Raw genomic sequence first — 57,671 nt, forward strand, 5'->3', positions numbered from 1 at the left:
TTATGATTTTTATAAGGAACAGAAAGTGTTGCAAACGAATGCTTTGTTGGAGGATTTTTTGAGTAAGGAGGGTGCTCTTCGAAAGGCTAAAGAGGTTGAGCGGGAGTCTGTTGAGAGACAGCAAAAGTTGGATGCTCGTGCTAAGAAGAAGAGCGCTAAGGGTGGTATGCCGAAGATTGTTGCTAATTCTTGGAAGAATAGTGCTGAAAATAGTACTTCTAAAATGAAGGGTATTCATGCTGATAAAACGAGTGCTCTTTCTGAGGAGTTAAGGGTTCTTCGTTCTTCGTTATCTTCTATTGATAGGGTTAAGTTGCGTTTTGATAATTCTGAGTTACATAGGGGAAAGGTGCTTGTTGAGGCAGATGGTATCAATTTTTCGTATAGCGATGTGCTTCTTTGGAGTTCTCCTTTGAGTTTTAAGTTTTTGAGTGGTGAACGTATTGCTCTTAAGGGGGCTAATGGTTCGGGTAAGACTACTTTGATTAAATTATTGCTAGGGGAGTTGGAGGTTCATAGTGGGGTTTTGAATAGGGCTGTTATTGATTCTGTTTATATTGATCAGGATTATTCTTTGATTGATAATTCGCTTAGTGTGTTTGAACAGGCTTTGTCTTTTAATAGGTTGTTTCTTATGGAACATGAGGTAAAAATGAGGCTTAATCGGTTTTTGTTTTCTGCTGCTGACTGGAATAAGTGTTGTGGTTCGCTTAGTGGGGGTGAGCGTATGCGTTTACTTCTTTGTTGTTTAGAAATTGCTAGTCAGTCTCCTGATTTGATTATTTTGGATGAGCCTACTAATAATTTAGATATTCATAATATTGAAATTTTAACTTCTGCGATTAGTGGCTATGAGGGTACTTTGATTGTTGTTTCTCATGATGATTATTTTTTGGAGCAGATTGGGGTTGATAGGGTGGTTTTATTGTGATTTTTTGTAAATGCGTTTCTTCCATCTTTTGCCTTGATGCAAAAGTGGACAAAAGATCAAGGCTACATCCATTAGACGGTCAATTTAACTTTTAAGGTCTGCTCGAAAAGAACTCGTTTCACTCAAACACCTTTTCTCACTGCGACCTTTTCAAGCAATTGACACTCGCCAAATGCATGATATGCCGTTTGTAGGAGTGTGAATGCTTTGTGTGAATGTTGTTGTATTGCAGTATGAAATTGATTAGACGATATGCTGCTTGTAGGAATGTGAATACCTCATGTGGATGTATTTTGTGAATTAAAATTCGGTGATTTGTTAATTCGGTGATGTTTTGGTGTTAATCATTTTCGTATTTTAGTGTAATAATGTTTCTGTGTATTTCTATTATACTGAGTTTTGTTGTTCTGTATTCTGGGTATTTCAGGGGTGTTGTTGTGTTATTGGAGTTCTAACTAATATCATTTTATCCAGATGAATGTAAGAAATAAGTTTTGGGATTATGTGAATCTTCACAGTGGTGAGGAGGACAAGCGTAAGGTTTTAGAGATGGTTACGGCGAATATTTCTTTTAAGGGTTCGAACTTATGGATTTTGGCTTGTGCTATTCTTATTGCTTCTGTTGGTTTGAATGTGAATTCGGCTGCTGTTATTATCGGTGCTATGTTGATTTCTCCTTTGATGGGACCTATTGTTGGTGCGGGTTTTGCCTTGGGGACTTATAATTCACAGTTATTGAAAAAGTCGCTGAAGAATCTTCTTATTGCTACCGTGGTTAGCTTGTTTGTTTCTGCTTTTTATTTTTATTTGAGTCCTTTTAAAGAGGTGCAATCGGAATTGTTGGCTAGAACGTCTCCTACTATTTATGATGTTTTAATTGCGTTTTTTGGTGGTCTTGTTGGGGTTATTGCTATCACAAGGGTTGAGAAGGGTAATCCTATTCCTGGTGTTGCTATTGCTACTGCTTTAATGCCTCCTCTTTGTACTGCTGGTTATGGTTTGGCTACTTTTAATTTGAGTTTCTTCTTAGGGGCTTTTTATTTGTATACTATTAATTGTTTTTTTATTTGTATTGCTACTTTTTTGGTGATTAAGTATCTGGATTATCCTGCTTCTGAGGCGGTTAATCCGCAGAATGAAAAGCGTATTCGCTTTAGTATTACTGTTTTGATTTTTGTTATGATTATTCCAAGTTTTTATCTTGCTTATAATCTTTTTCAGGAGAAGAAGTTTACGAGTACTGTGGAGGATTTTATTAATACTGAGTTTAGTAGTAGGGGATATACTGTTGTTTATAAGAAGTTGAATTATAGTTCTAAGACTGTTGATATCGCTTTTCTTAACAAGAAGTTGAGCAAGGAGGATATGGAGATGTACAATAGACTTTTGAGGGAACGTGGACTAAGTGATGCTACTTTGGTTTTTAGACAGGATAATGCGGATTTGAAGTCTGAGATTTTGAGTGAATTGGGTAAACAGAATGTTTCCATTTCTGAAAAGGATCTTACTATTAATAAGCTTCAGCATGAGTTGGATAGGTATAGGGTTAATGAACCTGGTTTGGTTAATGAAATGGGTATTCTTTTTCCTTCTCTAAAGGGTATTGCTATTGGTAAGGTGGAGAAATATGTGGCTAGTGATAGTACTAAGGTTGAGGTGGTTGTTTTGTATGATTCTAGCCATGATTTGGATTCTAAGGATAAGTTGAGATTAAAGGAATGGTTGCAAGAGCGTTTGCATGTTGAAGGGGTGGTTTTGGTTGATGATTCTGTTATTCGGTGATTTTGTTATTCGTTAATTTGAAAATTCGCTAATTCGCTAATTCGCTAATTTGGTGATTTGTGAAAAGCATTTATGTTTTTGGTCAACTCATTTCCTTTATTTATTCACCTCTTTATTCTAAATCACTACGCCTGCTGGATTATGTTCTCTGAACATTTATTATTCACTCGGTTCTCAAGAAATTAAGATTTGGCAAATGCATGATATGCCGTTGGTATGGTAAATTATATTTACATTGCTATCTTGTAAATTATTAAAGAATATATATGCTTAAGTTTTCAAATAGTCAATTGGGGTATTTAGTGGTTCGCATCGCTATGGGGTTGAGTTTGTTGATGCATGGCGGGGTTCGCATACCAAAATGGGGTGCTTTTTCTTCGGCTACTGCAGACTCGTTTGCAGATACGATATTACCTTATGAACTGGTTTATGTTTTTGCTTCTGTTATTATTATAGGAGAAGTCTTGTCTGGTGTGCTTTTGTTATTAGGGGGGCGTTTTGTTCGTTGGGGGTGTGCGTTAGGGATCCTTCTAATGGGTTTTTTGATGTTTGGTAGCGGTATGCTTGAGCAATGGCAAGGGGTAATGAATCAGATTGTTCATGTGCTTATATTGTATCTGCTACTGATTAATCCGAATACTCAAGATCCTACAATGTCTCGGGAATAGTGTTTGAATTGATGATTCGGTTATTCGTTGATTTGAAAATGCGTGAAGTAGTTTAGTGGTGTTTTGTTCTTTATGAATTATACGAAGGATATTAGAAAAGCGAAAAGGCCATCCATTTTGGGTAGCCTTTTGCTTTTTAGTTATTTCTAATAATTACTGCACCAATATTTCATCATAGAGTTCTTGAAAGAAGTTTAGGATTTTGGTTGCGGTTTCTATATCTACATAGACTTCTTCATCGGTTGTGCAGATTTTGTATAAATCTATGGTTTCGTGGATGCGATGCCATTTGTTGGTAAAGTTGTCATCGCAGTAAAAGGCTAGACCTAAGAAAACTCCTAAATCATTTGCATCATCGTTGTAATAACATGTTTTATCGTAAACTAAAACTTTAGTAATATTAAGAGTTAGATTAGTAATTTCTGTGTTTGATAATAGTATGTTTTTGGGAATTTCTTTTTGCTCTATGAGGATATTTAATGATGTATTCTCAATTGAGATTATTTTTTCATCAACAAACAACTCTTCTTTACTAACTGTTAAATCGTTGTAATATGTCCAATGAATGAATGGAGAGAGGCTATCTCGTTTATAGAAACACTTTGCATGAATTAGTTTATCCTTAATGAAATTATAAATGTAGTAGAGTGAATTTTGAAGTCTAATTAAAGTTTCTATTACAAAGTAAAATTCAACATTGTCATTTGTGTAACTTGACAACATTTTATTTAATTCTGAGGAGGTTGTGATATTTGGATTTGCTACTATAAGTAGAATGAAATACTGTTTTTGAATTTGTTCTTGTTTAATGAACGTTTTAGTGTGAAAGTGATACAATTCCATCACATTTTCATTGGTTGAAAGTATTGTTGATAGTTGGATTAATTCTAGTACTTCGGAATGTGATTGTGGTTGTTGCAATTCTATCAATTCTTTTCTGCTTTTGATTAAGTAATGATTATTGACTATTGTTTGAACTAACTCATTACATTTATTTAATATCGAAATTGATTCATTAATCCAATCTTCAAAGTAGTAGTTATTTTCTTTGAAATCTTGTATCATCTGATTGATTAAGAACTTATCATTTCGTTCATCTATTAGAAAAAAAGTTTTAAGATAAGGGAGTATCATTTCTAGATTATCCAATCTTTCTGTTAGGTGTAAATCATCGTTACTGTATTTAAAACCTAGAAGCAGAAGTTCCATATAGTCTACATAAAACTCTAAAGACCTATATACATAGTAGCCGCCTCCCAAAAAACAACTGTTAGATGGATTTTCTAGGTAATCTCTAACATGGAAATCTAAGGCTTTGTATTTTTCAACAAAAAGCTTGTGGTTTTCTTGGCTTCTGTATTGAGAGAATTCAAAGAGAGTTGTTGAATAATAGAGTTTAGATTTTTGGCAATGAATGTCTAAAAAGAGAGTTCCTGAATTTTCGTGTTCTGAGAGTTTTTCAGTGTTGAAGAAACTAATGTGGGTGTTGTCTTTTTTAAGGCAATCTACTGCCCATTGTTGGTTTCTGTAGTGTTTGAGGTCTGCTTTGTCTGAAAGCTGAATGACGAGCAAGGGAATAGGGTTTAAAGGGGTGGAGCTAAGCCAACAGTTAAGCATTAACTTCTCATTGCAAATTTCTTCTAAGTTCTCTCTAAAACCCACTGATATTGGCAGTTGGTCTATTTTATTGATTGGATTTTTCATGGTTTTCTAGAATTGGTTGAACATGGTTGGTGTTTTCGGATTCGATGAAAGTGGGAGTGATTATTGCGGGAGTAACTTGGAAGACAGGTATGTTCTCATAGCAAGAGTTAGCGTAATCCAATAGTGTTTCACAGATTGCTTGTAAGTCTTTCCATTCTTCTTCTACATTATTGAATTTATATGGAATCATAGTTGGATGATTTCGAATGATGTTATATGAACCTAGTAGAATTGAACTAGTTCTTTCATTAAGATATATTTTATCGAGTATTTCTGGAACATACCATTCTATTAGTCTCCATATGTATTTTACGCTAAACACTTGGGGAATAAAGTTTGCTTTTGAAAATAGTATAGCGATTAAAAGTTGTTGAAATAACCCTTTATAAAGTCCATAATCTAATACACTTCCGTTGTTAACACCTAATAGTTTATTTCTTTGAATGATTGGGTTAACTACTGATTTACATTCAATCCAAAACTTAGATTTTAGCTGGTCTAACGGAATAGTTTCTGAAAGGCTAAGCTCTGGAACAAGTGGATCGCCTATCCAATGTTGTTCTTTTTTTAGGTGTTTGTGTAAGAAGACTCCGTAAACGGGAAGGTGTTTTTGCCAATTGCTTTTCTTAAGAAGTATAAAAGTTACTTCTACTTTGTTGTCTGTTTCTAACAGTACTTTTTGTCGGAGATTTCCTTCCATTTCCAAGGTGTTTCTGTCTACCGTTACTAAGAGTAACAATTCTACTTTAAACTCAGGAGTTTTTTTTGAGGAATAAATTTGGGTAATCTTTCTTTTTAGAAAATAAATAGAATGTAGTCCGACATAGTTTTTTAAAATTTCTTTGGTTTTAGCTTCAAGATTTTTTTGAAGTGTCGCTTGTTGTTGCTTTAAAATTGCTGTTTCGCAAGTGAGGGAAATCTCTTTGTATTTAGTTAAAATATCATTTGCTAGATCTATGTAGAGTGCATCTACGAGTTTAAGTGTGAGAGCAATTAAGTTTTTGATATTTGGAGGGTTATTGTCTTCTTTTGGTATTAAATTCTGCTCTATTTTAAAATCTAAAATGCTTTCTAAATTTTTGGAGGTTTCTGCATTATCGAAATTTTCTTTAACAGATTTGCAATGCTGGAGTATAAGTTTTAGAAAATATTTTGTATTGTCTTTACTATTAGGTTTAATGATGGGCTGAATTCGATTTTGTATTTCGAGTAGTATTGTTTTTAAACACTGTAATGCAGCCTCATTACTTATTAATTTATCATCGTCATATTCCTTTTCAAGTATGTTTAGAAACATTGAGTGTCTTTGATGTTCTGATTGAAACCAAATGTCTATTGAATTTAAAACTTTATTTTGATGTCTCTTTGAGAAATCAGATATAAAAAGAGGTTTACAATCTTTTTCTGAGCCATAAACAAGGTGTATGCTTTGGCAGTTTAAGGAAGCATAGATGTTGTTTTGAAACGAATCTGATTGATAGAAACTTTGCATATTAATAAAATGGACATGAAGCTTAAATCTTTCAACGCTTTTGCTAATCCATTTCTTTTTTAAAAGCTTTTTGGAGTTAGCATGCTCTTGTAATACAATGGTTAAGGTAGGGAGGTCTAGCAGATTATCATTGGAATAAAAAATAAAATGAATTTTGTCATTTTCTATGAGCTTGTTTAGCTTCTCATTTAATTCTTTTGGTAATTCGTGCTGTTTACTAGTTGTTTCAATTGCTTTCATAATATTTTTTTTATGGTTTATGATTGCAAGTTCAAAAGTATTTTATCGGTAAAATATTCCTGAGAGGGATAATTTATCCACCATTGAAAAGTGTCTTTAAAAAGGCTTTAAAGCCTTTTGGTATAAGGATTTTTTGTTTTCATGAAGTGATTTTATGGAAAATTAGTGGGGATAATTTATCCTTTTTTTGGAATATTTTATCCCATTTCTGCATTGTAGTTTTATGTAGAATTTTAAAATTAATTTTTATGAAAGCAACACAAACGTTTTTGGAATCCCATGTTTGGGAACGAAAGCACATAGAATGTCCTTATGAACTGCTTGAAAGACTTTTTTGTTTTATAAGTTTAGAAGAACTTAAAAGTGATTTAAGAGGAAAGGCGATTTATTGTTATAGGCGTAAAATTTTTAATAAAAGAAACTTACCTGACATTTTTTGGAATTATGTTATTATAAAGTCCGCTATTAGAGCCGCTTATCTTTTAAATTTAATGGATAAAAAATATAGAAAAGACTTATTAATTGAAAATGATAACAATCAAAAGAATGCTTTCACTAGCGCTCTAACATTAAAAGAATCTCAAAATCCTTATCTAGTTCTAAAGAGAGTTTTTAAACAAACAAATTTGGATGATTTAGAAATCGTTCTTCTTGAATTAATAGATTTTTCATTGAGGACAGATGGCGATGAGCCAAGTTGGGATTTATTAACTCCTTACATTCAAATTAATCAAATTTTAGATACATGTTGGTTGATTAATGAAAGAAGTATTGAAAGTGTCTCTAACTAATAGAATTTTAGATTATGAAAAAGAAAACCCTATCATTACAAACACATTTGTGGACAAGGAGCTGTTACTCTTCTTCCTATGAACTAATTAGCCAAATGTTTGATATAGCTCACTTAGATTATTATAAAAAAGAAGTACTTAATTATTTTCATTTTGCATTTCAAAATGAAGCATATAAAGAGGAACGTGTTTCAGAAGTGATTTTTAATAGTTATGTGCTGTTTTCAGTTTTTAGAGCATGTTATAATATATATGTAAGACCTAATGGTTTTGAAAAAAGAAATCTATTACACGAAGAAGTGGAAGAGCGGGATTACTATTTAAGTTCTCTTAGTAGAGAAGAGTTTATTAATCCTTATCTAGCTATAAAAAGCATATATGATATTGTAGAAATAGAAGAATTAGAAGGTACTTTTTCAGAAATTGTTCGAGCAACATTACTAGATTCTTTAGAAGATGTTTATACTGATGAAAGGTCTGTTCAAATAATGACATATTTTAAACTTCTAGATGCTTGTTGGTTAATCAATGAACGCATGAAATAAGTATAAATAATTAAACTTCAAATTATGAAAACAAAAACTGTTTCCATGAATACATACTATTGGTCAACAGATACTTTTGATTGTCCATATGATTTTATCAAAGAACTTTTTGATTTTGAAGATATCAAAAGCTTTAAAAACGAGATTACCTACTACTTTTTATATTCTAAGAAAGAAGAAGTTTATAGTAAACGAAATGCTTCAAGTGTGATGTTTAATTGTGCTATTTTATTGTCTACTTTAAAAGCGTGTTATAATATCTATTTAGAGCCTGAGGAGTTTAAGAAGAGAAAGTTGATAAAGAGCGCCGTGTTTTATGAAGATTATTGTTTAAGCACACTTAGTAGAGAGGAATATATTAATCCTTTTTTAGTTTTTAAAAAAGTATTTGACGAAATTGGGTTAAACAATTTAGAAGCTTCACTATTCGATACAATATCCTATGCAATGGGTGATTCTTATATTGACTGTATTTCAGAAAAAGATATTCAAATAATTACTTACAACAAATTACTTGAAGCCTGCTGGCTCATCAACGAACGCTTGAAAGAGAAGGAGTAGAGAAGTTATTTTTCTTGAAACAAACGCTCTAATCTTACGATCATTTCTTCTTTTTCTTTGAGCATACGCTCATATAAAGCAATCTTTTCTTCGTGTAGTTTTAGAACTTGGTCTATTGGATTAATATTTTGGATATTAGTACCATTATTATTGATTGCATTTCCTGAAAAGTTACAAGAAATATTATAAATAGCTTGTTCTTCATTAAAGTTTTCAAACGCTTCTACAGGGATTTTCAAGATGTTAGATATTTCTTTTAGGAGGTCTTTTTCAATGACTTCTTTTTGTTCTAACATAGAAATCTTTTTTTGGTTCCAATCTGAACCCAAATCAAATGCCAACATTTCTTGCTTAATGCCTAGCATTTCGCGAAAACGTTTCACGTTTCTTCCTTGATGTATTTTGTGTTCCATTGAATTTTATTTTAAATCTCTATTAGTTACAAAGTTATCAAATTATGGGGTATGTTGGGTTGGTGTAGGGAAATATTATTTACTTGTTGGAGGTTTTGTTATTAGGTTATGAAGTGCTGTTTTATGAATTTATTCTTAATCATCTCATTATGTTTTTAATATAAATATGTATATTGTAATGTAAAATTACTGACAATTAGTTACTTAAATACTTTTTTCATGAAGTTAACTTACAAAATAGGCTCAGAAATGCAAGAGATTAACGACTTGTATTTTGAAGTTAAGGATAAAGATCAAGATTATTTTGAACGAAATGAGCAAGAAATAGCGAGTAAACAACTCTTGTTATGGATTCAGCTTATTAAATGGCGCATGCATGCTAATAAAAAGCAGAAAGAAAAAATAACCATCATTTATAATGTTTTTTGGGAATATTATAAACGGAGAAAGAATCTTTCAAAGTACAACATTACATCCAAAGATTTTATTGAGAAGATTAACAAGCATAACTCTTTTATGGAATATTTGGAGGTTGAGTCTGATATTCAAAAATTAACAGAGGCTTTTTATTTAGACTTATCTCAGGCTTCTGGAAAAGCTTTAGATGTTTGGGCTTATTTATATTGGGATTCTAGTAAGGCACTTAGGAAGTTAGGGGTTGAGGCTCTTTATGAATTTATGGTTGATTTTAGAGCTTTAATTAGCACTTTTGATGAATTAGAGGTTGTTTCTTAGTGATGGAATTTTTTAATCATCTGATTGTGTTTTTATTAAAATTACCTATATTGTATTATGAATTATTTAATACTTGAAAACTTTATATATGACACTAATTGACGAGATAGGGTTCGAAATGCAAGAGATTAATAGCTTACATTATGATATTAAAACTGAGAGTAAAGAATATTTTAGAAAAAATGAAAAGGAAATGGCTCAGAAACAGTTTATATTATGGTTTTTCCTTACTAAGGGACGCTTGAGCTTTAATAAGAAGCAGAGAAAAAAACTAAGCATTATCTTTAGTATTTTTTGGGAATACTATAAACGAAGAAAAAATCTTTCTAAGTACACCATTACAATGGAGGATTTTTGTGAGATGCAGGAGAAGCATATTTCTTTTATGGAATATAATGAGGGGGAGTCTGATCCTGAAAAAAGGGAGGAGGCTTTTTATTTAGACTTATCTCTGGTTACTGGAAGAGCTTTGGATGTTTGGATTTATTTATATTGGGATTCTAGTAAAGCATTAAAAAAATTAGGAAAAGAAGTTCATAATGAATTCATAGTTGATTTTAGAGCTTTAATCAACACCTTTGATAAATTAGAGGCTATTTCTTAGTCATTGGGTGTTTAAAACATTGAAAAGATATAAAAAAGGCTATCCAAAATGGACAGCCTTTTTTGTTTAAGTGACGGTTATTGTACCGAGATAAACGGAGTTTGAGACGTTGCTTTTTTCATCGTTTCGGAATGCTAGCCAAACGTGTACTTCTTTTCCTGAAACTGTTGCTGGTAGGTTTGCTGTGTAGGTTTCTTGTGACCTTGTTGCTGTGTTCTCGAGGAACATGGTGTTTCCTTCGTCTTTTACTGCGAATAGTATTTGCGCGAGATCTGTTGCTCTTTCAGGTGTTCCTCCACTATTGTCTTGCCAATTGACTTCTATTGCACTTGGTGCTGTTGATGTTAGGGCTAAGGGTATTGGTGGTAATAGGCTTCCTTTTGAAAAGCTGAGACTTGGATATTTTGGCGTGATGGTCTTTGCTGTGTAGTCTATTTCAAAGTTTGCCATTAGATTTGTCATGGCTAGGTTATAGCATGATTTCATTCCTATTCTCACTCCATAGTGTTTGCATGCGTATGCTTTGTAGGATTCCATAAAGGTTGCGGATTCTTTCATTCGCGATTGAATCAACTCTTGTTTTACGGTTGGTTTTTTTGACATTTTTTTTGGTCTTATGCGCGTTATTTCATTGCCATAGACGTTTGCTACTACGATACGCCCCGTGCGTCCGCTTGTGCCTCCTAATAGTGAATCACCGACTTTTCCCATAATTTAATTGTTTAATTTGTTAGTTAATTTTGGTGTTTTTCACACCTTTTGGTTTTTACTTATTGCTAAGTTGGGATTTTTTTTAATCGGTTTTAAATTGTTGCCGAGTTCTGCCGAGTTCTGCTGCGATTTGCCACAGATTGCCATTATTTGCCACCATTTGCCACGGATTGCCACTGATTGCCATGATTTGCCGAATTTGTATATCGAAATGTTGTTTTTTTACCACTTTGTATATCCTTTCTATATCGGTTGTATATCCATTGTATATCCGTTCTATATCCTAGGTTCGCTCTAGCTATATCCAAGCTATATCCATTTTGTGTTTTTTTGATACAAAAAAAGCCGATCTTAATGACCGGCTTATTGTTCGTTTGTTATTTCTATGAAATCGAGAAGTAGTAGAGTTTTTAAATAATAGTTTCTACTTCTTAGTTTGAAGTATCTTATTAGCCCGCATTTCCGCCACGTATATAGGGTTCTCTGGGATATGCCTAGTAGTTTTTGTACTTGTTGATCTGTCATTATTTCATCTTCATTTAATGTGATTTCCATTGCACTTTTGTAATGAGTTTTCTGGTCTTTTGTTAGCTTGTTGTAAAGCGTGATTCCTAAGATTTCTTTATTCATCGTGTAATCAGTTGAAAATGACTATCTAAGATAATAAATGTTTTTGTATTTTCAAAGTTTATCTTAATTAAGGGAATAGTGGGGGTAATGAGCAAAGGGCTAATTTGTGAATTTGGTTATTCGTTGATTTGTAAGGGAGCGAAGGAGCGAAGAGGCAAAGAAGCGAAGAAGTAAAGAAGCGAAGAAGTAAAGAAGCGAAGAGGCAAAGAAGTGAAGAAGTAAAGAAGCGAAGAAGTAAAGATGCGAAGAAGTAAAGATGCGAAGGAGCAAAGAAGTGAAGGAGCAAAGAAGTGAAGGAGCGAAGAAGTAAAGAGGCAAAGAAGCGAAGGAGCGAAGAAGTGAAGAGGCAAAGAAGCGAAGAGGCAAGGAGCTGAGGAGTAAAGGAGGAGACAGGGGATAGTAATGAGAAATTCGAGAATCGAACACCGAATATAGAAAGGCGTGATGAAATCAGTATATTTGGCTGTCAGAGAAACTACTAAAAAATGGTCTATGCCCGTAAAGAATTGGGAGTAATCATCGACCAATTTTTAATCCTATATTAAAAAGGTTAGACTCTAATTAAAAAACCTTATCCAAGCTTTATTTTTTGAACTTACACACTTAATGAGACAGTCCCTAAAATTTTAGGTTGTTGTATTGTGTTTTGGTTATGGTATACCAATTATGGGGTGTTCCATCTAATTCAAATGTTTCAATATATTGTAGTCCTACTTTTTGGAGTACATTGTTTGATCCTTTGTTTTCACAATCGACAATTGCGTGAACTTCGTTTATGTTTAAGTTGTTGAAGGCGTAGTCTAGTGAAGCTATTGCGGTTTCAGTGGCGTATCCTTTTCCCCAGTGTTCTTGTTGAAATCTGTAGCCTAAGTCGTAATAGTTTATATGGTTATTGGTTTTTTCTTTTATGAGTTTTAATCCTGACCAGCCTATAAATTCATTGGTGCTTTTGTTTATTACTGCCCATCGACCTATTCCATTGTCTTGGTATTGTTGTCTTATGTACTGTATTGCTGCGAGTGCTTCTTCTTTTGTTTTTATCGGGCTATTTCCAAGATATCTGTGTACTTCTGGATCTGTGTCGAGTTTGAGTATTCCTTCTACGTCTGTTGGGTGGATTTCTCTTAATTGTAGTCGTTCTGTTTCTTTGTATATTTTCATAGTGATCTGTGTTTTACTTGTTGGGTTATTTCAAATTTAGTTGTTTTATTATAAATTCTGCTCTGTTTTGTGTGTTGAGTTTTGGTACTTCTATTACTGTATAACCGTGTTTTTGATAGGTTTCTTTCATTTTATTGTACGTGTATAGTGCTTCTTCCCATGTTTGTTTTCTTTCGGTGTCTGTTTCGTAGATCTCCTGCCATGGTGGAAGGATGTATACTTTGTTGTTATACGTTATTTGATCGGTGATTTGTTTCATTTCTTTTGTGATGGGGATGTTCTCCATTTCAAAATAGCAATGTGTATCTAAAATGCCTCTGTCAAAGAATACGGTTTGTTCTGGGTGTTTTTCAAGGGTCTCAAAATAGGTTTTTAGGGTGGCTTTGAACATTAGTTCTCCGTATAGTTCTTTGTTTTTCCATGGTAGCCCGTTTCCGTTTATTTCTATTTGCTCTTTTATTATTCTACGTGCTTCTTCGGGTATGGTTTTGTAGCCGTGTTTTTCTAATTCTTTTAATAGGGTTGTTTTTCCAACTCCTGGTCCGCCTGTTATTACATATAGGTTTTTATTTTTCACTTTTTGTTGTATTTGGACTGGTTTGTTAAGTGATTTAAAGGGTTTTCTATTTCTGTTTTCAAGTATAGATACTCTTACACTTAATTGATTTAAGTATAAGTGTATTTAGCGATACAGAGTGTTTTAGTTTCTATATCGCTAAATAGTAGAGTTTCACAATTGTCTATAATTTTGCTTCACTTATGTAGGACGCGGATGCTGTTATTCCTAGTTTCTTATTTATATATTCATAAACGTTTAGGGCTTTGTCTAGTTGTTCTTTGGTGTGTGTGGCCATTAAACTCATTCTAATTCTTGAATCTTTTAGTGATACTGCTGGATACATGATAGGATTGGTGTAAATTCCATTTTCTAATAGTAGCTTTCCTGCTTCACTGTTTTTTGTTACATCTCCTATTTTTACTGGTATAATTGCTGATGAACTTGTGCCGACATCTAGTCCTATTTGTTGTAGTCCGCTTTTGTAATAGTTTATGTTATCCCATAGCATTTTTTGCCATTTTGGTTCTTCATCTATTAGTTCTATTGCTCTTGTTACTCCTGCTATGGCTGGGGATGAGGAGGCTGAGAACGCGTATTGTCTAGATTGAAATTGTAAATAGCTAATGATATGTGGGTTGTTTGCGATTACATATCCTCCTATGTTTCCAAAGGTTTTACTGAATGTTCCTGTTATGATGTCTACTTTATCCATCACATCGAAATATTCCATGGCTCCTCGTCCTGTTTCACCGAGTACTCCTATTCCATGTGCATCGTCTACTAGGACTACTCCTCCGTATTTATGGGTTAGTTCTACTATTTCTTTTAGTGGTGCGATGTCTCCGTCTTGTGAATAGACTCCGTCTACGATTACCATTTTGGTTCTGTAAGCATCTTTTGAGTGTGCTAATATTCGCTCAAGTGCTACGACATCATTATGAGGAAAACGTTTGGTTGTCGTGCCTAAAACTCCTTCGTAAACGCTTGCATGTACTGACATGTCAACGATTGCTATGTCTTCTTTTTTTAATAGGCATAGAAGGGAAGCACTGTTTGATGTATATCCTGTTGTATAGGCGATTGCTGATCCTCTTGGTTTTTTGAAAAAGTCGGATAGTTTGTTTTCTAAGTCTCTGTGGTAGTCAAAATAGCCTCCTATTAATGGTGAAGCGCCTGCTCCTGTTCCATATTTTTCAATGCTTGCTATGACTGCTTTTTTGATTTCTGGGTGTTGTGTGAATCCTAAATAGTCGTTGCAAACGAAACTTATGTAACTCCCTTGTTTGATATAGCCGTTTTCTTCCATATCGATTTCTGGTCCGCACCCTGAGGTTGCCAGGAGTCGATAATTCATGAACTCGTTTTCTCTTAGATAGTCAAGATATCCTTCATGTGCTTTTGCTCTTTCAAATATATCCATGTTTGGAATGTTTTCAAAGTCTTTAAAGCTTGCTTTTGTGTAATCGAATTTCATAGTTGTTTGTGTTTTTTTTGTTTAGAATTCTAAATCTAAATATATTTTTCAACAATATCATGTTGCTCTGATTAAGATTTTGGTGAGTTTTGGATTAAGTAGAGTTGGTTTGTTCGGGAATATGATTGTTGTATGTTTTTAATAAAATAGGGGGAGTGTGTTGTTTTTAATTTATGATAAAAGTGATATAAATTTAATTTGTTTAATAAAATGCTGATATTTACTAGGCTCGCAATATGAAAGAATGTTGTTGTTTTTATTTAGTTTTGTGATATATTAGCAATTAAATGTTCTTTTATTTGATTATTTTGCTTGTATGTCTTGGTTTTTTCTATAGTTTTATGGACTTAATGTCAATTTTGTCATAGCCAAATATTAAATCATATTATTTCATGTCTTACTGTTACCGGTACTTTGTACTTTTCCCTTTGCTACTTCATAATTAATAGTAGTTCTTATTTATACAATTTCTTTTTTATCAATTTTTAATTAATCTATAGAGAGATAGAATTTTTCTTACTCGGGAAGATTATAGAGTGTTTGTTATTCTATCGTGCTTTCTATCTTAAGTGAGTTAATGACTTTTCTTCTTTTTAATCTACAATAAATGAATAAAATTAAATATTGGAGCTTATGTATAAGCTTGTTTTGCATTATGGCTGTGTTTGCCTATCAAAAGCAGAGTATACAGGATGGTTTTAGGAATGTAATGTTGTTTTCGACTGAAGATATCAGTCCAAAATCAAATTGTTCTCCATTTTCTTTACCTTTTAAAGAGTCTTTTAATAGTAGTTCGATGACATTGGATTGCTGGACTATTGTTGATGGGAATGGGGATAGTTCTTCTCCTACGGGTAGTAATATTTGGAAGACTATTTCTTATTCTACTCATGAGGGGAATGGGACTATGTATTTTTATGGTTCGGGTAAACCGAATGATGATTGGTTGATTTCTCCTACTTTTTCATTGAATGGTGGTTTGTATGAGTTGTCTTATTTCTATAGAACTAATACTTATGACAAAAATGAGTTTGAGGTTTATTATTCTACTAATGGGGTTGATGTTTCTGATTTTACTGAGGTTATCTATCCTAAGAAGATGGTGCAGTTAGGGAATTATGTGAAAGCCACTTATTATTTTGAAAACATTACGGGGTCTGTAAATATTGGTTGGCATGTTGTTACTAACGGTGACACTAGTTTGTATGTTGATGAGATTAGTTTAGAGGAGGTTAGTTGTAAGGCTCCTGATTTGGATGTGAAAATTTCTAATATAGGGAGTGATAAGGCTACTGCTAGTTGGCAAGATGGTTACAACTCTAAGTGGGAATATCATTTGTTGGAAGAGGATGAGGTGTTGCCTACTAAATCGGGTGCGGTTGCTTCTGGAAAATCTATCACATTGTTAAAAACGACTGGAGCTAGTTCTCTTAATTTATTACCTAATACTCCTTATGATTTTTATGTTCGTTCTTCTTGTGGGGTGAATAAGTTTAGTAAGTGGATTGGTCCTATTAAGTTTAGGACTTCTTGTGTCGATTTTAATCTTCCTTTTGCAGAGGGGTTTAATAAGGATTCTTCTTCTATTGATTGTTGGTCTACTCCGAATGTGAATAGTGATGGCACTTTGATTAGTGATATTTGGAAGGTGAATAGCGATCGTTTTGAAGGTGATCAGTCTATGCGTTATTATGGTTCTGGTTCTAACGATGCATGGTTGATTTCTCCTGGATTTGTGTTTGATTTGAATAAAATATACCGTGTTTCTTATAAGTATAAGACTTCTGTTAGTTTTAAGAATGATTATCGTGTTTTATTGTCCAAGAGTGGTGCTGCTATCAGTGCTTTTACGGAGGTGTTGTTGGAGAGGAAGCAATTGAATAATGAGAGTTGGATTGAGGAGAAAATTATCATTAACGGTATTAGCGGTTCTGTGAATTTAGCTTGGCATGCTAATACTATGAATAGCAGTACTTATATTTTTATTGACGATTTAAAGATAGAGGAAGTGGCTTGTGCGGATGCTACTGATTTAGTGGTAACAAATGCTACTAAAAACGCTGTAAATATTGATTGGAAGGATGGTTTTGGTTCTGAATGGGAGTATGCTGTGAATGTTAAGGGAACTGGGGTTCCAACTGGATCTGGTATAAAAACAACATCTAAATCTGTTGTTGCTGATAAAGATACTAAGGGAAATGTTTTACAGAGTAATACGGCTTATGAGGTTTATGTGAGGTCTGTTTGTAGCAACGGTGAGTTTAGTGATTGGACTGGTCCTGTTTCTTTTAGGACTTTGTGTGAGGATTTTAGTTTGCCTTTTTGGGAGGGGTTTAATGGGGATTCTGAGTCTTTTTATTGCTGGTCTACTTTAGATGAAAATAAGGATGGTACAACTGGTGGTAATCAATGGTTACGAGTTACTTCGGATTATTATGAGGGAAGCGGTGCGATGCGTCTTTCTGTTTATGATTATTCGAATGTGGTAAATACGGATGATTATTTAGTGTCTCCTACACTTGTATTTTCTAAGAATAAGATTTATCGTTTAAGGTATTTTTATAAAGGTAGTAGTTATTCGGGATTAAATAATGTAGAGGTTTTGGCTTCTTCTAAAGGGGTTAAGGCTGAAAATTTTGATAAGGAGATTGTTAAGATTAAATCTTATACAAATGACGATTATTTGGAAGAGATTGTTTTTATAAAAAACCTGGAGGGTGCTGCTAATTTAGCTTGGCATGTTAAGGGTCTGGGGAATCAATCTGTTTATATTGATAATATTTCTATTGAAGAGGTGGAGGGGTGTCCTGAGCCACTAAACCCTGAAGTTAAGGATATTGAAAAGGATAAAGCCACTTTAGTGTGGTCTGATGATATGGGGGGGTCTAGTTGGGAGTTTTTTATTCAGGAGGCAGGATTGGGTATGCCAACTTCTAATGGTGTTGTTTCGAAGTCAAAAACGGTTACTGTAACTAGTGAAAATTCTGGTAAATCTCTTATTCCAAACACGAAATATGATTTTTATGTTCGTACTGTTTGTGGAAAGGGCGCGTTTAGTGTTTGGACTAAAGCTGTTTCTTTTTATACCGCTTGTACGACTTATTCTCTTCCGTTCGAAGAGACTTTTAATAGTTTGTCTAAATCTGCTCGTTGTTGGACTGTTTTTGATGAGAACGGGGATACTTCTTCTTGGGGAACGAATTTTTGGAAGATTGATAACAGTCATGTTTATGAGGGGGATTTGGCTCTTAATTTTGCTGGAAATGGTGAACCTAATAATGATTGGGCAATTTCTCCGGGCTTGGAATTAGAGAGTTCTCAGTATGTTTTAAAATATCAATACCGATCGGATTCTAAATATGAGAATAGTTTTGAGGTGTTATTGTCTTATGATGGAGTTGATGTTTCAAAGTTTACGACGGAGCTTGTTAAGGGTAAAGTTTATAAGAATGATAATTATATTGAAGAGGTGGTTTTCTTTACGGCTACTAAAGGGATTGCAAATATTGCATGGCATTTAACAACTAATGGGGTTACTACTGTTTCTATTGATAATATTTCGCTTAAGGAGGTTTCTGGTTGTTTAGAGCCTTATTTGATTGAGGTGAGTAATCCAACTGATACGTCGTTGGACTTGAAGTGGCAACAGTTAGGTGGTTTGACTGATTGGGAGATATTGGTTGTTCCGTACGGAGAGGATGAGAATGCTAGTCCAATTTTGAAGACTACTGTTTCTGGAACTCCTAATACGACTTTGTCTGGGTTACCTTCTGGGACTGCTTTTACAATTTATGTTAGAGCGGCTTGTGGAACTGTTAATTCTTTTAGTGATTGGGCTACTGCTGTTCATACTGGAACTTTGGTTGGGGGTAATGATGAGTGTAGTAATGCTACAGTTATTCCTGTTAATAAGGATGAGGTTTGTAATTTAGTATTGGCATCATCATTTAATGGAGCGACTATTTCAACAGGAATTGTCCCTGCTACTTGTGCATTTTCTATGAAAGAGGATGTATGGTATTCTTTTACTGCGACTTCAGCTTTGCATTTGCTTAGTCTTACTGATGTTATGAGTTTTTCTGGTCAGGATAATATTGGCTATGAGATTAATGGGGCTTTGTATAGTGAAACTTGTGGAAATATTACGGGTGCTGCTAAGGATTGTTTCGTTTTTAGAAGTGATAAGCAAAATTGGATTCTCCGTGATTTAATTCCTGGAAATAGCTATACGGTTCGTTTAGGTTCTAATAGTATTAAGGCTGATTTTTATTTTAATCTTTGTATTACGGGTTCTGAATATTCTCCATTAGAGGTTAGTTCTGTGGATGATGATTATTCTCTTGAAAATCTTGTTAAGAAGGTTTTGATTGATTCTGAATGTGACATAGTGGATAATATTTATTATCAGGTTGGTGATGGGTCTGCTGAGACTAAATTGGTGAATGCGATTGGTTCTTTTAAACAGGCTAATTCGTTGTTTCCTTTTGAGTCTGGTATTGTATTAGCGACTAATGATATTGATTTTGTTTCTGGCCCTTATAGAGGGGATATAGGAGTGAATAGGGGAGCTATTACATTTAGATGGAATGGGGATAAAGAAATTAATGATTTAATTAAGAATGCCGGTGGTGGTCCTTCTGAGGACAAGAGAGTTACTCAGCTAGGGTTTGATTTTATTCCTTTGCATGATGAGTTGAGTTTTGAGTATCTTTTTGCTTCTAATAGTTATTCTAAGGATTGTGGTCATAGTTGTGAAGCTGGAGCGATGTTTGGAGCATGGTTGATTGATAGTGAAACGGGAGAAGCTCAAAATCTTGCAAAAGTGAAAGGTACTGATAAAACAATCGCTCTAAATACGGTTCGTGATAGCGAAAAATTAGGGTTGTCTTGTGAGAGTAGTAATGCTGAGTATTTTTGGAAGTCGTATGGGAATATGTTTGATAATCCTATTCAAGCTCCTATTGATTTTGCTGGAATGACAAAGGCTATGCAGTCTGAAAAGGTGAAGGTAGTGCCTGGTCGTAGATACCATATTAAGTTGACTGTTATGGATTTTTGTGCTGTTCCTCAGCATAGTTCTGCTGTTTTCTTTAATGCGGGTAGTTTTGATATTGGTAATATTGACTTAGGGGCTGATTTATTGGTTGATACTGAGAATGCTATCTGCTATGGTGAATCTCAGGTTATTCATTCTGGCTTGGTGGAGGATGTTGATAATTTGGTTATTGAATGGTTTAAGAACGGGGTTTTAATTCCTGGTGAAACTAATGTGTCATTAGAGGTTACTGAGGCTGGAACGTATATGGTTAAGGCTTTTTACAAGGACTTAAATTGTGGTCCTGAGGGAAGTATTGTTGTTGAGTTTTATGCTCCTCTTACGGATGTTGTTAATGGACCTAAGGATATTGAGGTTTGTCGTTTTGCGTTTTCTGATGTTGCTATTGATTTGTTCGAGGCTACTTTGAATATGTTTCCTAACGGTGACAGTATTGCTTATGATTTGAGTTTTTTCTTGGATGATGCTCTTACTGTTGATGTGAAGAATCCTTCTCAGTTTGTGTTGAGTGAGATTCGCGAGTCTCAAAAGATTTATCTGGTGGTTACTGATAAGGTTTCTGGTTGTTCTATTTTATATGATTTTATCTTGAAACCTATTAAGGGTGCTGTGCCCGATAAGATTAAGAATGTGGTTGCTTGTGAGAGTTATGAACTACCTGCTTTGGCTGAGGGTCTGAGTTATTTTTCTGAGTCTGGTGGAAAGGGTAAGCGTTATAATGCTGGCGATATTTTAGATGCTGGGGTTTATATTATGTTTGTTGTTCAGGATAATGGTAATGGTTGTTTTGAGGAAACGTCTTTTACTATCGAGGTTAGTGAGGGTATTACAGCGGATTATTTTGAGGATCAGGTATTGAATTGCAAGTTGTATGAATTGCTTCCATTGTCTGCTAATAACAAGTATTTTACGGTTGTTAATGGTAATAGGGTTGAGTTACCGGTTGGTTCAATTATTTATCAGAATAATACTGAGATTATCGTTGTTGCTACTTCGTCTAATGGTGCTTGTTCGGATGAGCATAGTTTTACTATTAACTATGAGGAATGTCCTATTCAAAAAGGGATTTCTCCGAATGGTGATGGCTTGAATGATAGTTTTGATTTGAGTGCTCATGGCGTAACAAGTGTAAAGGTTTACAATCGTTTTGGTTCTGAGGTTTATTCTTTTTCTGGTGCTTATACGGACCAATGGAAGGGTACTTCTAAATCTGGTGGTGATTTACCTAGTGGGACTTATTATTATGTTGTTGAAACTTTTGGTCAGACTAAAACTGGATGGGTTCAAATAAACCGCTAATGTTCTATTAGAATAGTTTGTGATATTGATTTAAAAAAGGCTGTTTCAGAAATGAAACAGCCTTTTTTATTTGTTAGTTTTTAGAAGCTTCTAAAGATGCCTTACGGAATTCTTTTAAAAGTTTGTCCAAAGCTAATGATGCTTTTCTTGCTCTTGCACCTGCTGCTTTGTTATTTGATTCTACTTGCATGTCTGAATCAGTTTTAAATGCTTCAAATTCTGTGTTGATTTTTTCTATTAGCTCTTTCATGAGTGTAAAATTTTAATTAGAACCGCAAAAGTATAAAATTAAATGTACTTAGCTAGGCTGATTGCCTATTGTTGTTGGTTTTTGGTTTATTTGTGAAGAAGCGAAGGAGCAAAGAGGCGAAGGAGCAGGGTCGAGCGTAAAGTTTTAGTCTAGTAGACTAAAATAGCAACGGAGCCAGCAGGCGTGCTGGAGTAAGGAGGAGAGAGGCAAAGGAGCAAAGGAGCAAAGAGGCAAAGGAGCAAAGAGGCGAAGGAGGAAAGAGGCGAAGGAGCAAAGAGGCAAAGGAGGAAAGAGGCAAAGGAGCAAAGAGGCAAAGGAGCAAAGAGGTAAAGGAGCAAAGAGGCGAAGGAGGAAAGAGGCAAAGAGGCTGGGTCAATCGTTTAGTTATAGTCTGGTAGACTAAAATAGCGACGGAACCAGCAGGTGGGATGGGTAATATATTATTAACGTGAATTCGTAAAGGAGTATAGAAGTAATAAAAAAGAAGGTGTTTCAAAATAGTGATAATCGATTTCCTATTGTGGAAACTGATTATCACCAATGTGTTATTGTGAGTTTAGAGTAAATTTTTTACTTAATTCTGGTTAATATTTGGTGGAGTTTTAGTGGTACTTTTAGTTCTTCAAAGAGTTTCTTTGTTAGGTTTAATGCGTTTCTAACGGCATTATTTAGATTTTCTGTTTCTAAGTTTGATGTAACAAGTTGAAATTCTTTATACCATTTACTTTCAATGTCTTTTTCGAGTCTTTTGGTAGGGCTTTCCCAATGATTTGTTTCATTTGTCACTATTCTGATTAACCAAAGTAAATATTTATGGGTATTATTTAAACTATGATGTGCATGTGCATATTCTTGGCGCTTTATTAGATTATTTGTGGTTAATAATACATTTAACAAAGATTCGCTTAGCCATAAGATATTTTCACTCGTAGTTCTGTCAGGTGATTTGACTTTTATTCGATTGAGTATATTGCTTAATTTTCCTTCTTTGTCTACTAAATTCATTTCTTTAAATTCACTGAATTTTAAGAACCCATCCCAAGTCTTTATGACTTCTATTTTTTCTATAGATTCAAAGTGAAATTCTCCTCTTATCATATTCTCGAAAATGGCTACGTCGCTTCCGTATTCATTTTTAAAGTACAATGCTACTGGTTGAATATCATTTACCCAATTTTTAGCTGAAAATAGTTTAATGTTTTTTAAATAAATGTAGAATTCAATGTCAGAGTATTGATCTCCTTCTCCTTTTGTGAATGATCCATACATTAAAACGGCGGAGATGTTTTCATCATTTTGCGCCTTTATTTTTAGCTTATTTATAAGTGTTAATTGTATGCTGTCTTGGTTCATAAAAATTAAATATAAAAAGTTGAAGCTTTTGATTTAAAGCTTTTTAATATTCGTTTTGTCTTTTTAATTTTTATTGTGTTACACTCATGATAGGTATGTTAGATTTTATTTCTCTAAAGGTGTTTTGCCAGTTCTCAATGTTAAAGGTATGAATAAAAATAGGTGTGTATAAGAACGAATGTATGAAATGTTTTTTGCGAGTGATTTGAATACAGAGCTGATTTGTAAAGAAGCTAATTCGTTGATTTGTGAATGCGGTTATTCGTGAATTTGAAAATGCGTAAAGAAGAAAAAGGGGGGACAGGAGACCGAGACAAGGGGAAAGAGCTGATTTGTGAATGCGGATATTCGTGAATTTGTAAAGGAGCAAAGGAGTATAGAAGTAATAAAAATAAGGTGTTTCAAGTTTAGAAACACCTTATTTTTTATTGATTGCTAATTTTATGTCATATTAATTATTGCGTAGTAAGATTTTGTATCCTGATGTAGAAATGGTTGCTTCTATTGTGTATTGAGAACCATTATAATCGAAATCAATTACTGATGGCATACCATTTAGACCTGCTCCTCCAGCTGGATAATTGGTGTTGTCGTTTCCTATGCAAATTTCTTTTGTATTTAAATTATACCATAAGTCTTGAGAGCTGGGTTTTGTTGCTGGAACGGGTGCCCAGTCATTTGATAGTAATGAGGGGTCTGTAACTCCGCTTGGTAGAAATGGAAATTTCATTATTTCATCTAATATCATAGTATATCCCGAGTTCGGGTCTGCTATGATTGCTTGAAATGAGTAGATTTTTCCGTAGTCAGTTAATAGGTTTTTCTCGTCAGTGGTAACTCCTAAGTTGTTTACAAATTGGATGATTTTAGGTGTAGGTGGTGTGGCTGTGGTTGGAAGCTGCATGACTGAGTTAACGGTTATAGAGTTATTAGGGTCTATAGTAACTGGATAGCAATTTATTATGTTTAGAAATTCAGATCCTCCTTTCATGATATTTGGGAAGTTTCCCGAATTGAATATTGGTTGTCCAAAGTGATGTCCATCATTTGCGTTACCATCAAATCTTGCTAGTCCTACATGAGGGAACATGGTTAGGTGTAAGTCTGATTCATTAATGAATTCATAGTTTGTTGGAGAACAGCAATTTCCTATCTGGAATGGTGAGCTGTAGGGGATTTGGTTGTCTACTGTGAACTCTGCTTTTTGTTCACTTTCGTTTGCTATTTCATTTTCACATGAAATGAAGATGAAAACACTTGAGAGTAATAAAATGGTTTTTCTCATAATAATTGTAAATAGTTAAAAATGTTTTTTAATTATAGTTTTTATTTATTTTGGTTGAGGTAAATATAATAATTTATTTTTCTGTAACTATTTTTTACGATAAATTTTGATTAATTAAGTGTTTTATTAATTTGTAAAGAAGCGAAGAAGCGAAGAGGCGAAGAAGCTAAGGGGCTAAGGAGCAAAGAGGCTAAGGGGCTAAGGAGCAGGGTCGAACGTTAAGTTTTAGTCTAGTAGACTAAAATAGTGATGGAGCCAGCAGGCGGGGTGGTTAAATTTGTGAATGCGGTTATTCGTGAATTTGTAAAAGGAGCGAAGAAGCAAGGGGGCAAAGGGGCAAAGGAGCAGGGTCGAACGTTAAGTTTTAGTCTAGTAGACTAAAATAGTGATGGAGCCAGCAGGCGGGGTGGTTAAATTTGTGAATGAGGTTATTCGTGAATTTGTAAAGAAGCTAATTCGTTGATTTGTGAATGCGGTTATTCGTGAATTTGCAAAGAGGCAAAGTGGTAAAAATGCGAAAATGTGCCATCAAACGTTACGTGTTTATGAGGAAGTGGTTGTATTTATTCTTGAAATATTATCTGATGGTTATCTATTTATTAAGTCTTGATATTCTAGTTTTTTAAAGCTTTTTAGCGATTACTTTTGGCACTTTTAAATGGATAATTTTTTAAATAGTATTCTTATGAATTGGTTGTTTCTTGTGGTTGCTTCTTCTTTTTGTATGCTGGGTTGGTCTCAGTCTTCTTCTTTTAAACTTCATTCTCATAATGATTATGTTCAGGTTGTTCCTTTTTGGAATGCATATGCGCAGGGCATGAGGTCTATTGAGATTGATCTGGTTTTACATAATAATAGACTTTTCGTAGCTCATGATATTGAGGATGCTAATCCTCTTCGTACTATTGAACGTTTGTATCTTAATCCTTTGAATGAGGTTGTTGAGTTAGGGTTGGGGGATGTGAAGGGGCTTCAGTTTTTGATTGATTTGAAAGGGGATGCAGATATTTCTATGGGATTGCTTTTACCTATTTTAAAAAGGTATGAGGGGGTTATCTTAGAGAATGATATTCGTTTTGTTATTTCTGGTAATAAACCGAATGCTGCTTTGTTCTTGGGTATGCCTTCTTATGTTCTGGATGATTATCAATTGCTTGAACTTCCAACGGATTCAAATGCTATTGAACGTATTGCTATGGTTAGTTATAACTTTCAAAGGTTTTCTTCTTGGAATGGTGTTGGACAGATTCCCGACAGTGATTTGCGTGTGCTGAAAGGGATTATTGATGGTGTTCACAGTATTGGTAAACCGATTCGTTTTTGGGCTACTCCCGATACTCCTGATGCTTGGTCTTCTTTGATTGGTTTAGGGGTTGATTTTATCAATACGGATATGCCTTGTGAATTGCGTGTTTTTCTTGCTAAGTAAGGGTGTGTTTTTATATGAGAGTTTTTTCTTTTTTGTTCTTGTTTATAGGGTCTCTTGTTTGGGCTCAATCTCCTAAAGGAAGTCAGATTGCTTTTATTGCGGATGCTCATGTTCATGCGGTTTGTCCTACTCTTCACGATGGTTTTGAGTTGGATGAGTTTCGTGATTTGGACAGTGGTGATTTTCGTTTTATTCGAACTTTGGAGAGTCAGATGGGATCTACGCGTTTGTTTAATGAGAATTTTTTTGCTTTTAAAACTGTTTTGAATGAACTGGCTGATAAGGGGGTTCGCGTGGTGGTTTTGAATGGTGATTATACGGATGATGGTCAGTGGGTTAATCTTAAGCTTGTTTCCGATTTGTTGAAGGGTTTTTCTGAAAAATATGGTATGCGTTTTTTGGTTACTAATGGTAATCATGAAGCTGTTAATAGGGTGGATAGAGAAAGTGGTAAACCCGACTTCCTTGATGTTAAGGGTGATAAGGTTGGGGTTTTTTCGGACTCTGACTTGTTGAAACGTGATGGTGATCTGGTTTATGAGGGTATGCGTGAATTGGGTTATGAGGGTACTTTTGAGTTTATGAAGGATTTTGGTTTATTGCCTGTTGCTTCGGATCTGTTTTATAGTACTCCTTTTTCTGATTTTGATTGCGATTCATATGTTTTTGATGCGTCTGCTTTTTCTCTTGATGAACGAAAGTATGAGATTGGAGATGTGAAGTATCCTGATTTTACGTATGTGGTTGAGCCGATTGAAGGGGTTTGGTTATTGGGGATTGATGGTAATATGTATGAAAAAACAGGTGATAATCGCTTTAAGAATGTGAGTGATGGGTATCATCAATTGGATAAGCGAGAATATTTGTTTGAATGGATTTCTATGGTGGTTAAGGAGGCTAAGCTTCGGGGTAAAAAGTTGATTGCTTTTGGTCATTATCCAATTTTGGATTTTAATAATGGCCAAAGTGAGGTTCTTAAGGAGCTTCTGGGAAAATCTAATTTTCAGTTGAATCGTGTTCCTAGCATGGAGATTCAGAGGGAGTTTTTGGACACAGGACTCCAGATTCATTTCGGGGGACATATGCATATCAATCAGCATGGGGTTTTGAGAGGTGGTAATCGAGAGCTTTGGAATATACAGGTTCCTTCTTTGGCTGCTTTTCCTCCTGCTTATAAGGTAGTTACAGTTGAGGAAAATGCTTTGTCTGTTTCTACTCATTTGGTTAAGGAAGTGAAAGAGTTTGATGTTTTTTTTAAGTTTTACGAGAACCCTGATCGTTTTGAAAAGGTCTTGTCTTCAAAGGATTATTTTTCGTTGACCAAGAGTCATTTACATTTTTTGACTGAAAACAGGTTTTTTAATGAGGATTTTAAAGATGTGAAGTGGGATAGGTTTAAGGTAGAGGCTCTGGCTTTTAATTTTTCTTCAAAAAAATGGAATATGTTTGGTCTACAACATCAGTCTTCTTTAAAGGAATTGGATTTTAAGTCTGTTTTGTTTGATTTGTATTTGATTCGAAATGGGAATGATTTAGGGATGGCTGAAATTGATAAGGAACGCTTGGCTTTGTATAAGGAATGGAATAGATTGAATGGGATGTTTAGTAATGAACTAAGTGATTTGGATAGGTTGGTTACCGCTATTCAGTTTTTAATTGATGCTAGTATTCCTACTGTTGATGTTAGGATTGGGATGTGAATTCGTTAATTGGAAGAGGAGCAAAGAGGCAAAGGGGCTAAGGAGCAGGGCCGAGCGTAAGTTTTAGTCTAGTAGACTAAAATAGCGACGGAGCCAGCAGGTGTGCTGGAGTAAGGAGCTAAGGAGCAAAGAGGCAAAGGAGTTTATTCGTAAATATTGAGAGGAGCAAAGGTACTAAGAAACAAAAGGGTTAAAATAGCGGGTCAGGTTCGCAATGACTAGTTGAAATTATTTGAAAAAGGGAATTTTATTTTAATGAAAAAAGGTCATCCTACACAGGATGACCTTTTTGTTTATTCTTGTACGCGAACGTAGGTGTTGTCATCAAAGATTACTTTGTATGTGGATGGGAATAGTTCACTTGGAATATAGTAATCTGTTGTTATAATTTGTGCTTTTGATTTTTTTGCTTGTTCAAAGGTGCTGTAATCATTGTTTCTTGCTTGTTTTGTGCTGTCGTCTGCTCTTGTACGAATGATAATTCCTTTTTCTGCTAGTTGTGGTATAGTTTCATCATATGGATTATTTAGTATCATACATCCTGCTTTTGGATGGTCTATAGCTACGTTTAGAAAAATGTTGCTTTGTTCTAGTTCTATTTTGTCAAAGAGTTCTCTTCTATAGTCTGTGTTGTCTATTATCCAAACAAATTTGCCTCTTGATTGGTCTATGCTTGGCCAGATGATTTGGTCGTTCTGTCTTTTTAGTTCTTTTGGTGTGATGAGGTGTTCTGCTCCTAAATTATCTTGAATTTGCTGGTTGATTGCTTCAATATCTTGATAGGTGAAAGATGTCTCCTTGTCTTCTTTTTCATCTTTTAGTTCCAATGTTATGAATACTGTTTCATGGGTAGGGTTTTGTTCTGACCATTTTTTTAATTCACGTAGTTGTTTTTCGAAGTTTGGTTGGTGTGTTTCATAATCTACATCTGGCATGTGAAATATTTTGAATCCTGGAGTTTGCATCTCATTTTGCCATTCATAGGTTTTGTTTGCGATTTTTGCTCCTGATGGGATGGCGTATTTCCCTCCTTTGGTATCTTTCCATATGTCTATTTCTAGGTTTCGCAATCCTAAGTTTAATTGTGTTTCTATGCTTGGATGGTCATAGTACAGTGTACTAACGCTTGGGTCTTTTTTTAATAAGTGCTGGTATAATTTTTCATCCATTACTTTTTTATAACTGTTGTGTGATCCTATTACTTGAATTTTTGATAATGGGACATTTTGTGCCGTTAGGCTAAAGCTTCCTAGTGTCATTAGGACAATCCATGTTGTTTTCATATTGTATTTAGTTTGAGACAAAAATAGATTCGCTAGGTAAATTGAGTGTTAATGATGTGTTTAATGGTTATTACATCTTGTGTGATTTCAATTCTAAATAGAGACTTTTCTTCATTTATATATAAAGTGTAGGTAATGTTGGGGTAACTCTAGGGGCGTTATTTTGCAACACTATTTTAAACGTAAACATGAAAAACAAACACACCAATTTTCATTTATTAAAACACTTTTTTAAGTGGCGTTATGTTGGGTTGTCCGCAATCTTAATGTATAGCCCTGAAGTGCTTTCGAACCCGTTGTTGGTTCATCAATCTAATTCTACATTTCTTGAGACTCAAGATGGAATTATTAGTGGTAGCATTTTAGATGAGTCAGGAATGCCAATTCCTTATGCTACTGTTGTTGTAAAGGGAACTCAGCGTCACACACAGAGTGATTCTTCTGGAAATTTTAGTATTCAGGCTAAGGATGGTGAGATTATTCAAGTTGAATTTCTTGGATATCACAAATATGAGGCTGCTGTTAAGGGTAAACGTTTGCAAATTGTCTTAAAGAGCGATGATGAGCTTCTAGATGAGGTTGTTGTTACTATTGGATATGGTAATAAGCATAAAAGGGATTTAACGGGTGCTATTACTCAGTTGGAATCGGCTAGTTTTAAGGATGGGGTTAATATTTCTCCTGATCAATTGTTACAGGGAAAGGTTTCTGGGGTTCGTGTGGTTCAATCTAGTGGGGAACCGGGTGCTGGAGTAGATGTTTCTATTCGTGGTATTGGTTCTATTAGAAGTGGTTCTACTCCTCTGTTTGTGGTTGATGGTATGCCTTTGTCTAATGAGAATGTTTCTCCTGAAGGGGGAAATATTGGAATGGGGAGTTCTGGTGCTAAGAATCCATTGAACTTTTTAAACAGTAGCGATATAGAATCTATCACGGTATTAAAAGATGCTTCCGCTGCTGCGATTTATGGTGCTCGTGGTTCGAATGGTGTTGTTTTGATTACTACTAAGAAGGGAACTTCTGAGAAACCTACTTTGAATTTTGAGAGTTCTTTGGGTTTTTCTAATGTGATTAAAAAACTGGATGTTTTATCTGCTGATGAATATAGAAAAAGACTTAAAGAGCCTGCTTTTGATCATGGTGGAAACACAGATTGGCAAGATGAGATTTTGAGAACAGCTGTTACTAGGAATAATAGTTTGTCTTTTGCTTCTAAAACTAAAACGGGTAATTACTTTGCTTCTCTTTCCAACTTGAATCAAGAGGGGATTATCAAACAAAGTGATTTTAATAGAAATAGTGCTCGTTTTAATGGAACGGAAAGTTTCTTTGAAGATCGTTTAACGATTAAGGCTAATGTTACGGCTAGTGAGATTAAGGAGAATGGTGTTCCTACTTCTGATGATGGGGGGTCTGATGGTCAGTTGATGATTCATACTTTGATGGCAAACCCTACTTGGAGTGTGTTTGATGAGAAAGGGGATTATACCAACTTTAATATGAATGCGCATTATAATCCTGCTTATTTGTTGAGTATTTATGAGGATGAAACTCGTACTGTACGCGCTTTAGCGAATTTGGAGGTGGGCTATAAAATCTTGCCTAGTTTGCATTATAAGTTCAACTTTGGGTATGATGTTAGTAATTCTGAGCGTAATACTACGATGTATCCCAATGTTACGGATAGGTCACCGAGGGGACAGTATTTTCAATCAAACTTGGAGAGTAAATCATCTCTTTTGGAGCATTACTTGACGTATAATTTGGATTTGGATAAGCATCAATTTGATGTGTTGGGAGGTTTTTCTTATCAGTATTTTTATAATTCTGGTAGTACGATTAGCTATACTGATATTGCGGATAAAAATGATGGTGTTCCTCCAATGAACAATATTGGGTATAAGGGAAAATATAATGGTTCTTCTGGGTTTGCTCAAGAGAATGAATTGCAGTCTTATTTCGGTCGTTTGAATTATACGTTTGATGGTAAGTATTTGGTTACTGCTTCTGTTCGTGCAGATGGGTCTACTCGTTTTGGTGCTAATAATAAGTATGGTTATTTTCCTTCTTTTGCTTTGGGTTGGAACTTGGATAAGGAAAACTTTCTAATGGATTCTAAAATGATTAGCGCTTTGAAATTTCGTGCTAGTTGGGGTGAAACTGGAAATCAAGAGGTTCAAAACAAGATTACTCAGGCTAGTTATTCTCAGTCTTACGGTGATGGGTATTACTTGAACAGTGATGGTGAATTGATTCCTGGTGTTACTATTACAAGAACTCCTAATCCTGATTTGAAATGGGAGGTTGTTTCTCAGCTGAACTTTGGGGTTGATTTTAGTTTGTGGAATGATAAGTTGTATGGTAGTTTAGATTATTTTAATAAGACTACTAAGGATGCAATTCTTAATATTCCGTCTAAACCTCTTAGTCCTACTACTAATATATGGGTTAATATTGATGGTGAAATTGTTAACAAGGGATTTGAGTTTATGTTGGGGTCTAATATTGTTAGAACAGACGATTTTACTTGGAATCTAGATGTGAATGGTACTCTTTTGAACAATAAAATGGAGAATCTCCCTGTTTCTCAAATCTTATCTGGTAAGATTTCTGGTCCTGGTCAGTCTGATGTTAATGCTAATATTTACAAGAGTGGCTATGCTTTAGGTAGTTTCTATGCTTTAGAACATATTGGATATGGAGAAGATGGAGAGGACTTGTTTAGAGACGTTAATGGAGATGGTATTGTTAGTATGGATGACCGTGTTATTATAGAGGGAGGGATTCCTAATTTTACTTTCGGGGTTAATTCTTTTATGAAGTATAGAAATTGGGATTTTTCTTTTTCTATTATCGGACAGACTGGTGGGTATTTGGCAAACAATACGATGTTGAATGCTTTGAATATTAACAATCTTGCTTCTGATAGAAACGTAGCTTCTCAGTATGTTGATTCTGGAGCGAACATTAGTAATCCTCCTCAGTTTTCTACTTTGTATATTGAGAAATCGGATTTCTTACGTTTAAATTCTGTGAGATTGGGTTATACGGTTCCTACTGACAATATTAGTTGGATTGATAATTTGAACTTGTATGTGAGTGGACAGAATTTATTGACTTTAACTAATTATTCGGGTTATGATCCTTTGATTAATTCGAACAAAGCAACTGCAGGGAATCAATCTATTGGTGTTGATTACACTTCTTACCCTACATCAAAAACATTTTTATTCGGCTTATCGGCAAAATTTTAATTATGAAGAAAAACATTTTATTTCGCATAGGTAGTTTAGTTACTATTGGGGCTTCTTTATTAGCGGTTTCTTGTACTGATTTGGAAGAATCGGTTTTAGATGAGAATTTGGGTTCTTCTGAAGCTGATCCGGCTTCGGCTCTTGCTTCGGCTTATTCAAGATTAGGAAGCAATCTTTTTACTGGTACGGGGGGATTATTTGCTCTTCAAGAGATTAGTAGTGATGTGGCAATTCTTCCAACTCGTGGTAGTGACTGGGGTGATGCTGGGCGTTGGAGAGGTATTGCTGAGTTTACTTGGGGGCCTGATAACAGTATTGTTTCTGGTAATTTCAATGATTTGACTAATGGGATTACAAGGGCTTATACGGCTATTGAAACTATTGGTAAGAGTGATATTTCAGTGAAAGAGCAGTATTTGGCTGAATCTAAGGGATTGTTGTATTTTTATATTGCTCAGATGTTCGATTTGTATGGACAGGCTCCGTATAAGGATATTAATGACATGACTGCTCCTATGCAGGTGTTGTTGGCTGAAAAACATATTGACCAGTTGATTGTTGATGTGGAGGGACTTTTACCTCAATTGCCTGATTTAGGTAGTCAACAGACTCATGCGGGACGCTTTACTAAACAAGCTGCTTATGGTTTATTGGCTGAGTTGTATATGAACAGAGCGGTTTATAAGGATCGTTATAATGCTTCTTCTAGTTTTAATTTTACTGAGGTTGCTATGGATGGTTCTGGTTCTAATATGGATAAGGTGATTTTTTATGCTTCTAAGTTGATTGACGATGGTCGTTTTCAATTAGAATCTAATTATTTCCACAATTTCGCTATTGATAATAGTTCTTCTCAAGAGTTGATTTTTGCGGTTGTGCAACATGTTTCTGATATTAAAGGGTCTAGCAATGACTTGGCTTATAATACTATGGAGCGAAATCAAAGGGTGACTGCTAAGAACAGGGGTACTAATGCGAGTGCGATTCGTCCAGAATTTTTTAGCAGTTGGGAAAACAATTTTGACGACCCAAGGTTTCAAAGAAAATATCAGTATGAAGATGGAACTTGGTTTAAAAACGATGGTACGGATGTTTCTGTTCCTGCGAGTTCTATAGCTCCTGGTACTTCTCAACCGTGGTTCCATTTTAATAGAGGGATTCAGTTTGGTCAACAACATGGTCCGGTTCTTTTATCTTCTGGTGTGTTTGATATGACTGCTGATGGTCGTATAAAGGTTCATCCTTTGGTGATGGAAAAGAGTACTACTACTCCAATGAATTTTACTCCTGAAATGAATTTTGATGATCCTACTCAGGCTATTTTCAAGCAGGATCAAATTAATGGAGGGGCTCGTTGTTTTAAGTTTGAGTTTGATGCTTCGAATGGAGATAATGGTTCGTCTGCTGTGGATATTCCTATCTATCGTTTGGGTGGTATTTATATGCTTCGTGCTGAGGCTTATTTCCGAAAAGGAGATTCTGGTCTAGCGCTTCAGGATATCAATATGGTTAGAACTAGCCGTACTCATGATTCTTTTTCTGGGTCTGTTGCTGGAAAAGCAATTAGTGGTTTAGATAAAGAGGTTTTGTTTAAGGAGTTGGGGTATGAGATGTATTGGGAGAGTAAGCGTAGACCTCAAATGGTTCGTTTTGGTAAGTTTGATTTACCACTTGCGAGATCTGCTAAACCTCAATCGGATCCTTTTAGAAGGGTGTTTCCTATTCCTCAGACTATTTTAGATATTGATACACATTTTAATCAGAATTTTGGATATTAATTAGAAAAGGACTTAATTGTTCTTTCGTAAATACGGTTATTCGTTGATTTGTAAATGGGTAAAGGAGTTTATTTGTGAATTTGGTTATTCGTTAATTTGTAAATGGGAAAAGGAGCAAAGGAGCAAAGGAGCAGAGAGGCAAAGGAGCAAAGGGGCAAAGGGGCAAAGGAGAAGGGCAAAGAGGCAAAGGAGAAGGGCAAAGAGGCAAAGGAGCAGGGCCGAGCGTAAAGTTTTAGTCTAGTAGACTAAAATAGCGACGGAGCCAGCAGGCGTGCTGGAGTAAGAATATAAGGAGCAAAGGAGCAGGGCCGAGCGTAAAGTTTTAGTCTAATAGACTAAAATAGCGATGAGGCCATCAGGTGGGCGGCTTTAAGCGAAAAATCGATTTTCGTTGTTCGACAATCGAAATTAGATAAATAAGAATTTAGTTACAAAAGCGGGTTGTTCTATTTTGAGCAACCTGCTTTTTTCGTTTGTTAGTATACTGTATTTTTATTTGTAGTATATATGTGATTTGTCCTGTTTTTGCTACGCATTGTTTTGTGGGGATGGAATCTTGTTGTTTTAATTTTGCTTCGTTATTAATTTTAAAATAAGTCGAGATGTTTATGAATGTTGATTTTCTATGGTTTTCTTTGTTGCTTGGTGTTGGGGCTACACTATTTATGGATTTATATGCTGTGTTTATCAAAAGAGTTTTTCAAATTCCTTCTTTGGACTATGCTCTACTAGGGAGGTGGATTGGACATTTTAATAAGGGTATGTATCGTCATCCAAATATTATGGTTGCTTCAAAGATTGAGTATGAAAGAGTAATAGGGTGGTGTGCTCATTATATGATTGGTGTTGCTTTTGCTTTTTTGTTGCTGTTATTGACTGGGATTGATTGGGTTTGTAATCCCTCTTTCTTGCCTGCGTTGATTCTTGGTGTGTTGACAACAGTTGCTCCTTTTTTTATGATGCAACCTGCTTTTGGTTTTGGAATTACGGCTTCTAAGACTCCTAAACCAAATATAGCTAGGTTGCGTAGTTTACAAGCTCATACAGCTTATGGGGTAGGTTTGTATGTGACAGGTGTTATAATTAGCTTCTTGTTTTGTATTTTGTAAATCTTCTATTGCTTTTTAATAAATAATAGAAAGTTTAAAAGGGTGTTAAGAATTATCTTTAAAAGTTATTAATTTTGAGGTGTTTAAAAGTTTTGGGTTTATGAAGAAAACGAAATCTATTACCGAAATTAAGTCTACCCAAGATTTTAGAGATCATTTCTTTGGTGATGAGGATGTTTCTTTGGAGTGTTCAGAATGTGCTCCTTTTCGCGGTGAAAGTGGTTTTCTGGAAGTTTTTTCATTAGAAAATCTGCAAATGGTTTCCAATTCTTTTGTTGGTAGTCAATCTAGGAAAAAGTTTTATACTGTAGTTCTTGTTACTGAGGGACAGATGGTAGAGACGATTGGACGTCATCAGCATACTTTTTGTTCAAATATGATGTATTTCATAGCAGAAAATCAATTGCATAGTATTGAGCAGTGGAGTAAAGATTTGAAAGGGGTTATGTGTTTATTTGATTCTGATTATTTTTTGCTTTGTATCAAAAACCAAATTAGGTTGAATAGTTTTCCTTTTTTCCAATTGACCAAGGATCCTTTTGTTGAATTGAATGATAGGGAAGCTACTATGATGGAACATCTTTTTTGGAAGATGAGTAGTGAATTATGTCAGAGGGAATCATTTAATGGTGATTTGTTGGTTAGAATGTTTTTGAATATTATTTTATTAGAGGCTGAAAGAATCTATACCAAGAAGACTCCTGATATTACTTTTGAGTTATCGCGAAAAGAGCAGTTGGTTGCTCAGTTTCAGTTGTTGATTAAACAGCATATAATCGAAATGAAGCGGGTGGATGAATATGCGAATTTACTTCATGTGCATCCTCATTATTTAAATGATGTGGTGAAAGAGGTTACTGATTTTCCTGCGAGTTATTTTATTCAAAATCAGTTAATCGATGAGGCTAAGTCTAGATTAATTCAAACAAATGCTACAGTTTCTATGATAGCGGTTATGCTTAATTTTAATGAAGAGTCTTATTTTGGAAGATTTTTTAAAAGGCATACTGGTGTAACTCCTCTTCAATATAGAAAGACTCATCAGCAACATTGATAGGGTGTTTTTTTTTGATAAGAGAGTAACTAACATAATTTAGTTATAAAAGCGGGTTGTTCTATTTTGAGCAATCCGCTTTTTTTATTTTAAGGGAGAAAATAAAATGGATCAATTCTATACTCCTTAGCATAATCGCTCTTTAGCTATTTCAATTTGTCTTCTATGTCGCAATACATGAACAATTGCGTGTTCCATCATTTGTTCAATGTCATAGGACTGTCCCCATTTTGTTTTTATTTTATCGGGATAGTCGAATTTCTCGAGGCTATAATCGTAAATAGTTTTGAAAGTGTCTCTTGTAAATACTATTACTTCATCCAAATCACGGATATATTCTAAGGCTGTATCTCTATGTCTTAATCCTGGACGAGGAATAGCATGATCTATAGATTCTCGAATGTATATAGCATAAGAAAAGGCTGAACCTATAACATGCGCTAGTATATTTCGAATGGACTTGCCATTGGGATCAGAGGTGTGTGGGTCGATAGTAGCGGCTAAGTCTTTATTAGAGATTGGAACAATAACATATTGCAATTCATTTAAAGCCCTTTCATATTCAGCTAAAATAGCATTCACAGCACGTTTGTTTTGGTCTGTTTTCATAATATTTATATTAATAATGAAAAGTGTTTTGTTGTTATATAAATATAGTGAAAATAGAAAACCCCAACGTATATAATAAGATAGTTGGGGTTTAAAAGTAATCTAAGTGTTTATTTGTAATCTAAGTGTTTATTTAAGGTTTTACTTTGATTGGTTCTAGAATTACATCACCAGGGAAAGGTATAGGATATACTATCACACCATTACAAGAAACTCTAGGTTCTCCAACTATAGTTAAAACTTCATTCATGATTATTACTCCAGGTCCTGCATATTGATTTCTTAACTGTTGTAATCTATTGTTCACATAAGAGTCAGTTCCACAACCTTTTTCTCTAACTACGAATTGATATCCATGATAGTTACTTCCTTCAATTTTAATAGGTTTCATCACTACTAATTCGTAAGGATATTCAGGAATTCCCCAATTACCAGGAGGAAATTGATCGTTAGTTGTAGTTGTACTTGCAAATGAAGACAATCCTAGGGTACACACTCCGACAAGTGTGAAAATTAGTTTTTTCATAATTTATAGTTATAGGTTTCTATAAAAATACCAAATCATTTCGATATGACATAGTTTTTTACGCACTTTTTTGTGAGTATTGTTAGAGGGTTATTTGTGAATGCGGTTATTCGTTGATTTGGTAATTCGTGAATTTGTAAATAGGCTAAGAAGCAAAGGGGCTAAGAAGCAAAGGGGCAAAGAAACAAAGGTGCTAAGAAGAAAAGAGGCAAAGAAGCAAAGGGGCTAAGAAGCAAAGAAGAAGGGGTGAGCATTAAGTTTTGGTCTAGTAGACTAAAATAGCGACGGATCAGTAGAAGGGATGGCTTTAAGGAAAAGTAAAGAATTGACGAGGGAGAAAAGAAAAGTGACTATATTGTTTTAAGTTGATGTAATAAAAATAGAAAACCCCAACGTATAGTAAGTTAGTTGGGGTTTAATTGTAATTTAAAATTGTTTATTAGGTGGTGTTATGATAATTGGATCTTCAATCACTTTTTCAAAATCTCCAGGATAAGGTATATCGCGTGGACATGGTGTTCTCGGTATTCCATCAGTACCTAGAAGTTTGTTCATCACTATTACTCCTGGCGCAGCATATTGATTTCTTAATTGTTGTATTCTGTTGTTTACATAAGTATCGGTTCCGCAACCTGTTTCTCTTACTAGGAATTGAAATCCATGAGTGTTACCACTCATTTGAATCGGTTTCATTACCACAATCTCATAAGGATATTTAGCACTTAAAAGGTTGTAGTTAGGATTTTGATCTCCTGTAGTTGTACTTGCAAATGAAGACAATCCTAGGGCACACACTCCGACAAGTGTGAAAATTAATTTTTTCATAATTTATAATAATTGGTTTGTATAAAAATATCAAATCATTTCGATATGACATAATTTTTTACGCACTTTTTTGTGAGTATTGTTAGAGGGTTATTTGTGAATGCGGTTATTCGTTGATTTGTAAATAGGCAAAGAGGCGAAGAAGCAAAGGGGCTAAGAAGCAAAGGGGCTAAGAAGCAAAGGGGATAAGAAGCAAAGGGGATAAGAAGCAAAGGGGATAAGAAGCAAAGGGGATAAGAAGCAAAGGGGATAAGAAGCAAAGGGGCGAAGAAGCAAAGGGGCTAAGAAGCAAAGAGGCGAAGAAGCAAAGAGGCTAAGAAGCTAAGAAGCAAAGAAGCTAAGAAGCAAAGGGGCTAATAAGAAAAGAGACTAAGAAGAAAAGAGACTAAGAAGAAAAGAGACTAAGAAGAAAGGGGGCTAAGAAGAAGGGGGATAAGAAGCAAAGAGACTAAGAAGAAAAGAGACTAAGAAGAAAAGAGACTAAGAAGAAAGGGGGCTAAGAAGAAAAGAGACTAAGAAGAAAGGGGGATAAGAAGCAAAGGGGATAAGAAGAAGGGTTGCGGGGTTACAAGATATTTGTGAAGAGATGATAGTTTTTTTTTAATTTATTCTAAATCAAAACTTTAACACTACTTATAGTATTTATACGTATTGTATATATGAAAAAAAGTTCTGAATTTTGGTATTAAGTTGATTAGACGAGCATAAAAAAAGGCTTTCAGTAATACGGCAATATTACCAAAAGCCTTCCGGTCTCGCATTAAAAAAATGTTTAACCTTTAAAATGTAATTTTCGAGCTTTTTCGTAAAAGCTCAAACACCGAGCACGAGAAGAGTTCTCATCACTCAAATTAATCTAATACTAAAGATATGAAAAATATTTTTAAAAACACCCTGCTGTCAACAGTTGTTTTCGGTATGGCAATCGCAAGTGGGTTCGCGATGGACAATAACCCACCAACAGAACCAGTTAAAAAAGTGGTTGAAATAGAAGTAGTAACGGAGGAAGCTCCAGAAACACTTCAAATGGGGTTTGGCTATGTAGATTCTTTGGGGAATTGTGTTCAATATACTGGACCACTACCTAGTGATTGTACAATAGATCAGACTGCAGATCAATGTACCGTAACCGTTGGAGGAATTATCAGGCATTTGTATATTGCTGTTAAAAATCCGATTACGAATGTATGGAGTTGTATTACGCCTCTTTACAAAGAAATTCCGTAATAAATATTTATTAGACGCCCTTTTAGGGCGTCTTTTTTAGTAGGTATTGTAATTAACTCCTTTGTTGATCCACTCAGTCTCTTTTTTCTCTATCAAATAATAATTAAACCAATCTAATACTTTTATGGTTAAATCTTTTTGTTCATTATTAACGGAAAGACTATGTCCTGCGTTTTTGTAAAAAAGTGCAATTACTGACTTTTTATAACGCTGTAATGCAATATACATATGTCTCGTTTGCTCCCAATGAACATTGTAATCTTTTAGCCCCGTCCATAATAACATAGGAGTTTCAAAGTTTTGTGCAAAATGAATCGGCGAGTTGTTGTAATATTTAGAAGGATTTTTGTCAAAAGTCTCTCTTAAATCTTGTTGGGGTCCTTCAACACGATACCAATTCGGTATTCTTAGGTTATAATTGTATTCATAAGTAAAGTTGATTAAATCATGGATTCCAGCTCCGCTTATTCCTGCGGCAAATAACTTTGAATTTCCTAATATAAAGCTAGTCTCATAGCCTCCAAAGGAGGTTCCAATTAAGCCTAGTTTGGTTTTGTCAATCGAAGGTTCCATTGCTGTTATGACTTCAATGCCTTTGGTCACGCATTCCACGGCTGAAAGCCCAGGTCCCTCTTCAGAAACGTAGGTGTCGGGCATAAAAACAAAATATCCTTCGTCGTTTTTTAAAGCTCTATTAAAGCCACTTTGATTGAATAAGCTTGGTATTTTAAATTCCGAACGTAAATAACCTAATCGCTCGTAAATCCAAGTAACCATTGGATATTTTTTAATTGAGTTGTAATCTTTAGGATACCATAAAATTCCCGACAAATCAACTCCGAATTTGTCTTTGTAATGAATCACTTTTTGCTTTCTCCAGCTGTATAGTTCTGTTGGGACTTCAGGTTCTAAGAGTGTGCTTACTTTTTCGTTTCTATAAACTTTAACCGTCTGTGGTAAATTGTAGTTTTCTTCCGTCCAAACGACTGTTTTTCGATCTTTGGATACTCCATTGTTCAAATATTGAGTATTGAGTTTGTTTTCGGATGAGTCAACTAGTTTCGTGATTTTGTTTTTAAACAAACTGTAATAGGAGGTCTTGTAATCTTCAATATGTGAAGAAAATATAAAGGGATTATTAGAGACTACAAAAGTGCTGTTGGGTTTTCTAATGGTATTTACAAACCTAAAGCGGTTTTTTTCCTTGAAGTTGGTAATTGCTTTTGTTTGTTGATTTTCTAGGTTGTAGGCTAAAATATTTTGTCCATCCTGATAGAAAATAGATTTAGAATCCTCCGTCCAAAATGGAGTGGAGCGTGTATCGGTATGTGGAATGATAGTTCTTTTGTGACTTTCAAAATCATAAACCTCCCAAATATCTTTATTTGGATAGAGAAGAAACTTGCCGTTTGGTGCTTTGTTATAAAGACTTTGGAAGTTAACAGCTGTAGCCAAATCCCCTTTTTCTTGCATTGTTTTTAGATCCAAGATTCGATAGCGTACGTTTTCAAATACTTGTGAATAGTCTTGCAGCTCTAAGGGGTCATAAACCAATAGGTAATTAGGGATTCCAATGTTTAAATATTCATATTTGTAACTTCGTGGAAGTTCTTTTAGTTTGTCAGTGGATTGATTGTAAATAAAGGCTTTTAAATCTCCTTCTTTCTTTTCCAATACTTTGTATTTCAATTGTCGGTCGTTTCCATTCCATATATCCAAATAATCTTTGGTGGGGTCTTTTGTAGCATGGTCGATTCTATAAGAGATATAGAAATCGTCATTTGTAAAAAAGCTAATTTGAACTTCTGAGATAGAGGCATTTGCTTTGGGTAGTTCAATGAATCTAGAAACTCCTTTTTTAGCATCTATATAGAGAATATCTTTTTCTTTAAGTGATAGAGCAATAGCATTTTCTTGGGAATTCCATTCTAGTTGGTAAGGCAAAGTTTCTGTTATATCTACTAATTGCTTTTCCTCTAAGGTTTTTAAATCTAATTGAAAAAGAATTGTATTTCCTTCTTTTTGATAAAGTAGACGTGTTTTGGCGGGGTTGAGGTGATATTTAGAAATTCCCTTTTTGCACCAAATGATTTGAGAGCCTTTCTTCGAATATTTTTTTAAAACCAATTCGTTTTGCTCTGTGATATAACAAAGCGTTTGATTGTCTTCTATCCAATCTTGTTGCTTTAAAACTCCTAAAGAATTTTGCTTCTCAGAAGTAAGATTCACTTCAACGGTTTCTAACTCCTTTTTTCCAATCAGAAAATCGTTATTAGTAAATTGAGTCAGGCCAATAGCCGTGACTTCCACTTTTTGTTTAGTGTCTGTGTGTACCGCATAAGCTTTGTTATGGTTTAAATTGTTTGGATAAATTTGATAAACAAACGTCCAATTACCATTGGGAGCAATAGCATCTACATGCCAATAGTTCCATCTCGGGTCAATTGAAATACTATCTCTTTGAACAGCCAACGAGATAGTGGAACAACAAAATGAAAGTAGTAGAAAAACGAGTTTTTTAATACCCATGATTCTGTGGTTTTAGGTTTTCATTCATCAAAATTTCTGATTCTGGAATCGGTAGTAAAGCGTGTTTGGCTTCCCAATTGAGTTTCGCTGTTTCTAGAATTTGTAATCTATTATTTCGTTTTAAATCCCAAAAGCGATGTCCACCTTCGGTAAAAAACTCCCGTTGGTATTCGTCTAAAAGCTCTGCAATAAAATCAGTTTTACTTAAAGTGTTAGGAAGTGGGGTTAGTCCTCTTTTTGTTCTAATTTCATTTAATACATCCACCGCCTCGCTCACCTTTTCTTGATAGGTGAGGGCTTCCGCTTTTATAAAGTAAGCCTCTTCTAGTCGAAAGCGAATGGAGAATTCATCGGTGTTGTAGCTTTTATTTTTATACTTATAGGCATACCAATAAGAATTTATACCATCTGTGATTTTTCTACTCCAATGCTGTAGTCGTAAATCTTCAGGTACAAAAGAACTTGTTAGGTTAAAGGATAAAGCCACATTGGTAGGAGGTAAGGACTCGATTATATAAGTGTCCGCTTCATAGCTGTAAGTAATGTATTCGGCTATGTAAGAAGGGCTCATTTGCCATAGCGTAGAACGAGCATTCTTTTTAAATACCTTATCTAGATCTGTTTCCAAAGCATAAAGCGGATTGTCCAACACATTTTGAGCATAGGTTTCTGCTAAATCATAGCGCTTTTTCAACAAATAGTTTTTTGCTAGAACCAGTTCTACAACTGCTTTGTTAGGGTAAATTCGATCGGAATGACGGTAGTTGTTTTCCAAGAGATCTAAAGCGACTTTTAAATCTTTTTCCACCAAGTCTAACACTTGTAAGTACGGTATTTTAGCAATCCTACTATTGACTTTATAATCGGTGGTGGTGATATAAGGTAGGTCACCATAGAGTTGACACAAATAATGATAGTATAAAGCTCTTAAAAAATAAGCTTCCCCTAAATAGGCATTTTTAGTATTTTCTTCAATAGCAGTGGAAGCGATCACACCTTCTATAAAAGCATTGATTTGATAAAGGTTGGTGTAGGATTCATCCCAATATTTATGGGTGGGGGAAGAGGAAGCGTTTATGCTATTTAGATAAATATAATCATTTTGTTGAAAAGATTCCAATTCATCAGTGTATTTTCCAAGATCGTAACTCAAACCAGAACCTCCATAAAACAGAGGAGTTTCTCTGAGGTTGGAATATAAATTGGAAAGCGCCAATTTAGTAGAGTAAGGATCGGAGTACACATCTTCGGTGTTGAGCTGATTGTTGGGTAGATCGATATCCACCAATTCTTCACAGGCTGTTAGGCTTAGGCATAGGATTCCTATACCTAGGCCTTTCTTTAGGATTAGGTGTATGGTTTTCATTATAATATTATTTTTTAGAAAGTGAGTTGAGCACCAAAGGAAATAGCGCGAAGAGGAGGTAGGTTGCCTATATTCGTAAACTCGGGGTCGATACCGTAATAGTTAGTCCAAGTCCATAGATTCTGTGCTTGAACGTATAAACGAATCATTTCTACCCCTAGTTTAGGAAATGAATACTGATAGGCAAGGGACAGGTTTTTGAAGCGAATAAAAGACGCATCGCTAATGGCTCGATTGCTTTCCCACATAGTGGTAATTTGCTCGAATGCATTTGAATTACTTGTAGTAGCTGCTGTATAATTTCCGTTTGGAGTGGTAGGTGTCCAACGATTGATGGCTTCTACTGGATAATTGGAAGATAGTAACCCCGGAACTGTCATCACTTTGTCGTAATTGTAATTCGTTTGTTTTACGAATTGAAACAAAAAGTCTAAACTAAAGTTTTTATAAGAAATAGTGTTTTGAAGCCCTCCATGAAATTTCATTTCTACTTCTTTAAAAACTTTTTTGTCAGAAGCGTTGATCAGATTGTTTTGATCGTAATCTGTGAATTTATAAAGCCCTGAGTTTGGATCGATTCCTTCGTAATTATAAACGCCAACTATATTGATACTCTTTCCAATAACGTATCTGTTCTTGTAAGTAGATTCTTCAAGTCCAGGAAAGGAGGTAAGTTTGTTTTCAGGAAGGGAGATATTAAAATTAGTGGTCCAATTCCAGTTTGCCTTTTGAAGATTAGAAGTGTTTAGAGTAAACTCCCAACCCCTGTTTTGAACTGTAGCTCCAAAATTGTCGGTTACCGAAGGAAACCCTGTAATTTTAGGAAGTTGTATGGCAATAAGCTGATTGGAAGAACGGTTTTGATACCATGCCACGCTAGCATTGACTCTATCTTTAAACAAACCGAACTCCAAAGCAGCTTCTAGTTTGGTGGTTTTTTCCCAACTATAGTTGGGGTTATAGAGACGAGAAGGGTATAAGCCCGCTAATCCATCATAGAGTGCAGTTGTAGCTGTGTAAGTGTCCAAATACATATAATCCCCTACATTGTCAGAACCCGTAGTTCCATAACTACCTCTCAACTTACCAAAATTCAACCATGACAAGTTTTTAGCAAAAGACTCTTTAGAGAAAATCCAAGCTACACCTACCGCACCAAAATTTCCGAATTTGTTATTCTCTCCAAAACGACTCGAACCGTCTCGTCTCCCTGTAATGTTTAGAATATATTTGTCATTATAGGCATAGTTCAAACGCACAAAGAGCGCAGCATATTTGTATTGACTACTTCCAATTTTGTTGATGGTCTTTGTCTTTGCCAAGCCTATATTCGTTATAAAAGCATTGGAGCTAAAGTTAGAACCCGTAATGCTAGAAATATTTGAATGGTTGGATTGAACAGTACCCCCAACCAAGGCTTTCAAAGCATGCACTCCCCATTTTTTCTCCCAATGGAGCTGAGGTTCTATGATAAAAGAGTTAGAATTATTGCTAGCTTCTTGGGATTTTGAACGTTCACTCGTGAAATTTGCAATAGGGTTATAGATTGTATGTGGAGTTAATACCCGTTCCTCTAAGTTATTGGTGGTTATACCTGCGTTGAGTTTAAAACTCGTTGAAGGTGCAATTTTATAAGCTATTTGTGTGTTGAGCACCAACATTCTAGCTTCACTATCATAGGTTTTTTTCAATTGAGCAAGTGGATTTTCAAAGGTTCCATTCTGCCAGTTTAAACTACCATCTGCTTGATATAAAGAAGGAGCATTAGGAGGTAAAAATAAAGAAGGGGTGGTTAAATCCGCAGATGGTAAATCGTTGGTTGATACCGAATAATTAGTTGCCACATTAATGTTCCATTTATCGTCTTTGGAACGGTGATTTAAGTTAATTAAAGCCGAGTTTCTAACGAAACCTTTACCCGATTGTGGGAAAACCGTACCGTTCTCACCATGCGCTAGATTCACGTTAAATCGAGTAAAATCATTACCACCCGAAACTCCTAAGGAAAGATCTTTGCTGATTGCCGTTCCACCAATCAATTCTTTTTGCCAATCGGTGTATCGGTTTCTATCCCAAGTTCTAACCATATCGTATTCGTAAGGAGGTGGTACAGTAATTCCATCATTAGCAAAAGCCTCGTCTCTCATTTGGTTGAACTGCTGCGTATTCATCATATTCATGAACTTGGCTACTTTTGAGAAGCTCGTTGAAGAATTAACAGTAAAACGCGTTTTTCCTGCGATTCCTTTCTTGGTGGTAATCAACACCACGCCATTAGCACCACGAGAGCCGTAAATAGCTGTAGCATCGGCATCTTTTAGAATCTCAATAGACTCAATATCTTTGGAGTTGATGTTGTTAAGTAAACTCATCGAATTTTTAAAAAGACCCATCGATAGTCCTGAACCATTTAGAATAGAGGTATCTGTCATAGGAACACCATCAATTATATACATAGGAAAGTTTGAGGCTGTATTAGAAGATCCCAAACTATTCCTACCTCGAATTTCTACTTTAAATCCACCACCTGCAATACCCGTGTTTTGGGTGATATGAACACCTGGCATTCTTCCTTGCAATGCTTGCAGTGGATTTACCACAGGGCTTAATTCTAAGTCCTTAGCGGTGATTCTCGCAATACTTCCTGTCTGTTCTCTTTCCTTCACAGAGTAGTATCCAGTATTAATGGTAATCTCTTTAAGAGACTCTGTGTTTTGATTTAGTTTTATATTCATAATGGGTGAGGTAACCTCTCTTTCTTGGGAAGTGTATCCCATATATTCAAAGAGCAAACTAGCTCCTTTGGGTGCTTTTATTCTAAAAGTTCCATTACTGCCAGTAACTGTTGCGGATTGTGTTCCTTTAATAAGAACCGTTACGCCTATAAGTGGTCCTTCGGAGTCTTCTACCTTTCCCTGCACAGTGATGATTTCCTGTGCAAAGATGGAAGTAGAGAAACAAAAGCAGACCCACAGTAAGCCGAGATAGCCTGTGTTGTATTTGTTTTTCATAATTATAAATGTTGATTGGTTGATGCGCGAATGCGTAAATTTGTTGATTTGCAAAGGAGCGAAGAGGCAGGGCCGAGCGTAAAGTTTTAGTCTAGTAGACTAAAATAGCGATGGAGCCAGCAGGCGTGCTGGAGTAAGAAGCAAAGAAGTTAAGCTCTGATTACTTTTCTCATTCCCCTATTTTCTATCTACTGTCTCCTAATTTCCGTCCCCTATTCAAGCTATTTAAAAGGATTAACTCTCATCATTTTCACATTGATAACAGTATCCTTCGTAGCAGTGAATTGTTTCATTTCAAAACCTTGAGATACAATAGCAATACGACCACCTTTCAGAACGGTATATTCATATTTGCCATCTTTAGCAGAGGTAGTATGAGCTATATTTCCAGGAACCCTTTCTCCATAGACATCAAATTGAGCTATGGTAGCATTACCAATCGGTTTACCACTTGGATCGGTTATTTTTCCACTAATCTTGATGCGTTTGTGGATATCTATTTTCTTTTCAAAATCGGTTAGTTCATTGGCTGGATAAGCAGGGGGATTAGTTCTTTTGCTAAGTCTAAAAAACAAGTCTTTAGTTTGATTCTCGTTGATATTGCGAATGGTTGTTGGCATATATCTATTAAATCCATCTTGGATAACTATTGTTCCTCCTTTGTTTATGGTGAATTTATAAGACCCATCTTTCTCTACAAAAGTGTGTCTGTTAGTTCCTATATTATCTCCATCTGCCCAATAATCAGCTACTCCTTTTTCGGCTATAGTTATGATTCCTATTGGTGGTTTACCCGTGTCTTTAACGGTTATTTTTCCTGTTATAGTTACTGTTTCTTTTTTCTGAGCATAGATTGCTCCACTTATGATTACTAGAATTAGTATCATACTGTTTTTTAAATTTCTAAATGTCATATTGATTGTATTTTTTTAAATAGCTAAAAAGCAAAGGAGCTAAGAATGGTTGATTTCTTTGTAATGTTGATTTGTTATACGTGAATGCACAAATTTGTGAATCTGTGAATGCGTGAATGCGCAAATTTGCGAAGAAGCAAAGGAGCAGGGTCGAGCGTAAAGTTTTAGTCTAGTAGACTAAAATAGCGACGGAGCTAGCAGGCGTGCTGGAGTTAGAAGCAAAGAAGCTGATATCTGATTAATCATTATCGTCTCCTACTTTCAGTCTACTGCTCCAGTCTCCTAATAACTGTCCACTAGACATTTCATTAACGCTCTGCCCCCTCGTCCCCTGTCTACTGTCTCCTTTTTAAAAACATAGTTCATCCTATAGCCAAACGCCAGCTGGCTCGTTCGCTATAAATGTCTACTAGACATTTCTTTAACGCTCCGCCCTCAACATCCCGTTGAAAGCATCGTAAATTGTAGTAGTTTTTTACTTGTAGAAATCCGTAGACAAGTTTGTAGAATTCCAATCTGAGGTTGCAAAACCTAGTTTAGTAATACGGATTGTTGAGTTTCTCTTGCAGAAAGTGATTAACTATTTAGAATAAGCTCATTTACAAGTTCTCTTTCATAGTTGTTTGGGATTGTTTACTCGATTCTCTACCGTCATTGCGGACCTGATCCGCAATCTCAACAATGAGGACTCGAGACTTAGTTAATTTATAATTTGAGTAATTGAAAGTTACTTTTATAGCTAAGAGGCTAATGAGCAAAGAAGCTAAGGGAGAATGGTGACAGTATATTAACTTTATGTCATACATACTAAGACACTTACTTACCACCGGTGTGTTTCCCATCTTTTTCCATATAAAATCGCTCACACACCGCTAGCACTACGGCTACAACTGGCTGACACTACGCTTTAGAGTAGAGGGAGACTAGGGGTTGACTAGAGGGAGTCATAGAGTATCTATTTTTTATGATAGACATTCGATCTTGGGAGAGGTGTTTTTGTATTTCTGCATTTTCGCCTTTTCGATATCTAATATTCACATCTAGCATTCACTCTACAACAAAAGCGATTGGCAATTGGCGATTAGCAATTGGCGATTAGCAATTGGAAACAGGCGACTGAAAAGAGTATTGGTCAATCCGCAATCTCATTGTCTGAACTTTGATTTAAAGGATTAAGTGATTCTTATGATTTGGAGACGAGAGTATGAAAAATACGAATATGTGTTGTGTGACTAGTTTAGAGAACAAGCCTATAGTAGAAATTGAGATATATAGATTAGAAAAAAATCATTTTAAATTTTCAGCATTCCGCAATACCAAAAGGGTAGAAGGGAGCTAATTTCGTTAAGAATATCAATCTAAGTTTTGCAAAACATTTTAAGTAGTGATTGAAAATTCTCAAAAACGCAGACATAAAGAAGCCTCGTTGTACAGTAAAATGTGAGTATTAGATTTCTAAGTATCAGACCTATTATAAAAGGTAAGGCGTGAGTACTCACATTATCCGTAATAGAGACACTGGTATACCAACAAACAAGATAAGTGAGGTCATGCCTAGGTCATGAGCCTTTCTACTTATCGTCTTGTTTAAAAAAGTACCAGTTTTCTATTACAAGAGTCAAAGCAATAGCTTTAATATTTTAAAAGTATTGCAAATTACAGTTCTATCAGTAATTCTGCAACAAACATAAACAATTTAAACTATATGTGGAAATATATTACCACAAAATTTCAATAATAATTCTACACTTTGCGGTAAAAGTAAAACATATGCTAGACGATAAAAAGAAGAGTGAGTTTCTAATTAAATTTGGAAATAAGGTTGTTGAGATTAAGAAAAAGAAGAAACTTAGTTTTAGAGATATAGCAAATAACTGTGACCTAGACCATAGTTATATTGGCAAAATAGCCAAAGGAACAGAAAATATTACTTTGGAAACTGTACTTAATTTATCTTATGGGTTGGGAGAAATGCCTAAAGTATTAATGGATTTTTATTTTGAAATGAAAGAAGAAGACATACAAAAGTAAAGGATTAAGATATAATGTCTCTATAATATTATTAAGGATTCTATTCTCTCAAAGAAGTAAAGTCTGAATTTCTTAGACCACAATTAACAGATTTTTTCCAAAAATCTTTCTACCCCACATTATATAGAAAAATAAAACACTAAATTTCAATGGATGATTATTTTGATATCTTTTGATATCATATGATTTATTTTTATTTGTAAGTTGTTTAAAATCAATCTATTGTTTATCCTTAAAAGTGCTTTGTTCGGGAGCTCTTCGAGTATTTCTAGTGTTTACTTGGGCTAGAGGCCCGTTTTCCGAACAAGACCCAAACAAGACCCGAAGGAAAGTCGAAGGAAAGTCGAAGGAGACAGAAATTTGGTGATAGAAATTAGATGACAGGAGACTGATGAACCTGGCTAGCGCAAGCATCTTGCTCGTGTCATATTAGATTATGGTCTAGAAGAACTGATGAAAATAGATATATCGTATTAAGTAATATAGAAGCACAAGCGTGGTGCTTGTGGCAGAGAGGGGAAATTGGAGATCAAAATTATATAGGAGGATATCATCTAGATGAAACTATAGGTCAAACAGCAAAAGAATATGGTACGAAAAAGGATCTTTAATTTAATAAAAAAGAGTATTGTATTAATTTTAGTAATATTTTATTCGTGTAACTCCTCATCAACTTTGTTTTTTAAGAACGATATAATGTGTTGTAAAGGTGTAGAAGATTTTGACTATGAGGATATTGAATTCATAAATAATAAAGAGTTTAAAAAGATAGAAAACTTCATTAAAAAAGAATACAATGCTAAGTCTATCCGAAATATTTATTTTATAAAATATAAAGAATTATACTATTGTGAATTTTTTATATATGATTATTCAATAGAATGTTTGCTTTTGGATAAAAATATGGAAGTTAATTTTCATGATAGAGTTGACTTTGATTGGTGATTTTTTTAATAGATATGTGACCAGATTGTACCTTAATTCCGAGCCATCGAGTATCAGGGATAGATGAATATGAGCTTAAGAGATAGTTTAGGAAATAAGCCCCTCCTGCTGGCGCAAGCATCTTGCTCGTGGCATATTAGAATATTGCAAGAAGTTATTGTAATGGTCTACAAGAACTACTGAAAATAGATATAGTGTATTAAGTAATATAGAAGGCACAAGCGTGTCGCTTGCGCCAGCGGGGAGATTGTAATCTTAAATTTGTAATAGCGGGTTGTTAGATTGATTAAAACCTTTAGACTTAAGATTATTATTGGTTTCTTATTACTCTGTCTAAAATTGCTATTTGACCATTATGCCATGATTGATGTTTGATTAGGGTCATTAATGCTTCATATTTTGTTTTAGCGATTGGATTTGGGATAGACGTTTCACTATTTAATTCTTCCATATTAATTTTATTGATTTCAATAAAAATTAAATCAAAGATAAATTCATATAAATCTAATAGTCCCTCATTATTGGGTTTTTCATCCAAATGCATTGTTGGTAAAGACCCAGGACCATAGAATTTCTTAAAGTCTTGCATATTGATTCTTTCTCTTACTTGCTCATTTACTCCTGAAATAGAAGCTATTCCATGTAAGTAGTTTGCTAATATTAAATGTCCTATTTGCCAATTCATGTTTGTTTCAAGTATCTCTGGAGATACATTCCATTTTTCAATATCAATATTTTTAATAAACGTATCTGTTTTTTCTTTCACTGAGGTTATTTGTTCTTTTATTACTTCAAGTATATTCATGTTGGGTTTGTTTTTTATTAGTAATGTTCTCGTGCAGTTAAACTAATTACCAATCGTTAAATCAAATTAGTTTGCCTGAACTACCATCAAATTTAAAATAAAATTGAATACTGGATTTCAATGATGATTAAAATGAAATCATTTGATTTATTTTTATTTGTAAGGTATTTAAAATTAGTGTTTTATTTATTTATAAAAGTGCTTTGTTCGGGTGCTCTTCGGGAATTTCCAGTGTTTACTTGGAAGTGGCCCGTTTTTCAGGGTTGAGCGTTAAGAAAATGTCTAGTAGACATTTTTAGTGAAGAAGCCAGGAGGCGTGTTGGCTAGAAGGAGACTAGGAGACAGAGACTAGGAGAATGGGGATTGGAAGATGAAGTGAAAGCAACAAAGTTTTGTAAGAAAGGGTTGAAGTCTATTGATTTAGATTTCAACCCTTTTTTAGTTCCTATCAAAAGCTAGGATAAGGTATGGATGAAGAGCATAATGCCTAGTCAAGGTCCACTCAAAGCGCTATCTTTATTTTAAGTGTTAAATGCAACTATTTATCTTGAGTTGGAGGTAATGAAGTCCATAATATTTTCAGGGGTTATGTTTAATATACTGTCTGTTTTTGAGTTTTTTATGTACATAACTCCTAAATGTGGTTCTGAAATAAAGTCATAGTCATGCATTATATAAGTGTTTTTCTTAGTTTTAAAGCTATCAATATCAACAGAGTTGCCAGTATTGTTAACTATGAGTAGTTCATCTTTATCTAACTCTTTATCTTGAACATAGGATATGAATGCATTAAAGCATTTAATACAAGCTATAGAATTTTCATTGATAATATATACCTTCTTAACTTCTTTGGATATTTTTGAACCTATGTTTTTTTCAATATTTTGAATAATCAGGTCTTTTTGTGAACAAGCTATACTTAATGTAATTAAACTAAAGAGTATCAAGTATTTCATAACGTGTTTTTCCATAAATTCTATTTTCGGTTGAACCTAGATAAATTTTATCATTAATTAATAGTATATTATTTGCGTCATATTTTTCTGTATCAAAAGCTCTCTCTTTTTTAAATGAAAAATTATGGTCTAATTCTCGAATTTTTAAAAGAGAAGCGGGAAGATTAACATTTTTAGCCCCTTCATTTTGGACTAGAATGAAATAATAACTGTTACTTGTCTTATTATACATTATGCTCTGTATATATGTTTTGAGGTCTTTTTCATCAATGATTTTGATTTTTTTGGCTAATTCTAAATCCTTATTTAAAATGGAAATATAATTGTCGTGAATAGTGTAGAAGATATGCCCATTTTGGATGCTTAGAGAGCTGTAGTCGAAGGGACTTGCTAAGACAATTGTATCTTTTATATTTTCATGGAATCCTTTTAAACCTAGTTTGAGTTCTTGATTGGATTTGAAAGCATTTTTAAGGTGTAATGCATGAAAACTTCTATTTTGATTCTCATAGAAAAAGTCAAAAGAACCATTATTTGCTTCGATTATGCTATCGTTTGCTTGGTAGTAGATAGAAAATAAAAGGTCGTTTATATTTGGATAGTTAATGGTGTTATTCTTAAAAGGGAAAAAAATATAATTATCCTTTAGGTTCATTTTTTTTTTCAAGTATTCCGTCTTGGTAACCTCACCATGGCGGTCTATTAGATTAATAGTATTTTCTGACCCTAAAGTAAGTAGTATTGAATCTCTGGAAAATACTTTCAAATTGTTTATATCTTCGTTTGAATCGACTTTTAATACTGTAGAGTCTAAAAGAATCCCAGATCCATCAAAGAATTTGATAATCTGGTTGTGACGCGGTTTTAGAAAATAAACTTCTTCTTTATTTGTTTCTTTATTGAAAAACACTCCCCTGTCAATTAGTTCGGTATTAAAACCGATATTAAATTCTACTGTATTTTTATTTTCTTCTACACAAGAAAAGAATAAAAATACAGTAGAAAAACTTATTACTAAGTTTTTTATCATTTTAGTTTGTTTTAAATTGAATTACAAAATCGTTTGACGAATCTCTCTTATTTTGAAATTTATAAAAATAGATATTACTATTATCGTTATGTTCAACAATTAGCTCTAGATTGTTTTGAGCGTATTCATATTTAAGATCTGCAATCGAGATATACTCCTGTAGTTGTTCTTGAGGAACTAGATCTTTTTCCTTAACAATTACTATTTCTGGCATACAGTCTCCAGGTGGGAAAGTACATACTCTTGTTCTTGAATAAAAAGTCTCCCAAGTGTATGAAGATTGTGAAACAATATCTGCTCTTTTTAATACGTAAGAATCGTCAATCTCTGTATTAGGAGAATTCATTTTTGTTTTAGACTGTTGTTCAGTAGATACATTGTTATCTTCTGTAGAACAAGAAGCTAAGGCAATGGATAATAGGGGAATTAAAAAAATTTTTTCATAATGTAAAATATTTGATTGAATAGCTAATGTAATTATTTTTTAATATAAAAGCCAATAATACTCAAGTGTTTTCTCTTCTAAATGATAAAAATGATTGTTTTATATTTGTTATTTTAGTACAATTAGTAATTAAATATTGTTTTATTTTTAAAAAAAAATAAACATTATTAATTGTATTAAATAAAATTAAGTTTTTTTTATGATATAAATTTTGTGTTTATATTGTTAATTGAAACATCTTTTTTTGAAATATTGTGCTGAATTGGTAGATGATTTTTAAATATATATGAATTGACATAACAGAATGAGAAATAGTAGAACTTTTTCTACTAACCATCTTTGAAAGAGTATAGGAAGTAAAATCGAGATTATGAACTCTTAGTAAAAAAACAGAACTCTTACATATTTCTAATAACTTAAGTGTCCTATTTTGAATTGAATCATCATAGAATTGTTTGATTAAAACCTTTAGACTTAATGTTAGTTTATTGGTTTCTCATCACTCTGTCTAAAATTGCTATTTGACCATTATCTCATGATTGATGTTTGAAATGTTTTATATTTTGTTTTAACGATTGGATTTGAGATAAACGTTTCATTACTTAATTCTATGATTTAATTATATTTGTAAGGTGTTTAAAATCAGTGTTTTATTTGTTTATAAAAGTGCTTTGTTCGGGGACTCTTCGGGGATTTCCAGTGTTTACTTGGGCTAGAGGCCCGTTTTCCGAACAAGACCCAAACAAGACCCGAAGGAAACTGGAATTGGGAGACAGAAATTAGATGACAGGAGACTGATGAACCTGGCTAGCGCAAGCATCTTGCTCGTGCCATATTAGAATATTGTAAGAAGTTATTGTGATGGTTTAGAAGAAATGTTGAAAATAGATATAGCATATTAAGTAATATAGAAGGCACAAGCGTGACTGCGCCAGTAGGGGTAAAAAAGATATTCTGATTATAATTGGTATTTGCTTTTTTATTCCGATAAATTTATTAAATTTGAGTTAATTTAATAAAATATGCGTTATTTTTTTGTTTTTTTTATGATTGTGTTATTTGTTTCCTGTTCTAGAGATAATGGTGATGAAACTATTTTTAATAGTAATCAAATACAGAGGGAGCTTGGTAAGGAAGAAAGTCTAATAGATTTTATGAATATAGATCGTTTAGATAAAGATTCATCTATCGCACAAAATTTATTAAATAACATTAACTACCCTACAGAAGATCTTGATCTTGATAATATTAAAAAAGCAACTTATGGTTGGACAAACTTTTTAGTTTTTGAAATACCGTTTAAAATAAATCCAGATAAAAGACTATCGGTTTTTAATATAAATAATGACTATTTAACCACTATAACAGAATTAAATACTATAGATGATAATTTAATATCCGTTATGGTTACTTCAACTGATGAAGAAGTTCTATATCGTTTTGATATGCAAAATGGAGAGAGATTTGCTAATTTTGAAGATGTAAATTTTGGATATCAACTTCAAAGGTTCATATATTCTAACTTCAATGAAATCATAGAAATAGAAGGATATAAATACCCTGCAATGGATAATTGTGGAAAATACAGTTTCAGTGTATGTATGGAATGTGGATATGAGGTGTGTGATCAAGATTGGAGATGTAGAGTTGCTTCATCTGTTTCAGGTCCTCTTTTTGCAGCAGGATTAGCCATTACTTGTGGTATATCTCAAATTTTTTAAAATGAGTAGGTTTTTAATTATTTGGGGAGGGGCTTTAATTTTACTTCTTTTTATAGCTATATATTTTATGGTAAACGGAAGTGGTATTGCTTCTGGACTATTGTATGAGAATTTTATTATTCAGGTTATTTTATTTTTAATAGTTCTTTTTTTAAAGAATATTTTAAAAAAGAAAGTAAAAACTCGTAGTATTTCACATAAATAATGTGATTTACTTTATATTATTAGAGAGTGTATTTTATTTTATACTTTTTGATTTTTCAAAAATTAGTTTTATCGATTAAATCTAATCGCACGGATTTACTTCCCGGCTAGCGCGAGGTGTGCCGTGAATGAATAACAAATATTAACTGTTATTCAATGTCGGATAAAAGATGGTGGTAGGTCCACCGAAATCGCTGTGCAAGCGGGGGTTTCAAACCGCCTCTCGGTGCTAAAGGAGTAATTCTGCGGTATTGAACGGAAAGAGGAAAAGGTTGGCAAGACCAATCAGGTATGAGTAAGAGAGATGAATGCAAATGAACCACTGAAGAAGTGATGAGATAGCGGAACATATTGTCAAAACTATCGTAATAAGGAGAAGTTTGATTTCTTAGGATTTACTTTTAAGCCGCAACCAACAGCTTCCAATCGAGGAGGTATGTTTTTGGGCTACGATTGCGCCATAAGTCAAAGTTCCCAAAGCCGTATAGTAGGCGGATGGAAGCAATGGCGGTTTCACAAGGATAGTACCTTGACTATCCAAAAGATTGCTACAAGAATCAATCAACAAATGGTAGGTGTAATCCGTTACTATGGCAAGTTTAAGCTTTGGTCATTACAGACCTTGGTACGACGATTTCATTTACGTTTAGCCAAATGGGTATTGAATAAGTACAAACGTTTTAAAGGTAGTTACAGTAAAGCATACAGATGGTTGCACACAATAAAAGCAAGCTATCCTACCCTGTTTTATCATTGGCAGCTCTTTAGAACGATGTGATTTACATGACAAGAGCCGTATGAACCGAGAGGTTCACGTACGGTTCTGTGAGAGGCTTGGGCTGAAATGCCTTTGCCTACTCGACCATCCTGCTCGTGACATATTAGATCGGAGTATTGCAAGAAGTTATTGTAATGGTCTAGAAGAAAAGCAGAAAATAGATATAGCGTATTAAGTAATATAGAAGGCACAAGCGTCACGCTTGCGCCAGCGGAGGCAGAAAAGCAAAAAGCGATTAGCCAATTGTGATGCGTGAACAAGGATGAGGTAATCAGGGGACTGAAAAGAGCGAAGCCAATGGCGATTCGATTTCCGAATATCGAAATGTATAAGCATAAAAAAAGCCATTTGAAAGACTCAAACAGCTTTGTATTATAAGTTAAGAAATCATACTATAGTTTTTCAATTTCATCAACAGATAGACCTGTAACTTCTGAAATATTCTCAAGAGTCATTCCCATAGCTTTTAATTTAACAGCTAAGGCACGTTTCTCAAGTTCAATTCCTTTCTCGATTCCTTTTTCCATTCCTTCTTGGAATCCGATTCGCTCTTGAGTTAAACGAATGCTCTCAGCATCGCGCTTCCTCTTTAAACTTGCTTCATATGAAATCATATCTTCCTTATTTAAATTAGCAACTTTTCCTATATCAAAGATAAGACCAAATACCCTGATATCCAAACAGGAAGGTATTTTATCGAACTTGCTTAAGTTTTTTAATGTATACATCCACTGATCCATATAACTCGTAACTTCAGCTTCTCCTTTCCTGAAGTTAGGAATAACTAGAAACTTAAATCCCAACTTATCGTAAAAGATTTCTTTGGTTTCCTTTTCTAATAAGGCTACATCATAATAGTATTTATCCGGGTGTAATTTATCTAATTCAAATTCCAATACTCCAATGAAATAGACTTCAGGCAATTCATAAGTATTGCCCTCAACGCCACGTTTAGCTAATCTATTAATCAACCGCGATATATAAAAAACGGTGCGATCCTTAAAAAAGTCTTGACTAATTTGCTGCATCTCTATGATAAAATGCTCACCGTCTTCTCCTGTGCAATACAAATCAAACACTGCTTTGCGATCCTGTTCTAAATCTCCGTCCTGCTCTACAGATTCGTAATGCAAATCCTTTATCACTTTTTCTCCTTCGAACAAACTGTTTAAAAAGTTTATCAAGTTTAATTTGTATTCCTCTCTTCCAAAATAATACTTGAAACCCCAATCCGTATTAAAACTTACATATTTACCTAAATTGTTTTTTGACTTACTCATATTTACACTTTAAACTATTAAAAATAAGCATTTTAAAAACATTTAATCAATCTAACTTGCTATAAATCATAGCAAAGTGATCAGAAATAATTATGTCACAAATGGTGTTTTTTACTAAGAACTTGCAAGTCTTGACAGATTGTGGAGTTTTGAGGTTTTGAGGAAGATTATGTCACTTTTGGTTAATCAGTGAACTATTAACTTTTCCCAATCTCAACAAGCCGAGTAATAAAAAAAAAGTGACACTAGATTTCAAAAGATGATTAAAATGATCTCGTTTGATATAATTTGATTTATTTTTATTTGTAAGGTATTTAAAATCCATATTTTATTTATTTATAAAAGTGCTTTGTTCGGGGACTCTTCGGGGATTTCCAGTGTTTACTTGGAAGTGGCCCGTTTTTCAGGGTCGAGCGTTAAGAAAATGTCTAGTAGACATTTTTAGTGAAGAAGCCAGGAGGAGTGTTGGCTAGAAGGAGACTAGGAGACAGAGACTAGGAGAATGGGGATTGGAAGATGAAGTGAAAGCAACAAAGTTTTGTAAGAAAGGGTTGAAGTCTATTTATTTAGATTTCAACCTTTTTTAGTTCCTATCAAAAGCTAGGATTAGGGTTGGAT

The 57,671-nt window shown here is 34.4% G+C and carries 46 protein-coding genes and 1 pseudogene (1 of these 47 cut by a window edge); 23 read left to right on the plus strand and 24 right to left on the minus strand.

Going from position 1 to position 57,671, the window contains the following annotated elements; genetic code table 11:
* The 3 genes from BM024_RS04955 to BM024_RS04965 all read left to right on the plus strand — a co-directional run.
* Window positions 1-931 carry the 3' portion of an ABC-F family ATP-binding cassette domain-containing protein gene (locus BM024_RS04955; RefSeq protein WP_090678353.1) on the plus strand. 656 nt of this gene lie to the left of the window's left edge, so only the last 931 of its 1,587 coding nucleotides appear in the window; its start codon lies off the left edge, out of view; it ends in the stop codon at window positions 929-931.
* A 474-nt stretch (window positions 932-1,405) separates the two neighbouring features.
* Entirely contained in the window at window positions 1,406-2,713 is a 1,308-nt protein-coding gene (locus tag BM024_RS04960; protein ID WP_090678354.1) for a DUF389 domain-containing protein, read from the plus strand.
* Between the two features lie 266 nt (window positions 2,714-2,979).
* Complete coding sequence (locus tag BM024_RS04965; RefSeq protein WP_090678355.1) at window positions 2,980-3,381, plus strand: DoxX family membrane protein; 402 nt, start codon at window positions 2,980-2,982, stop codon at window positions 3,379-3,381.
* A 153-nt stretch (window positions 3,382-3,534) separates the two neighbouring features.
* On the opposite strand, the gene BM024_RS04970 is transcribed toward BM024_RS04965, so the two are convergent.
* Together BM024_RS04970 and BM024_RS04975 are read right to left on the minus strand one after the other, a co-directional pair.
* Window positions 3,535-5,085 carry a hypothetical protein gene (locus BM024_RS04970; protein WP_090678356.1) on the minus strand — a complete coding sequence of 517 codons (1,551 nt, stop codon included), beginning with the start codon at window positions 5,083-5,085 and terminating at the stop codon, window positions 3,535-3,537.
* The gene (locus tag BM024_RS04975; RefSeq protein WP_090678357.1) at window positions 5,066-6,817 is read right to left on the minus strand and encodes a hypothetical protein; all 1,752 of its coding nucleotides are present in this window, start codon (window positions 6,815-6,817) and stop codon (window positions 5,066-5,068) included. The genes BM024_RS04970 and BM024_RS04975 overlap by 20 nt, the downstream gene beginning before the upstream one ends.
* 248 nt (window positions 6,818-7,065) lie before the next feature.
* Between BM024_RS04975 and BM024_RS04980 the strand changes: the two genes are divergently transcribed.
* Genes BM024_RS04980 through BM024_RS04990 form a run of 3 tightly spaced genes read left to right on the plus strand, consistent with a single transcriptional unit; the run spans window position 7,066 to window position 8,714 of the window.
* The gene (locus BM024_RS04980; RefSeq protein ID WP_090678358.1) at window positions 7,066-7,608 is read left to right on the plus strand and encodes a hypothetical protein; all 543 of its coding nucleotides are present in this window, start codon (window positions 7,066-7,068) and stop codon (window positions 7,606-7,608) included.
* 14 nt (window positions 7,609-7,622) lie between these two features.
* Window positions 7,623-8,153 (plus strand): hypothetical protein, encoded by a 531-nt coding sequence (locus BM024_RS04985; protein ID WP_143077720.1) that lies wholly within the window; start codon window positions 7,623-7,625, stop codon window positions 8,151-8,153.
* Between the two features lie 24 nt (window positions 8,154-8,177).
* Complete coding sequence (locus BM024_RS04990) at window positions 8,178-8,714, plus strand: hypothetical protein (protein WP_090678360.1); 537 nt, start codon at window positions 8,178-8,180, stop codon at window positions 8,712-8,714.
* Window positions 8,715-8,719: 5 nt separating this feature from the next.
* On the opposite strand, the gene BM024_RS04995 is transcribed toward BM024_RS04990, so the two are convergent.
* Window positions 8,720-9,127, minus strand: a complete 408-nt coding sequence (locus tag BM024_RS04995; RefSeq protein ID WP_090678361.1) for a helix-turn-helix domain-containing protein — start codon at window positions 9,125-9,127, stop codon at window positions 8,720-8,722.
* A 219-nt stretch (window positions 9,128-9,346) separates the two neighbouring features.
* Between BM024_RS04995 and BM024_RS05000 the strand changes: the two genes are divergently transcribed.
* Window positions 9,347-9,862, plus strand: coding sequence for a hypothetical protein (locus BM024_RS05000; RefSeq protein ID WP_090678362.1), 516 nt, complete (start codon window positions 9,347-9,349; stop codon window positions 9,860-9,862).
* Window positions 9,863-9,950: 88 nt separating this feature from the next.
* Window positions 9,951-10,466: a hypothetical protein gene (locus tag BM024_RS05005; RefSeq protein WP_090678363.1), complete on the plus strand. Its 516-nt coding sequence runs from the start codon at window positions 9,951-9,953 to the stop codon at window positions 10,464-10,466.
* A 66-nt stretch (window positions 10,467-10,532) separates the two neighbouring features.
* Here BM024_RS05005 and BM024_RS05010 read toward each other — a convergent pair whose 3' ends face one another.
* Both BM024_RS05010 and BM024_RS13895 read right to left on the minus strand, forming a co-directional pair.
* On the minus strand, window positions 10,533-11,177 hold the full coding sequence (locus BM024_RS05010; RefSeq protein WP_090678364.1) for a DUF6266 family protein: 645 nt from the start codon (window positions 11,175-11,177) through the stop codon (window positions 10,533-10,535).
* Between the two features lie 363 nt (window positions 11,178-11,540).
* Complete coding sequence (locus BM024_RS13895) at window positions 11,541-11,807, minus strand: helix-turn-helix domain-containing protein (RefSeq protein ID WP_090678365.1); 267 nt, start codon at window positions 11,805-11,807, stop codon at window positions 11,541-11,543.
* A gap of 435 nt (window positions 11,808-12,242) precedes the next feature.
* Between BM024_RS13895 and BM024_RS13925 the strand changes: the two are divergent.
* Window positions 12,243-12,368 (plus strand): annotated as a pseudogene (locus tag BM024_RS13925) (IS256 family transposase); the annotation flags it as partial.
* Between the two features lie 57 nt (window positions 12,369-12,425).
* On the opposite strand, the gene BM024_RS05020 reads toward BM024_RS13925, so the two are convergent.
* From BM024_RS05020 to BM024_RS05030, 3 genes are all read right to left on the minus strand, one after another.
* Entirely contained in the window at window positions 12,426-12,968 is a 543-nt protein-coding gene (locus tag BM024_RS05020) for a GNAT family N-acetyltransferase (protein WP_090678366.1), read from the minus strand.
* A 25-nt stretch (window positions 12,969-12,993) separates the two neighbouring features.
* Entirely contained in the window at window positions 12,994-13,545 is a 552-nt protein-coding gene (locus BM024_RS05025; RefSeq protein ID WP_245753860.1) for an AAA family ATPase, read from the minus strand.
* A 163-nt stretch (window positions 13,546-13,708) separates the two neighbouring features.
* Window positions 13,709-15,001 (minus strand): aminotransferase class I/II-fold pyridoxal phosphate-dependent enzyme, encoded by a 1,293-nt coding sequence (locus tag BM024_RS05030; RefSeq protein WP_090678368.1) that lies wholly within the window; start codon window positions 14,999-15,001, stop codon window positions 13,709-13,711.
* Between the two features lie 607 nt (window positions 15,002-15,608).
* On the opposite strand from BM024_RS05030, the gene BM024_RS05035 reads away from it, so the two are divergent.
* Window positions 15,609-21,356 (plus strand): choice-of-anchor J domain-containing protein, encoded by a 5,748-nt coding sequence (locus tag BM024_RS05035; protein WP_090678369.1) that lies wholly within the window; start codon window positions 15,609-15,611, stop codon window positions 21,354-21,356.
* A gap of 73 nt (window positions 21,357-21,429) precedes the next feature.
* On the opposite strand, the gene BM024_RS05040 is transcribed toward BM024_RS05035, so the two are convergent.
* From BM024_RS05040 to BM024_RS05050, 3 genes are all read right to left on the minus strand, one after another.
* The gene (locus BM024_RS05040) at window positions 21,430-21,606 is read right to left on the minus strand and encodes a histone H1 (RefSeq protein ID WP_090678370.1); all 177 of its coding nucleotides are present in this window, start codon (window positions 21,604-21,606) and stop codon (window positions 21,430-21,432) included.
* Between the two features lie 570 nt (window positions 21,607-22,176).
* Window positions 22,177-22,959 carry an aminoglycoside 6-adenylyltransferase gene (locus tag BM024_RS05045; RefSeq protein ID WP_090678371.1) on the minus strand — a complete coding sequence of 261 codons (783 nt, stop codon included), beginning with the start codon at window positions 22,957-22,959 and terminating at the stop codon, window positions 22,177-22,179.
* A 451-nt stretch (window positions 22,960-23,410) separates the two neighbouring features.
* Window positions 23,411-24,244 (minus strand): hypothetical protein, encoded by an 834-nt coding sequence (locus tag BM024_RS05050; protein WP_090678372.1) that lies wholly within the window; start codon window positions 24,242-24,244, stop codon window positions 23,411-23,413.
* Between the two features lie 249 nt (window positions 24,245-24,493).
* Between BM024_RS05050 and BM024_RS13845 the strand changes: the two genes are divergently transcribed.
* The 3 genes from BM024_RS13845 to BM024_RS05060 all read left to right on the plus strand — a co-directional run bounded on the left by BM024_RS13845 (window position 24,494) and on the right by BM024_RS05060 (window position 27,373).
* Window positions 24,494-24,625 (plus strand): hypothetical protein, encoded by a 132-nt coding sequence (locus BM024_RS13845; RefSeq protein ID WP_262493020.1) that lies wholly within the window; start codon window positions 24,494-24,496, stop codon window positions 24,623-24,625.
* 304 nt (window positions 24,626-24,929) lie between these two features.
* Window positions 24,930-25,673 (plus strand): PI-PLC domain-containing protein, encoded by a 744-nt coding sequence (locus BM024_RS05055; protein ID WP_090678493.1) that lies wholly within the window; start codon window positions 24,930-24,932, stop codon window positions 25,671-25,673.
* 14 nt (window positions 25,674-25,687) lie between these two features.
* Complete coding sequence (locus BM024_RS05060; RefSeq protein WP_090678373.1) at window positions 25,688-27,373, plus strand: metallophosphoesterase; 1,686 nt, start codon at window positions 25,688-25,690, stop codon at window positions 27,371-27,373.
* A gap of 293 nt (window positions 27,374-27,666) precedes the next feature.
* Here the strand turns inward: BM024_RS05060 and BM024_RS05065 are convergent, their stop codons facing one another.
* Window positions 27,667-28,656, minus strand: a complete 990-nt coding sequence (locus BM024_RS05065; protein ID WP_090678374.1) for a Ca2+-dependent phosphoinositide-specific phospholipase C — start codon at window positions 28,654-28,656, stop codon at window positions 27,667-27,669.
* A 188-nt stretch (window positions 28,657-28,844) separates the two neighbouring features.
* Here BM024_RS05065 and BM024_RS05070 point away from each other — a divergent pair, with 188 nt between their 5' ends.
* The 4 genes from BM024_RS05070 (at window position 28,845) to BM024_RS05085 (ending at window position 35,851) form a co-directional block, all read left to right on the plus strand.
* On the plus strand, window positions 28,845-31,910 hold the full coding sequence (locus BM024_RS05070; protein ID WP_090678375.1) for a SusC/RagA family TonB-linked outer membrane protein: 3,066 nt from the start codon (window positions 28,845-28,847) through the stop codon (window positions 31,908-31,910).
* Window positions 31,911-31,912: 2 nt separating this feature from the next.
* Window positions 31,913-33,688 (plus strand): RagB/SusD family nutrient uptake outer membrane protein, encoded by a 1,776-nt coding sequence (locus BM024_RS05075; protein ID WP_090678376.1) that lies wholly within the window; start codon window positions 31,913-31,915, stop codon window positions 33,686-33,688.
* Window positions 33,689-34,290: 602 nt separating this feature from the next.
* Entirely contained in the window at window positions 34,291-34,797 is a 507-nt protein-coding gene (locus BM024_RS05080; protein WP_090678377.1) for a DUF2938 domain-containing protein, read from the plus strand.
* Window positions 34,798-34,897: 100 nt separating this feature from the next.
* Window positions 34,898-35,851, plus strand: a complete 954-nt coding sequence (locus BM024_RS05085; RefSeq protein WP_090678378.1) for a helix-turn-helix domain-containing protein — start codon at window positions 34,898-34,900, stop codon at window positions 35,849-35,851.
* A 126-nt stretch (window positions 35,852-35,977) separates the two neighbouring features.
* Here BM024_RS05085 and BM024_RS05090 read toward each other — a convergent pair whose 3' ends face one another.
* The 3 genes from BM024_RS05090 to BM024_RS05100 form a co-directional block, all read right to left on the minus strand.
* The gene (locus tag BM024_RS05090) at window positions 35,978-36,460 is read right to left on the minus strand and encodes a hypothetical protein (RefSeq protein ID WP_090678379.1); all 483 of its coding nucleotides are present in this window, start codon (window positions 36,458-36,460) and stop codon (window positions 35,978-35,980) included.
* A 133-nt stretch (window positions 36,461-36,593) separates the two neighbouring features.
* Entirely contained in the window at window positions 36,594-36,986 is a 393-nt protein-coding gene (locus BM024_RS05095) for a hypothetical protein (protein ID WP_090678380.1), read from the minus strand.
* A 426-nt stretch (window positions 36,987-37,412) separates the two neighbouring features.
* A complete protein-coding gene (locus BM024_RS05100) occupies window positions 37,413-37,811 on the minus strand; it encodes a hypothetical protein (protein WP_090678381.1) in 399 nt (132 codons plus the stop codon).
* Between the two features lie 870 nt (window positions 37,812-38,681).
* Between BM024_RS05100 and BM024_RS05105 the strand changes: the two genes are divergently transcribed.
* Window positions 38,682-39,038: a hypothetical protein gene (locus BM024_RS05105; protein ID WP_143077721.1), complete on the plus strand. Its 357-nt coding sequence runs from the start codon at window positions 38,682-38,684 to the stop codon at window positions 39,036-39,038.
* A 36-nt stretch (window positions 39,039-39,074) separates the two neighbouring features.
* Here the strand turns inward: BM024_RS05105 and BM024_RS05110 are convergent, their stop codons facing one another.
* The 4 genes from BM024_RS05110 to BM024_RS05125 form a co-directional block, all read right to left on the minus strand.
* Window positions 39,075-41,567 (minus strand): alpha/beta hydrolase family protein, encoded by a 2,493-nt coding sequence (locus BM024_RS05110; RefSeq protein ID WP_090678383.1) that lies wholly within the window; start codon window positions 41,565-41,567, stop codon window positions 39,075-39,077.
* A complete protein-coding gene (locus BM024_RS05115; RefSeq protein WP_090678384.1) occupies window positions 41,557-42,933 on the minus strand; it encodes a RagB/SusD family nutrient uptake outer membrane protein in 1,377 nt (458 codons plus the stop codon). The genes BM024_RS05110 and BM024_RS05115 overlap by 11 nt, the downstream gene beginning before the upstream one ends.
* A 14-nt stretch (window positions 42,934-42,947) precedes the next feature.
* Window positions 42,948-45,944 (minus strand): SusC/RagA family TonB-linked outer membrane protein, encoded by a 2,997-nt coding sequence (locus tag BM024_RS05120; protein ID WP_090678385.1) that lies wholly within the window; start codon window positions 45,942-45,944, stop codon window positions 42,948-42,950.
* Between the two features lie 221 nt (window positions 45,945-46,165).
* Window positions 46,166-46,858 (minus strand): peptidase associated/transthyretin-like domain-containing protein, encoded by a 693-nt coding sequence (locus BM024_RS05125; RefSeq protein WP_090678386.1) that lies wholly within the window; start codon window positions 46,856-46,858, stop codon window positions 46,166-46,168.
* A 1,770-nt stretch (window positions 46,859-48,628) separates the two neighbouring features.
* On the opposite strand from BM024_RS05125, the gene BM024_RS05130 reads away from it, so the two are divergent.
* Window positions 48,629-48,889 (plus strand): hypothetical protein, encoded by a 261-nt coding sequence (locus BM024_RS05130; protein WP_090678387.1) that lies wholly within the window; start codon window positions 48,629-48,631, stop codon window positions 48,887-48,889.
* Window positions 48,890-49,585: 696 nt separating this feature from the next.
* Window positions 49,586-49,834, plus strand: coding sequence for a hypothetical protein (locus tag BM024_RS05135; protein WP_090678388.1), 249 nt, complete (start codon window positions 49,586-49,588; stop codon window positions 49,832-49,834).
* Between the two features lie 310 nt (window positions 49,835-50,144).
* Here the strand turns inward: BM024_RS05135 and BM024_RS05140 are convergent, their stop codons facing one another.
* The 4 genes from BM024_RS05140 to BM024_RS05155 all read right to left on the minus strand — a co-directional run bounded on the left by BM024_RS05140 (window position 50,145) and on the right by BM024_RS05155 (window position 52,971).
* Window positions 50,145-50,639, minus strand: a complete 495-nt coding sequence (locus BM024_RS05140; protein WP_090678389.1) for a DinB family protein — start codon at window positions 50,637-50,639, stop codon at window positions 50,145-50,147.
* A gap of 542 nt (window positions 50,640-51,181) precedes the next feature.
* The gene (locus BM024_RS05145; RefSeq protein WP_090678390.1) at window positions 51,182-51,610 is read right to left on the minus strand and encodes a hypothetical protein; all 429 of its coding nucleotides are present in this window, start codon (window positions 51,608-51,610) and stop codon (window positions 51,182-51,184) included.
* On the minus strand, window positions 51,573-52,625 hold the full coding sequence (locus BM024_RS05150) for a hypothetical protein (protein ID WP_090678391.1): 1,053 nt from the start codon (window positions 52,623-52,625) through the stop codon (window positions 51,573-51,575). Before BM024_RS05150 ends, BM024_RS05145 begins: the two co-directional genes overlap by 38 nt.
* A 1-nt stretch (window position 52,626) precedes the next feature.
* Window positions 52,627-52,971 carry a hypothetical protein gene (locus tag BM024_RS05155; protein ID WP_090678392.1) on the minus strand — a complete coding sequence of 115 codons (345 nt, stop codon included), beginning with the start codon at window positions 52,969-52,971 and terminating at the stop codon, window positions 52,627-52,629.
* Window positions 52,972-54,092: 1,121 nt separating this feature from the next.
* On the opposite strand from BM024_RS05155, the gene BM024_RS05160 reads away from it, so the two are divergent.
* The 3 genes from BM024_RS05160 to BM024_RS13900 all read left to right on the plus strand — a co-directional run bounded on the left by BM024_RS05160 (window position 54,093) and on the right by BM024_RS13900 (window position 55,773).
* Entirely contained in the window at window positions 54,093-54,791 is a 699-nt protein-coding gene (locus BM024_RS05160) for a hypothetical protein (protein ID WP_090678393.1), read from the plus strand.
* A 1-nt stretch (window position 54,792) separates the two neighbouring features.
* Entirely contained in the window at window positions 54,793-54,996 is a 204-nt protein-coding gene (locus BM024_RS05165; protein ID WP_090678394.1) for a hypothetical protein, read from the plus strand.
* Window positions 54,997-55,431: 435 nt separating this feature from the next.
* Window positions 55,432-55,773 (plus strand): group II intron maturase-specific domain-containing protein, encoded by a 342-nt coding sequence (locus BM024_RS13900; protein WP_090678395.1) that lies wholly within the window; start codon window positions 55,432-55,434, stop codon window positions 55,771-55,773.
* Window positions 55,774-56,165: 392 nt separating this feature from the next.
* Here the strand turns inward: BM024_RS13900 and BM024_RS05175 are convergent, their stop codons facing one another.
* Window positions 56,166-57,053, minus strand: a complete 888-nt coding sequence (locus BM024_RS05175) for an Rpn family recombination-promoting nuclease/putative transposase (RefSeq protein WP_090678396.1) — start codon at window positions 57,051-57,053, stop codon at window positions 56,166-56,168.
* Between the last annotated feature and the right edge of the window lie 618 nt (window positions 57,054-57,671).

The sequence above is a fragment of the Myroides guanonis genome, from assembly GCF_900114085.1.
Lineage (GTDB): Bacteria > Bacteroidota > Bacteroidia > Flavobacteriales > Flavobacteriaceae > Flavobacterium > Flavobacterium guanonis.

Bases quoted from the DNA above. Each gene is read 5' to 3' on its own strand.
- BM024_RS04960 (WP_090678354.1), top strand. From the start codon at position 1,406: ATGAATGTAAGAAATAAGTTTTGGGATTATGTGAATCTTCACAGTGGT.
- BM024_RS04965 (WP_090678355.1), top strand. From the start codon at position 2,980: ATGCTTAAGTTTTCAAATAGTCAATTGGGGTATTTAGTGGTTCGCATC.
- BM024_RS04970 (WP_090678356.1), bottom strand. From the start codon at position 5,085: ATGAAAAATCCAATCAATAAAATAGACCAACTGCCAATATCAGTGGGT.
- BM024_RS04975 (WP_090678357.1), bottom strand. From the start codon at position 6,817: ATGAAAGCAATTGAAACAACTAGTAAACAGCACGAATTACCAAAAGAA.
- BM024_RS04980 (WP_090678358.1), top strand. From the start codon at position 7,066: ATGAAAGCAACACAAACGTTTTTGGAATCCCATGTTTGGGAACGAAAG.
- BM024_RS04985 (WP_143077720.1), top strand. From the start codon at position 7,623: ATGAAAAAGAAAACCCTATCATTACAAACACATTTGTGGACAAGGAGC.
- BM024_RS04990 (WP_090678360.1), top strand. From the start codon at position 8,178: ATGAAAACAAAAACTGTTTCCATGAATACATACTATTGGTCAACAGAT.
- BM024_RS04995 (WP_090678361.1), bottom strand. From the start codon at position 9,127: ATGGAACACAAAATACATCAAGGAAGAAACGTGAAACGTTTTCGCGAA.
- BM024_RS05000 (WP_090678362.1), top strand. From the start codon at position 9,347: ATGAAGTTAACTTACAAAATAGGCTCAGAAATGCAAGAGATTAACGAC.
- BM024_RS05005 (WP_090678363.1), top strand. From the start codon at position 9,951: ATGACACTAATTGACGAGATAGGGTTCGAAATGCAAGAGATTAATAGC.
- BM024_RS05010 (WP_090678364.1), bottom strand. From the start codon at position 11,177: ATGGGAAAAGTCGGTGATTCACTATTAGGAGGCACAAGCGGACGCACG.
- BM024_RS13895 (WP_090678365.1), bottom strand. From the start codon at position 11,807: ATGAATAAAGAAATCTTAGGAATCACGCTTTACAACAAGCTAACAAAA.
- BM024_RS05020 (WP_090678366.1), bottom strand. From the start codon at position 12,968: ATGAAAATATACAAAGAAACAGAACGACTACAATTAAGAGAAATCCAC.
- BM024_RS05030 (WP_090678368.1), bottom strand. From the start codon at position 15,001: ATGAAATTCGATTACACAAAAGCAAGCTTTAAAGACTTTGAAAACATT.
- BM024_RS05035 (WP_090678369.1), top strand. From the start codon at position 15,609: ATGAATAAAATTAAATATTGGAGCTTATGTATAAGCTTGTTTTGCATT.
- BM024_RS05040 (WP_090678370.1), bottom strand. From the start codon at position 21,606: ATGAAAGAGCTAATAGAAAAAATCAACACAGAATTTGAAGCATTTAAA.
- BM024_RS05045 (WP_090678371.1), bottom strand. From the start codon at position 22,959: ATGAACCAAGACAGCATACAATTAACACTTATAAATAAGCTAAAAATA.
- BM024_RS05050 (WP_090678372.1), bottom strand. From the start codon at position 24,244: ATGAGAAAAACCATTTTATTACTCTCAAGTGTTTTCATCTTCATTTCA.
- BM024_RS13845 (WP_262493020.1), top strand. From the start codon at position 24,494: ATGGAGCCAGCAGGCGGGGTGGTTAAATTTGTGAATGCGGTTATTCGT.
- BM024_RS05055 (WP_090678493.1), top strand. From the start codon at position 24,930: ATGAATTGGTTGTTTCTTGTGGTTGCTTCTTCTTTTTGTATGCTGGGT.
- BM024_RS05060 (WP_090678373.1), top strand. From the start codon at position 25,688: ATGAGAGTTTTTTCTTTTTTGTTCTTGTTTATAGGGTCTCTTGTTTGG.
- BM024_RS05065 (WP_090678374.1), bottom strand. From the start codon at position 28,656: ATGAAAACAACATGGATTGTCCTAATGACACTAGGAAGCTTTAGCCTA.
- BM024_RS05070 (WP_090678375.1), top strand. From the start codon at position 28,845: ATGAAAAACAAACACACCAATTTTCATTTATTAAAACACTTTTTTAAG.
- BM024_RS05075 (WP_090678376.1), top strand. From the start codon at position 31,913: ATGAAGAAAAACATTTTATTTCGCATAGGTAGTTTAGTTACTATTGGG.
- BM024_RS05080 (WP_090678377.1), top strand. From the start codon at position 34,291: ATGTTTATGAATGTTGATTTTCTATGGTTTTCTTTGTTGCTTGGTGTT.
- BM024_RS05085 (WP_090678378.1), top strand. From the start codon at position 34,898: ATGAAGAAAACGAAATCTATTACCGAAATTAAGTCTACCCAAGATTTT.
- BM024_RS05090 (WP_090678379.1), bottom strand. From the start codon at position 36,460: ATGAAAACAGACCAAAACAAACGTGCTGTGAATGCTATTTTAGCTGAA.
- BM024_RS05095 (WP_090678380.1), bottom strand. From the start codon at position 36,986: ATGAAAAAACTAATTTTCACACTTGTCGGAGTGTGTACCCTAGGATTG.
- BM024_RS05100 (WP_090678381.1), bottom strand. From the start codon at position 37,811: ATGAAAAAATTAATTTTCACACTTGTCGGAGTGTGTGCCCTAGGATTG.
- BM024_RS05105 (WP_143077721.1), top strand. From the start codon at position 38,682: ATGAAAAATATTTTTAAAAACACCCTGCTGTCAACAGTTGTTTTCGGT.
- BM024_RS05110 (WP_090678383.1), bottom strand. From the start codon at position 41,567: ATGGGTATTAAAAAACTCGTTTTTCTACTACTTTCATTTTGTTGTTCC.
- BM024_RS05115 (WP_090678384.1), bottom strand. From the start codon at position 42,933: ATGAAAACCATACACCTAATCCTAAAGAAAGGCCTAGGTATAGGAATC.
- BM024_RS05120 (WP_090678385.1), bottom strand. From the start codon at position 45,944: ATGAAAAACAAATACAACACAGGCTATCTCGGCTTACTGTGGGTCTGC.
- BM024_RS05125 (WP_090678386.1), bottom strand. From the start codon at position 46,858: ATGACATTTAGAAATTTAAAAAACAGTATGATACTAATTCTAGTAATC.
- BM024_RS05130 (WP_090678387.1), top strand. From the start codon at position 48,629: ATGCTAGACGATAAAAAGAAGAGTGAGTTTCTAATTAAATTTGGAAAT.
- BM024_RS05135 (WP_090678388.1), top strand. From the start codon at position 49,586: ATGTGTTGTAAAGGTGTAGAAGATTTTGACTATGAGGATATTGAATTC.
- BM024_RS05140 (WP_090678389.1), bottom strand. From the start codon at position 50,639: ATGAATATACTTGAAGTAATAAAAGAACAAATAACCTCAGTGAAAGAA.
- BM024_RS05145 (WP_090678390.1), bottom strand. From the start codon at position 51,610: ATGGAAAAACACGTTATGAAATACTTGATACTCTTTAGTTTAATTACA.
- BM024_RS05150 (WP_090678391.1), bottom strand. From the start codon at position 52,625: ATGATAAAAAACTTAGTAATAAGTTTTTCTACTGTATTTTTATTCTTT.
- BM024_RS05155 (WP_090678392.1), bottom strand. From the start codon at position 52,971: ATGAATTCTCCTAATACAGAGATTGACGATTCTTACGTATTAAAAAGA.
- BM024_RS05160 (WP_090678393.1), top strand. From the start codon at position 54,093: ATGCGTTATTTTTTTGTTTTTTTTATGATTGTGTTATTTGTTTCCTGT.
- BM024_RS05165 (WP_090678394.1), top strand. From the start codon at position 54,793: ATGAGTAGGTTTTTAATTATTTGGGGAGGGGCTTTAATTTTACTTCTT.
- BM024_RS13900 (WP_090678395.1), top strand. From the start codon at position 55,432: ATGTTTTTGGGCTACGATTGCGCCATAAGTCAAAGTTCCCAAAGCCGT.
- BM024_RS05175 (WP_090678396.1), bottom strand. From the start codon at position 57,053: ATGAGTAAGTCAAAAAACAATTTAGGTAAATATGTAAGTTTTAATACG.